The 56,240-nt window shown below is 71.1% G+C and carries 55 protein-coding genes and 3 pseudogenes (2 of these 58 running past the window's edge); 41 read left to right on the forward strand and 17 right to left on the reverse strand.

What is annotated here, in order from left to right:
* The 8 genes from PV419_RS33035 to PV419_RS33070 all read left to right on the forward strand — a co-directional run.
* Positions 1 to 1,336 carry the 3' portion of an ABC transporter substrate-binding protein gene (locus PV419_RS33035; protein WP_319695223.1) on the forward strand. It extends 38 nt beyond the left edge of the window, so the window shows 1,336 of its 1,374 coding nt (coding positions 39–1,374); its start codon lies beyond the left edge, outside the window; its stop codon occupies positions 1,334 to 1,336.
* Between the two features lie 7 nt (positions 1,337 to 1,343).
* The gene (locus PV419_RS33040) at positions 1,344 to 1,544 is read left to right on the forward strand and encodes a ferredoxin (protein WP_319695224.1); all 201 of its coding nucleotides are present in this window, start codon (positions 1,344 to 1,346) and stop codon (positions 1,542 to 1,544) included.
* Positions 1,545 to 1,578: 34 nt separating this feature from the next.
* A complete protein-coding gene (locus PV419_RS33045; protein ID WP_319695225.1) occupies positions 1,579 to 2,946 on the forward strand; it encodes a cytochrome P450 in 1,368 nt (455 codons plus the stop codon).
* The gene (locus PV419_RS33050) at positions 2,943 to 4,598 is read left to right on the forward strand and encodes a thiolase C-terminal domain-containing protein (RefSeq protein ID WP_319695227.1); all 1,656 of its coding nucleotides are present in this window, start codon (positions 2,943 to 2,945) and stop codon (positions 4,596 to 4,598) included. The genes PV419_RS33045 and PV419_RS33050 overlap by 4 nt, the downstream gene beginning before the upstream one ends.
* Positions 4,599 to 4,629: 31 nt before the next feature.
* On the forward strand, positions 4,630 to 5,544 hold the full coding sequence (locus PV419_RS33055; protein ID WP_319695228.1) for an alpha/beta hydrolase: 915 nt from the start codon (positions 4,630 to 4,632) through the stop codon (positions 5,542 to 5,544).
* A complete protein-coding gene (locus tag PV419_RS33060; RefSeq protein WP_319695229.1) occupies positions 5,537 to 6,037 on the forward strand; it encodes a DoxX family protein in 501 nt (166 codons plus the stop codon). The genes PV419_RS33055 and PV419_RS33060 overlap by 8 nt, the downstream gene beginning before the upstream one ends.
* Complete coding sequence (locus tag PV419_RS33065) at positions 6,034 to 6,864, forward strand: NAD(P)-dependent oxidoreductase (protein WP_319695230.1); 831 nt, start codon at positions 6,034 to 6,036, stop codon at positions 6,862 to 6,864. Before PV419_RS33060 ends, PV419_RS33065 begins: the two co-directional genes overlap by 4 nt.
* A 90-nt stretch (positions 6,865 to 6,954) precedes the next feature.
* Positions 6,955 to 7,554, forward strand: a complete 600-nt coding sequence (locus PV419_RS33070) for a helix-turn-helix domain-containing protein (RefSeq protein WP_319695232.1) — start codon at positions 6,955 to 6,957, stop codon at positions 7,552 to 7,554.
* Here PV419_RS33070 and PV419_RS33075 read toward each other — a convergent pair.
* Genes PV419_RS33075 through PV419_RS33085 form a run of 3 tightly spaced genes read right to left on the reverse strand, consistent with a single transcriptional unit; the run spans position 7,530 to position 8,757 of the window.
* Complete coding sequence (locus PV419_RS33075) at positions 7,530 to 7,970, reverse strand: NAD-binding protein (RefSeq protein ID WP_319695444.1); 441 nt, start codon at positions 7,968 to 7,970, stop codon at positions 7,530 to 7,532. The genes PV419_RS33070 and PV419_RS33075 overlap by 25 nt on opposite strands.
* Positions 7,937 to 8,383, reverse strand: coding sequence for an NAD(P)-binding domain-containing protein (locus PV419_RS33080; RefSeq protein ID WP_319695235.1), 447 nt, complete (start codon positions 8,381 to 8,383; stop codon positions 7,937 to 7,939). The genes PV419_RS33075 and PV419_RS33080 overlap by 34 nt, the downstream gene beginning before the upstream one ends.
* On the reverse strand, positions 8,380 to 8,757 hold the full coding sequence (locus tag PV419_RS33085; RefSeq protein ID WP_319695238.1) for a carboxymuconolactone decarboxylase family protein: 378 nt from the start codon (positions 8,755 to 8,757) through the stop codon (positions 8,380 to 8,382). The genes PV419_RS33080 and PV419_RS33085 overlap by 4 nt, the downstream gene beginning before the upstream one ends.
* A 280-nt stretch (positions 8,758 to 9,037) precedes the next feature.
* On the opposite strand from PV419_RS33085, the gene PV419_RS33090 reads away from it, so the two are divergent.
* The 5 genes from PV419_RS33090 (at position 9,038) to PV419_RS33110 (ending at position 12,952) form a co-directional block, all read left to right on the forward strand.
* Complete coding sequence (locus PV419_RS33090) at positions 9,038 to 10,321, forward strand: aromatic ring-hydroxylating dioxygenase subunit alpha (protein WP_319695240.1); 1,284 nt, start codon at positions 9,038 to 9,040, stop codon at positions 10,319 to 10,321.
* Positions 10,322 to 10,370: 49 nt separating this feature from the next.
* Positions 10,371 to 10,700 (forward strand): hypothetical protein, encoded by a 330-nt coding sequence (locus PV419_RS33095; RefSeq protein WP_319695242.1) that lies wholly within the window; start codon positions 10,371 to 10,373, stop codon positions 10,698 to 10,700.
* Positions 10,700 to 11,983, forward strand: coding sequence for an amidohydrolase family protein (locus PV419_RS33100; RefSeq protein WP_319695244.1), 1,284 nt, complete (start codon positions 10,700 to 10,702; stop codon positions 11,981 to 11,983). The genes PV419_RS33095 and PV419_RS33100 overlap by 1 nt, the downstream gene beginning before the upstream one ends.
* Before the next feature lie 94 nt (positions 11,984 to 12,077).
* Positions 12,078 to 12,281, forward strand: a complete 204-nt coding sequence (locus PV419_RS33105; protein WP_319695246.1) for a hypothetical protein — start codon at positions 12,078 to 12,080, stop codon at positions 12,279 to 12,281.
* A gap of 173 nt (positions 12,282 to 12,454) precedes the next feature.
* A complete protein-coding gene (locus PV419_RS33110; protein WP_319695247.1) occupies positions 12,455 to 12,952 on the forward strand; it encodes a snapalysin family zinc-dependent metalloprotease in 498 nt (165 codons plus the stop codon).
* Positions 12,953 to 13,577: 625 nt separating this feature from the next.
* Here the strand turns inward: PV419_RS33110 and PV419_RS33115 are convergent.
* Genes PV419_RS33115 through PV419_RS33125 form a run of 3 tightly spaced genes read right to left on the reverse strand, consistent with a single transcriptional unit; the run spans position 13,578 to position 16,056 of the window.
* Entirely contained in the window at positions 13,578 to 14,312 is a 735-nt protein-coding gene (locus PV419_RS33115; RefSeq protein WP_319695249.1) for an alpha/beta hydrolase fold domain-containing protein, read from the reverse strand.
* Positions 14,302 to 15,021: an enoyl-CoA hydratase/isomerase family protein gene (locus PV419_RS33120; RefSeq protein ID WP_319695251.1), complete on the reverse strand. Its 720-nt coding sequence runs from the start codon at positions 15,019 to 15,021 to the stop codon at positions 14,302 to 14,304. Before PV419_RS33120 ends, PV419_RS33115 begins: the two co-directional genes overlap by 11 nt.
* A 42-nt stretch (positions 15,022 to 15,063) precedes the next feature.
* Positions 15,064 to 16,056: a ferredoxin--NADP reductase gene (locus PV419_RS33125; RefSeq protein ID WP_319695253.1), complete on the reverse strand. Its 993-nt coding sequence runs from the start codon at positions 16,054 to 16,056 to the stop codon at positions 15,064 to 15,066.
* Positions 16,057 to 16,120: 64 nt separating this feature from the next.
* On the opposite strand from PV419_RS33125, the gene PV419_RS33130 reads away from it, so the two are divergent.
* Genes PV419_RS33130 through PV419_RS33160 form a run of 7 tightly spaced genes read left to right on the forward strand, consistent with a single transcriptional unit; the run spans position 16,121 to position 24,303 of the window.
* Positions 16,121 to 17,707 carry an AMP-binding protein gene (locus PV419_RS33130; protein ID WP_319695254.1) on the forward strand — a complete coding sequence of 529 codons (1,587 nt, stop codon included), beginning with the start codon at positions 16,121 to 16,123 and terminating at the stop codon, positions 17,705 to 17,707.
* A gap of 11 nt (positions 17,708 to 17,718) precedes the next feature.
* Positions 17,719 to 18,897, forward strand: coding sequence for an amidohydrolase family protein (locus tag PV419_RS33135; protein WP_319695256.1), 1,179 nt, complete (start codon positions 17,719 to 17,721; stop codon positions 18,895 to 18,897).
* Positions 18,894 to 20,336, forward strand: a complete 1,443-nt coding sequence (locus PV419_RS33140; RefSeq protein ID WP_319695258.1) for a FadD3 family acyl-CoA ligase — start codon at positions 18,894 to 18,896, stop codon at positions 20,334 to 20,336. The genes PV419_RS33135 and PV419_RS33140 overlap by 4 nt, the downstream gene beginning before the upstream one ends.
* Complete coding sequence (locus tag PV419_RS33145) at positions 20,333 to 21,910, forward strand: methylmalonyl-CoA mutase family protein (RefSeq protein ID WP_319695259.1); 1,578 nt, start codon at positions 20,333 to 20,335, stop codon at positions 21,908 to 21,910. The genes PV419_RS33140 and PV419_RS33145 overlap by 4 nt, the downstream gene beginning before the upstream one ends.
* Positions 21,910 to 22,311 (forward strand): cobalamin B12-binding domain-containing protein, encoded by a 402-nt coding sequence (locus PV419_RS33150; protein ID WP_319695260.1) that lies wholly within the window; start codon positions 21,910 to 21,912, stop codon positions 22,309 to 22,311. The genes PV419_RS33145 and PV419_RS33150 overlap by 1 nt, the downstream gene beginning before the upstream one ends.
* Position 22,312: 1 nt before the next feature.
* Positions 22,313 to 23,269 (forward strand): TIGR03564 family F420-dependent LLM class oxidoreductase, encoded by a 957-nt coding sequence (locus tag PV419_RS33155; RefSeq protein WP_319695262.1) that lies wholly within the window; start codon positions 22,313 to 22,315, stop codon positions 23,267 to 23,269.
* A complete protein-coding gene (locus PV419_RS33160) occupies positions 23,266 to 24,303 on the forward strand; it encodes a CoA transferase (RefSeq protein WP_319695263.1) in 1,038 nt (345 codons plus the stop codon). The genes PV419_RS33155 and PV419_RS33160 overlap by 4 nt, the downstream gene beginning before the upstream one ends.
* 25 nt (positions 24,304 to 24,328) lie before the next feature.
* Here PV419_RS33160 and PV419_RS33165 read toward each other — a convergent pair whose 3' ends face one another.
* On the reverse strand, positions 24,329 to 25,096 hold the full coding sequence (locus PV419_RS33165) for a glucose 1-dehydrogenase (protein ID WP_319695265.1): 768 nt from the start codon (positions 25,094 to 25,096) through the stop codon (positions 24,329 to 24,331).
* Positions 25,097 to 25,269: 173 nt separating this feature from the next.
* On the opposite strand from PV419_RS33165, the gene PV419_RS33170 reads away from it, so the two are divergent.
* The 4 genes from PV419_RS33170 to PV419_RS33185 are packed head-to-tail and all read left to right on the forward strand — an operon-like array spanning position 25,270 to position 29,204.
* On the forward strand, positions 25,270 to 26,031 hold the full coding sequence (locus PV419_RS33170) for an SDR family NAD(P)-dependent oxidoreductase (protein WP_319695267.1): 762 nt from the start codon (positions 25,270 to 25,272) through the stop codon (positions 26,029 to 26,031).
* 58 nt (positions 26,032 to 26,089) lie between these two features.
* Entirely contained in the window at positions 26,090 to 26,764 is a 675-nt protein-coding gene (locus PV419_RS33175) for a TetR/AcrR family transcriptional regulator (protein WP_319695269.1), read from the forward strand.
* A 53-nt stretch (positions 26,765 to 26,817) separates the two neighbouring features.
* On the forward strand, positions 26,818 to 28,143 hold the full coding sequence (locus tag PV419_RS33180; RefSeq protein ID WP_319695270.1) for an acyl-CoA dehydrogenase family protein: 1,326 nt from the start codon (positions 26,818 to 26,820) through the stop codon (positions 28,141 to 28,143).
* A complete protein-coding gene (locus tag PV419_RS33185; protein ID WP_319695272.1) occupies positions 28,140 to 29,204 on the forward strand; it encodes a phosphotransferase family protein in 1,065 nt (354 codons plus the stop codon). Before PV419_RS33180 ends, PV419_RS33185 begins: the two co-directional genes overlap by 4 nt.
* Before the next feature lie 185 nt (positions 29,205 to 29,389).
* On the opposite strand, the gene PV419_RS33190 is transcribed toward PV419_RS33185, so the two are convergent.
* A complete protein-coding gene (locus tag PV419_RS33190; RefSeq protein WP_319695274.1) occupies positions 29,390 to 30,157 on the reverse strand; it encodes an SDR family oxidoreductase in 768 nt (255 codons plus the stop codon).
* 53 nt (positions 30,158 to 30,210) lie between these two features.
* On the opposite strand from PV419_RS33190, the gene PV419_RS33195 reads away from it, so the two are divergent.
* Positions 30,211 to 31,644, forward strand: coding sequence for a class I adenylate-forming enzyme family protein (locus PV419_RS33195; protein ID WP_319695276.1), 1,434 nt, complete (start codon positions 30,211 to 30,213; stop codon positions 31,642 to 31,644).
* Entirely contained in the window at positions 31,637 to 32,782 is a 1,146-nt protein-coding gene (locus tag PV419_RS33200) for a thiolase family protein (protein ID WP_319695278.1), read from the forward strand. Before PV419_RS33195 ends, PV419_RS33200 begins: the two co-directional genes overlap by 8 nt.
* A 472-nt stretch (positions 32,783 to 33,254) precedes the next feature.
* Here PV419_RS33200 and PV419_RS33205 read toward each other — a convergent pair.
* Positions 33,255 to 34,149 (reverse strand): annotated as a pseudogene (locus tag PV419_RS33205) (IS110 family transposase); the annotation flags it as partial.
* Positions 34,150 to 34,439: 290 nt separating this feature from the next.
* Between PV419_RS33205 and PV419_RS33210 the strand changes: the two are divergent.
* The 5 genes and pseudogenes from PV419_RS33210 to PV419_RS33230 all read left to right on the forward strand — a co-directional run bounded on the left by PV419_RS33210 (position 34,440) and on the right by PV419_RS33230 (position 36,850).
* The gene (locus PV419_RS33210) at positions 34,440 to 34,937 is read left to right on the forward strand and encodes a hypothetical protein (RefSeq protein ID WP_319695280.1); all 498 of its coding nucleotides are present in this window, start codon (positions 34,440 to 34,442) and stop codon (positions 34,935 to 34,937) included.
* Positions 34,873 to 35,352 carry a hypothetical protein gene (locus tag PV419_RS33215; protein WP_319695281.1) on the forward strand — a complete coding sequence of 160 codons (480 nt, stop codon included), beginning with the start codon at positions 34,873 to 34,875 and terminating at the stop codon, positions 35,350 to 35,352. Before PV419_RS33210 ends, PV419_RS33215 begins: the two co-directional genes overlap by 65 nt.
* A gap of 205 nt (positions 35,353 to 35,557) precedes the next feature.
* Positions 35,558 to 36,058: pseudogene (locus PV419_RS33220) on the forward strand (diaminopimelate decarboxylase); the annotation flags it as partial.
* A gap of 49 nt (positions 36,059 to 36,107) precedes the next feature.
* Positions 36,108 to 36,287: pseudogene (locus PV419_RS33225) on the forward strand (diaminopimelate decarboxylase); the annotation flags it as partial.
* 131 nt (positions 36,288 to 36,418) lie between these two features.
* Complete coding sequence (locus PV419_RS33230; protein ID WP_319695446.1) at positions 36,419 to 36,850, forward strand: hypothetical protein; 432 nt, start codon at positions 36,419 to 36,421, stop codon at positions 36,848 to 36,850.
* 124 nt (positions 36,851 to 36,974) lie between these two features.
* On the opposite strand, the gene PV419_RS33235 is transcribed toward PV419_RS33230, so the two are convergent.
* The 4 genes from PV419_RS33235 to PV419_RS33250 are packed head-to-tail and all read right to left on the reverse strand — an operon-like array spanning position 36,975 to position 40,154.
* Entirely contained in the window at positions 36,975 to 37,772 is a 798-nt protein-coding gene (locus PV419_RS33235) for an acyl-CoA thioesterase (RefSeq protein WP_319695282.1), read from the reverse strand.
* A gap of 10 nt (positions 37,773 to 37,782) precedes the next feature.
* The gene (locus PV419_RS33240) at positions 37,783 to 38,640 is read right to left on the reverse strand and encodes an acyl-CoA dehydrogenase family protein (protein ID WP_319695284.1); all 858 of its coding nucleotides are present in this window, start codon (positions 38,638 to 38,640) and stop codon (positions 37,783 to 37,785) included.
* A 6-nt stretch (positions 38,641 to 38,646) separates the two neighbouring features.
* Positions 38,647 to 39,741, reverse strand: a complete 1,095-nt coding sequence (locus tag PV419_RS33245) for an acyl-CoA dehydrogenase family protein (RefSeq protein WP_319695286.1) — start codon at positions 39,739 to 39,741, stop codon at positions 38,647 to 38,649.
* A complete protein-coding gene (locus PV419_RS33250; protein WP_319695287.1) occupies positions 39,738 to 40,154 on the reverse strand; it encodes a nuclear transport factor 2 family protein in 417 nt (138 codons plus the stop codon). The genes PV419_RS33245 and PV419_RS33250 overlap by 4 nt, the downstream gene beginning before the upstream one ends.
* Positions 40,155 to 40,249: 95 nt before the next feature.
* Here PV419_RS33250 and PV419_RS33255 point away from each other — a divergent pair, with 95 nt between their 5' ends.
* The 6 genes from PV419_RS33255 to PV419_RS33280 are packed head-to-tail and all read left to right on the forward strand — an operon-like array spanning position 40,250 to position 45,779.
* Positions 40,250 to 42,361: an ABC transporter permease gene (locus PV419_RS33255; protein WP_319695289.1), complete on the forward strand. Its 2,112-nt coding sequence runs from the start codon at positions 40,250 to 40,252 to the stop codon at positions 42,359 to 42,361.
* Entirely contained in the window at positions 42,339 to 43,058 is a 720-nt protein-coding gene (locus PV419_RS33260) for an ABC transporter ATP-binding protein (RefSeq protein ID WP_319695291.1), read from the forward strand. The genes PV419_RS33255 and PV419_RS33260 overlap by 23 nt, the downstream gene beginning before the upstream one ends.
* Complete coding sequence (locus PV419_RS33265) at positions 43,055 to 43,765, forward strand: ABC transporter ATP-binding protein (RefSeq protein WP_319695293.1); 711 nt, start codon at positions 43,055 to 43,057, stop codon at positions 43,763 to 43,765. Before PV419_RS33260 ends, PV419_RS33265 begins: the two co-directional genes overlap by 4 nt.
* Positions 43,762 to 44,169, forward strand: a complete 408-nt coding sequence (locus PV419_RS33270) for a hypothetical protein (RefSeq protein ID WP_319695295.1) — start codon at positions 43,762 to 43,764, stop codon at positions 44,167 to 44,169. Before PV419_RS33265 ends, PV419_RS33270 begins: the two co-directional genes overlap by 4 nt.
* Positions 44,132 to 44,452, forward strand: a complete 321-nt coding sequence (locus PV419_RS33275; protein ID WP_319695297.1) for a hypothetical protein — start codon at positions 44,132 to 44,134, stop codon at positions 44,450 to 44,452. Before PV419_RS33270 ends, PV419_RS33275 begins: the two co-directional genes overlap by 38 nt.
* 25 nt (positions 44,453 to 44,477) lie before the next feature.
* Positions 44,478 to 45,779 (forward strand): amidohydrolase family protein, encoded by a 1,302-nt coding sequence (locus PV419_RS33280; protein ID WP_319695298.1) that lies wholly within the window; start codon positions 44,478 to 44,480, stop codon positions 45,777 to 45,779.
* 90 nt (positions 45,780 to 45,869) lie between these two features.
* Here the strand turns inward: PV419_RS33280 and PV419_RS33285 are convergent, their stop codons facing one another.
* From PV419_RS33285 to PV419_RS33300, 4 genes are all read right to left on the reverse strand, one after another.
* Positions 45,870 to 46,547, reverse strand: a complete 678-nt coding sequence (locus PV419_RS33285; RefSeq protein ID WP_319695300.1) for a response regulator transcription factor — start codon at positions 46,545 to 46,547, stop codon at positions 45,870 to 45,872.
* 23 nt (positions 46,548 to 46,570) lie between these two features.
* Positions 46,571 to 47,752 (reverse strand): sensor histidine kinase, encoded by a 1,182-nt coding sequence (locus tag PV419_RS33290; RefSeq protein WP_319695302.1) that lies wholly within the window; start codon positions 47,750 to 47,752, stop codon positions 46,571 to 46,573.
* 94 nt (positions 47,753 to 47,846) lie between these two features.
* Complete coding sequence (locus PV419_RS33295; protein WP_319695304.1) at positions 47,847 to 50,039, reverse strand: MMPL family transporter; 2,193 nt, start codon at positions 50,037 to 50,039, stop codon at positions 47,847 to 47,849.
* 700 nt (positions 50,040 to 50,739) lie between these two features.
* Entirely contained in the window at positions 50,740 to 51,342 is a 603-nt protein-coding gene (locus tag PV419_RS33300) for a helix-turn-helix domain-containing protein (RefSeq protein ID WP_319695306.1), read from the reverse strand.
* A 272-nt stretch (positions 51,343 to 51,614) separates the two neighbouring features.
* On the opposite strand from PV419_RS33300, the gene PV419_RS33305 reads away from it, so the two are divergent.
* The 4 genes in view from PV419_RS33305 to PV419_RS33320 are tightly spaced (at most 8 nt apart) and all read left to right on the forward strand, a layout consistent with a single transcriptional unit that may run on beyond the window.
* Positions 51,615 to 53,171: an ABC transporter substrate-binding protein gene (locus PV419_RS33305; RefSeq protein WP_319695307.1), complete on the forward strand. Its 1,557-nt coding sequence runs from the start codon at positions 51,615 to 51,617 to the stop codon at positions 53,169 to 53,171.
* Positions 53,172 to 53,179: 8 nt separating this feature from the next.
* Complete coding sequence (locus tag PV419_RS33310; protein WP_319695308.1) at positions 53,180 to 54,121, forward strand: ABC transporter permease; 942 nt, start codon at positions 53,180 to 53,182, stop codon at positions 54,119 to 54,121.
* Positions 54,118 to 55,923, forward strand: coding sequence for a dipeptide/oligopeptide/nickel ABC transporter permease/ATP-binding protein (locus PV419_RS33315; protein ID WP_319695309.1), 1,806 nt, complete (start codon positions 54,118 to 54,120; stop codon positions 55,921 to 55,923). Before PV419_RS33310 ends, PV419_RS33315 begins: the two co-directional genes overlap by 4 nt.
* On the forward strand, positions 55,920 to 56,240 hold the 5' end (the start) of the coding sequence (locus PV419_RS33320; protein ID WP_319695310.1) for an ATP-binding cassette domain-containing protein. The gene runs 591 nt beyond the window's last position; the window shows 321 of its 912 coding nt (coding positions 1–321); it begins with the start codon at positions 55,920 to 55,922; its stop codon lies beyond the right edge, outside the window. Before PV419_RS33315 ends, PV419_RS33320 begins: the two co-directional genes overlap by 4 nt.

The following is a 56,240-nucleotide window of genomic DNA, read 5'->3' on the forward strand; positions in this document are numbered from 1 at the left end:
GGTGCTGCTGGCCGGCTGCTCCACCCGGTCGGGTGACGGCCCCGGCACCGACTCCGCACAGCGGTCGAGTCCCGCCGCCCGGAAGAGCTCCGACTTCGGCACCCTGAAGGACGTGTGCGGCCCCGGCACCGCCAAGTTCTCCTCCGTCCAGGGCGTCACCGACGACGAGATCCAGGTCGGCGTCATGTCCGACATCGGCTTCACCAAACGGTCCGAGTTTGTGGACGCCGCGAAGGTGTTCACGTCCTGGTGCAACGACGCGGGTGGCATCAACGGCCGCGACATCGCTCCCGTCACCCGCGACGCGAAGCTGATGGAGGTCCGCCAGCGGGTGCTGGAGGCATGCAAGGCCGACTTCGCGCTCGTGGGCGGCGGCTCGGCGCTGGACAGCCTTGGCGTCAAGGACCGGCTGAAGTGCCTGCTGCCCAACTTCCCTGCCCAGTCCAGCCAGATCGGCGCCATCGGCTCCGACCTCCAGGTCCTCGCCTCCGGACCCACCGCCGGGTACTTCCAGTACGCCGGCTACTACTCCTGGCTGCTGAAGGACAAGTACCCGGACTCGGCACGCAAGGTCGGTGTCATCGCGGGCGACGCCCCCGTCACCAAGGTCATGGCCGCCCAGTTCAAGGAAGCCGTCGCCGGTCTCGGCGGCACGGTCTCCTACAGCGACTTGTACCCGGCGGCCGGAGTCTCCGACTGGACGCCCTACGCCCAGTCGATCAAGAAGGACGGCGTCAAGGGGCTCGTCTTCCTGGGCGACTTCGCGAGCCTGGCCAAACTGGAGCAGGCCCTCACCGGCATCGGGTACACCCCCGACTGGATCGACGCCAACAGCAACGCCTACGGCCCCGCCTTCCCGCAACTGGCCGGCGCCGCCCTGGGCACACAGCACAACTACGCCGAACTCCTCGGCACCGCCCCGCTGGAGAGTGCGCGGGACAACCCGGCCGTCCAGCAGGTGATCGACCTGTTCGAGAAGTACGACCCCGGCAAGCAGGTCACCTACCCTGCTCTGCGCGCCTTCTCCGCCTGGCTGCTGTTCGCCACCGCCGCCCGCGACTGCGCCGAGCTCACCCGCACGTGCGTGTACGAGAACGCGATGAAGAACACCGCCTTCACCGCCGGTGGCCTGCAGGCCCCCTTCGACCTCACCTCGAAGGAGCCGCCCAAGTGCTACGTCATCGTCGAGGCGACCGCCAAGGGCTGGCAGGCGGCCGACTTCGAACCCGACCACGGCGCGTACCGCTGTGACGCCCCCACCTACAAGTACAAGGGCGACTACGGCAAACCGGCCACCCTCGCCGACGTCGGCAAGTCCCTGGCCGACCTGACATGAACCGGAGGTGAGCGACGTGAAGGTACGCGTCGACCCCGAGCGCTGCCAGGGGCACACCCTGTGCGCCATGCGCGCCCCCAAGGTCTTCGAACTCAGCGAGATCGACGGACACTCCTCGCCGGTCGCCGAGGACGTCCCCAGCGACCAGGAGGACGCCGTGGTCGAGGCCGTCCGCTCCTGCCCCGAACGCGCGATCGGCGTGTTCTGAGCCGTACCCGGCGGACCGAGAGGAAGCACAGCCCATGACCGCACCGGCCACCACCGGCGACGAGGCCCGCAAACAGCCCCGCGTCCACTTCGACCGGCACGCCCCGGAGTACCGCGACCAGTTCGAGGAGCAGACCCGGGCGTTCCACTCGGGCTGCCCGCTCGCCTGGACCGACACCTACGACGGACACTGGGTGGCCGCCGGCAACCGTGAACTGCTCGCCTTCGCCCGCGCCGGGGAGAAGCTGTCCAACGACCACGACGTGCACGGCGAGCGCCGCGGCTACCGGGGCATCAGCATCCCGGCCCCGCCCCGCGGCAGGGGCCTGCGCGGCGGCTTCCTGGAGATGGACCCCCCCGAACAGCGCGCCTATCGCACCGCCCTCAACCCCTACCTCTCCCCGGCGGCCGTCCAGCGATGGATCCCGTTCATCGACGACGTGGCCCGCGCCTGCATCGACGAACGCATCGAGACCGGCCGGATCGACTTCGTCGACGACCTCGCCAACATCGTCCCGGCCGTCTTCACACTCGCCATGATGGGCATCCCGCTGAAGAAGTGGGAGCTGTACAACGAACCCGCCCACGCCGGCGTCTACACCCCGCCCGACTCGCCGGAGATGGCACGGGTGGTGGAGGGGCACATGACGATGATCCGGGACATCGCAGCCACGCTCCAGGAGGTCCGCGCCCACCCACGGCCGGGCCTCGCCGACGCACTCGCCCGTCTGCAGATCGACGGCAAGGTCCCGCCCGAGGAGGACCTGATCGGAGCCCTCGCCCTGCTCATCGGCGGCGGCTTCGACACCACCACCGCGCTCACCGCCCACTCCCTGGAGTGGCTGTCCCAGCACCCCGGCGAGCGGACCCGGTTGAGCCGGGAGCGCGACACCCTGCTGGACACCGCCACGGAGGAGTTCCTTCGCTACTTCACCCCCGCGCCCGGCGACGGCCGCACCGTCGCCGAGGACTGCGAGATCGCAGGCGCCGAGCTCAAGGAGGGCGACCGGCTGTGGCTGTCCTGGGCGATGGCCAACCGCGACCCGCGGGTCTTCACCGACCCCGACCAGGTCGACCTGGCCCGAGGCGGCAACCGCCACACCGCCTTCGGCCTGGGCATCCACCGCTGCATCGGCTCCAACGTCGCGCGGACAGTCTTCAAACGGATGCTCCTCCAGGTCCTCGACCGGATGCCCGACTTCGTGTGCGACCCCGAGGGCACGGTCCACTACGAGACCATCGGCGTCATCCAGGGCATGCGCCACCTCCCGGCGACCTTCACGCCGGGCAACCGCCTCGGACCCGGACTGGCGGAAACCCTGGAGAACCTTCAACAGGCCTGTGACGAGCAGGGACTGGCCGAGCCGGTCACGGTCCGCAAGGCGGAGGCGAAGATCCGTTGAGCGGGGACGAGGACGCTGTCCGTCCACAGCCGGAGATCCGCCAGGAGACCGAATTCTTCTGGACCTCCGGCCGGGACGGACGGCTCCGCTTCCAGACCTGCACCGCGTGCCGGGCACTGATCCACCCGCCGCAGCCCGTCTGCCGCCACTGCCGGGGACACGAGACCGAGGTCGGGGAGGTCTCGGGCTTCGCCACCCTGATCGGCTTCACCGTCAACCACCGCTTCCCGTTCCCCGGCCTGCCCTCCCCGTTCGTCGTCGTCCAGGTGGCGATCGAGGAGGACCCGCGCGTCAGGCTGACCACCAACGTCGTCGGCTGCGCGCCGGAGGACCTGCGGATCGGCATGCGCATGGAGGTGGTGTTCGAGCAGGCCGGCGAGGCCTGGCTCCCTCTGTTCCGGCCGTGCACCGAGCAGCCCCCGCCCGCACCCCTGCCCGAGGACCCCCCGGTCACCACGCATCTGCGCCCGGCGCTGACCGGAGTCCGGTTCGAGGACCGCGCTGTCATCAGCGGCACCGGCGCCTCACGCATCGGCCGCCGTCTGATGGTCCCGCCCCTCGACCTCACCGTCGAGGCCTGCGAGAAGGCCGTCGCCGACGCGGGTCTCACCCTCGACGACATCGACGGTCTGTGCACCTACCCCGGCGGCGGGGCCTACGGCGGCTTCGCCGAGGGCGGTGTGACCGCGCTGGAGTCCGCGCTCGGCATCCGCCCGGTGTGGCACAACGGCGCGGGGGAGACCCCCGGCCCGGGCGGTTCGGTGATCGCCGCGATGCTCGCGGTCGCGGGCGGCCTGGCCCGGCACGTGCTGTGCTTCCGCACGGTGTGGGAGGCGACGTACGGCACACTCGCCCGGCAGGGCAGGATCTCCGTGCCCCGACGGGCGGACGCGGAAGGCTGGTTCAAGCCCTTCGGTGCCGTCTCGCCCGCGGTCATGCTGGCGATGAACGCCCAGCGGCACATGCACCGCTACGGCACCACTCGGGAGACGCTCGGCTGGATCGCCCTCAACCAGCGCGCCAACGCGGCCCGCCACCCGGACGCGATCTACCGCGACCCGCTCACCATGGACGACTACCTCTCCGCGCGTACCGTCACCACCCCCTTCGGCCTCTACGACTGCGACGTCCCCTGCGACGCCTCCGTCGCCGTCGTCGTCTCCGCCGCCGAGACCGTGCCCGACCTCCCCGGACCACTGGTCCGCGTCGAGGCCGTCGGCACGCAGATCGTCGAACGTCCCGAATGGGACCAGTCCACTCTCACGCACGAACCCCAGGTGCTCGGCCAGGCCGCCCACCTGTGGATGCGCACCGATCTGCGCCCTGCCGACGTGGACCTGGCACTGCTCTACGACGGCTTCACCTTCAACTGCCTGTCCTGGATCGAGGCGCTCGGCTTCTGCGGCATCGGCGAGGCCCGCGACTTCCTGGACGGTGGCAAGAACATCGCCCCGGACGGTCCGCTGCCCTTGAACCCGCACGGCGGTCAGCTCTCCCACGGCCGCACCCACGGCATGGGTCTGCTCCACGAGGCCGTGCTCCAGCTGCGCGGCCAGGCGGGGCAGCGGCAGGTCGCGGGCGCGCGCACCGCGGTGGTCTCCAGCGGCGGGCTCACCCCCAGCGGCGTACTCCTGCTCAGGACGGACGCATGACTTCCAAGACCGTGACTTCCAGGACCGAGGCATGACCTCACTCGAACCCGAACTCGCCACCCCCGTACGCCGGCAGGTCGTCGACGTGCACGGCATCCCCGCCTCCGCACTGGTGGCCGAGGTACCGCGACCGCAGGCCGTGATCGTGGCCCTGCACGGCGGCGCCACCACCTCCGCCTACTTCGACCACCCCGGGCACCCGAGGCTCTCCCTCCTGCGCACCGCCGCCGCGGCCGGCTTCACCGTCCTCGCCCCGGACCGCCCCGGCTACGGCAGTTCCGCCGGGCACGAGGACCACATGCGTACGCCCGACCAGCTCACCGACTTCGCGTACGAGGCCGTCGAGGCGCTGCTGAAGGACCGTGAACGCGGTGTGGGCGTATTCCTGTGGGCGCACTCGGCGGGCTCCGAACTCGCGCTGCGTATGGCAAGCGACCCGCGGGCCGGGGAGCCGCTCGGCGTGGAGCTGGCCGGCATGGGCCGGGTGCACCACCCCCGGGCAGTGCGGGCGATGGAGGAGTGGCGGAGCGACCCGACCCGCACCCGGCCCAGCCTGCGCCAGGCGCTGTGGTATCCGCCGCAGGCCTACCCGCCCGATGTACACGGTGGACAGCGCATTGGCGCGGCCTCGCCCGCCTATGAGGGACACCGGGAGGGCTGGCAGGAGGACCTGGTGCGGCTGGCGGCGCGTGTCGCGGTGCCGGTCCACATCACCCTCGCCGAACACGAGCAGGTGTGGATCAACGGGCCGGAGGGCCTGTCGGACCTCGCCTCGCTGTTCACCGGCTCACCTCGCGTGGTGCTCCACGAGCAGGCGGGGGCGGGCCACAACACCAGCGTTGGGCGGACGGCCCTCGCCTACCATCTGCACGTCCTGGCCTTCGTCGAGGAGTGCGCGCTCGGCGTGCCCGCGCTGCCCGCGGAGCGGGGGCGGCGCGATGGGTGAGGCCTTCGACGCCGCGCTGCTGGTGGTCCGGCTCGTGCTGGGCGCGGTCATGGTGGCGCACGGCTGGAACCACTGGCGGGGCGGGGGCGGCATCACCGGCACCGCGCGCTGGTTCGCCGGCTTGGGTCTGACCCGGCCGCGTCTGCAGGCGTGGCTTAGTGTGGTCACCGAGATCGGCGCGGGCGCCCTCCTGGTGCTCGGACTGCTCACGCCGCTGGCCTGCGCGGCGGTGCTGTCGGTCATGCTGGTCGCTGGGCTGCTCGCCCACCGGCCGCACGGGTTCTTCGTCTTCAAGGAAGGCTGGGAGTACGTCCTCGTCCTGGCCGTGCTCTCCCTCGCGCTCGGCGCCTGGGGTCCGGGGGAGTACGCGGTCGACACGGCGGCCGGCACCGCAGTCACGGGGTGGGCGGGCGCCGGTGTCGTGCTGGGACTCGGCGTGGCGGCGACTGCTGTACTGCTCGCCCTGTTCTGGCGCCCCCGGAGGACTGCATGAGCAGACCCCCACTGCGCGTGGGATTCATCGGACTGGGCAGTCAGGGCGCGCCCATGGCACGCCGCATCATCGCCGCCGGACACGAAACGACCCTGTGGGCCCGCAGACCCGCCACGCTGATGCCGTTCGTGGACTGCGGTGCCAAGCTGGTCACCTCGCCCGCCGAACTGGCCATGACCAGCGACCTGGTGTGCCTGTGCGTCGTCGATGACGCCGATGTCGAGCAGGTGGTCACCGGACCGGACGGGGTTCTCGCCGGACTGCGCCGGGGCGGCGTGATCGCCGTCCATTCCACGGTGCACCCCGACACCTGCCGTCGCCTGGAGACGTCGGCCCGCACGTGCGGCGTCTTTCTCGTGGACGCGCCGGTCAGCGGGGGCGGCCGGGCGGCCGACCAGGGCTCCCTGGTCGTCATGGCGGGCGGGGACCCGCAGGTCTTCGCCCGCTGCCGCCCGGTGTTCGCCACCTACGGCGACCCCGTCGTCCACCTCGGCCCGACCGGCTCCGGCCAGTTGGCGAAGATCCTCAACAACCTGCTGTTCACGGCCCACCTGGGGCTCGCCGCGGATGTGCTCGGGCTGGGGGCCACCCTCGGTCTCGACCGAGCGGCGCTGAGCCGGGCGCTGCCACGCGGCAGCGCGGCCAGCTTCGCGCTGGAGCGGGTCGCCGATGCCGGCGGCGGCCTGGACCGCATCGCCTCCCACGGGGGGAGCCTGCTCGCCAAGGACGTGCGCCTCTTCGCCGAGATCGCGGACAGGGCCGGCGTGCGCGAGGGGGCGGTAATCCGGGGGGCGGCCCTGGCCGCTCTCGCCGCGATGGGACGGTGAGGGGAAGAAGAGGCGAACCCACTCTCGCCCCCGGGCCGCGCCCGTGCGTACTGTGTGCGAGCACCTCTCCACCGCAGGAAGGGGCAGGACATGGTGTCTGACCGGCGTGCGCAGATTCTGGAGGCCGCGCTGGAGGTCATGGCCGCCCACGGCTTCAAGGGCACCTCGATCGACGCGGTGGCCGATCGGGCCGGCCTCACCCGGCAGGGCGTCCTGTACTACTTCCCCAGCAAGAAGCGGTTGCTGCTGGAGATCCTCAGTTTCCGTGAGGAGCTCGCCCGGGAGAACCTGGCGGGACGGCGGGTCGGCGAGGACTGGGCCGGCGACTTCGCCGAGACCGTCGCCTTCGAACAGAGTCGTCCGTCGCTCGCCACCGTGTACAGCGTGGTGCTGGCCGAGGCGGTTACCGGCCAGGAACCCGCCGCCGGTTTCGTCCGGCAGCGGTGCCGCTCCGTGCAGGACCACCTGGTCGCGAGGCTGGTCGAACGGTATGGGGAGCGCGTGCCCAGCGGGCTGAGCGCGCCGATCGCAGCGGCTGCCGTGCTGGCGCTGATCGAGGGCGTCCACCAGTTGCGGCTCGTGGACTCGGAGGCGGACCGCTACCCGCAGATCGTCCGGGAGGCCATGGCGGTGCTCCTCGGCACCGGCACGTCTGCCACGGAGGGTCAATCCCCTGCGACGAAGGGGTAGATGCGGGTGAAGTCGGCGTCGGGTTCCGCGGCGGTGAACGCCTCCCACACCGAGCCCGTCACCGCCCCCAAGGTCCGGGCACCGCTCAGCCGCCGCACCTCCTCCAGGTAGAGCCGCACGTCCTTGACCATCAGCGCGTTGCTGAACCCCGAGGCGTAGCGACCTGTGAGCACCTCGCTGGGGAACTTGTCCGCACTGGCTCCGCTGCGTCCGCTGGAGGCGTTGAGCACCTCCAGCATCACGGTCGGGTCCAGCCCGGCACCCCGCCCGAAGGCTACGGCCTCGCTGGTCGCCGCGAGAGCGGTCGCGGACAGGAAGTTATTGGCCAGCTTCAGCGCCTGTGCCTGCCCGGGCCGGTCGCCGACCCTGCGCCGCCGGTCGCTCAGCCGGCCAGGACCGGCTCCACCCGGGCGCAGTCCTCGTCCGTCCCGGCGTACATGACCATCAGGGTGCGCCGACGTGCCCCGGCCACCCCACCCGACACGGGCGCGTCCACGTACGCCAGCCCCATCGCGGACAGCATGCGGGCGGCCGCCACCCCCACTGTGGACGTGTCCACGACGTGGGTGACCTGCCGGTCCCGAGCGGTACCGAGCTCCCGTACCACCTCCTGGCAGACCTCTCCGTCCGGCAGGCTGAGCACCACGGTTGCCGCTGCCCGCGCAACGTCTGACGGGCCCGGCGCCCAACGGGCGCCCAGCGGAGTCCGCGCAGGACCGGCGGCGTCGTACGCCACCACCTCGAACCCGGCCCGGACCAGGTTCGACGCCAGCACGCCACCCATGGCGCCCAGCCCGACGCAGCCGACCACGGCTAACCGGCCCTTCACTCCCCCTCCCGGGCGCCACGGACCTCGCGGACGGCGGAGCGGGCGGAGTTCCCGGCCGGGGCGCCGCAGTAGGCGGCGATCTGGAACAGCAGTTCGTCGACCTCGGCGTCGGTGACCCCGGCGCGCGGCCCGGCACCGAGATGAAGACGGAACTCGTCCATCCGCCCGAGCGCCGCGGACCTGGCCAGCACCAGCAGGCTGCGGTCGCGATGGCTCAAGGGCCCGCCGCGCGCCCACGCGCCCCACGCCATGGATACCAAGTGGTCATGGAACTCGGCGGGAATGGGATCGCCCGGAGGCAGACGTGTGCTGTCGTCGCCGAGAATCTCCGCCCGAGCCGCGCCGGCGGCCCGCCGCCATTCGCCGTTGTACATCCGCGCTCTCCTTCTCCGACCCGGCGCGGGGCCGGGCCTGACCATGATGAGCTGAGCCGTCTTCGGGCCCTCGTCAGGAACACGGGGGAGGCTGGGCGTGGACGCGGCCGTCCAGGACTGTCGTCATTGCGGCCGTCCGAGACGCCACCACCGTATCGGCCCGCCGGAACGGCATCAACATATGCGACAGCAGTCGTTAGGCAGGGTCGGAAATGCTATTCTCCATTAACGAGACTGTTGTTATCGTAGGCCGGGTCACCCTGAGTGGAGGTTCCGACCCATGGCGCACTTCCCCAAGCCCTCCGAGGGCAGTTGGACCGAGCACTTCAAGATCGACACCGGTCCCGTCTCCTACGCGGACTCGATCTCGCCGGAGTTCTACGAGCTGGAACGGGACGCCATCTTCCGCCGGACCTGGCTGAACGTCGGGCGCGTCGAGCAACTCCCGCGCAAGGGCAGCTACTTCACCAAGGAGCTGGACGCCGCGCGGGCGTCCGTCGTCGTGGTCCGCGGCACGGACGGCGAGGTGCGCGCCTTCCACAACGTGTGCCGCCACCGCGGCAACAAGCTCGTGTGGGACGACTACCCGCGCGAGGAGACCAAGGGCACCTGCCGGGCTTTCACCTGCAAGTACCACGCCTGGCGCTACGACCTGGAGGGCAAGCTCACCTTCGTCCAGCAGGAGTCGGAGTTCTTCGGTATCGATACGTCGAAGTACGGGCTGATGCAGGTACAGACGGAGGTGTGGGAGGGGTTCATCTTCGTCAACCTCGACCCGGAGAACACCACACCCCTCAAGACCTACCTCGGCAAGTTCGCGCAGGGCATCGACGGCTACCCGTTCCACAAGTTGACCCAGGTGCACAAGTACCGTGCCGAGATCGGCAGCAACTGGAAGCTGTTCATCGACGCGTTCGCCGAGTTCTACCACGCTCCGATCCTCCATGCCGGCCAGTACGAGTCGGGCGAGGCCGCCAAGATCAAGAAGTACGGCTACGAGGCGCTGTCCTACGACGTCGACGGCCCGCACAGCATGGTCTCCTCGTGGGGCGGTATCGCGCCCCCCAAGGAGAAGGCCATGGTCAAGCCCATCGAACGGGTGCTGCGCAGCGGCCTGTTCGGGCCGTGGGACGCCCCCGACATCGGCATGACGACCGAGGAGCTGCCGCCGGCGATCAACCCGACGCGCAACGAGGTCTGGGGCATGGACTCGTTCGTGTTCTTCCCGAACTTCATGCTGCTGATCTGGCGGCCCAACTGGGTGCTGACGTACCACTACTGGCCGACGTCGTACAACACCCACATTTTCGAGGGGACCTGCTACTTCGTTCCGCCGGAGAACGGCTTCCAGCGGCTCCAGCAGGAACTCGCCGCCGTGACCTTCAAGGAGTACGGCCTCCAGGACGGCAACACCCTGGAAGCGACCCAGACGATGCTGGAGTCGCGGACAGTGGACCAGTTCCCGCTCTGCGACCAGGAGGTCCTGCTCCGCCATCTGCACAACACCACGCAGAGCTACGTGCGCGAGTACCAGCAGCGCAACGCCGCGGCGCCCACCTCCTGAGACGCCCTCCGCCCGAAGCGCCCGCCGAACAGACACGGAGACCTTAGACATGGGCAACGTCTTTCCCCCCGACTTCGCCGCGCTGGAGCCGTTCGCGGACTGGGCGGTCCGCGGCGAGCGGGCCCGCTACGCCAAACGCGTCACCAGCACCATGGAGGAGCTTCAGGCTTTCTACGACGTGGCGTATCCACTCCTCCAGCAGAACACCGAGTATTTGGAGAACCTCCGCCTCGACGGGATCAGCGACGAGGACAAGCACCTGCTGTGGGCGTTCTGCGCACTGGTGACCGTCGCCTTCCCGGTGGAGGCGTGGGGCCAGCCGAGGGTGCCGGACAGCGGCCCGTCGAGCATCGACGCCGTCATCGAACCCGCCGTGTGATGGGCGGCCGGGAACGCGGGGCGGCCGGCAGGGAGAAGGCGCCGCAGCCCCCCGTGCTGCTGCGGGCGGCACGCCTGCTGGACGTCGACAAGGGCGAGATCGTGGAGCCGGGCCAGGTGTTGGTGTTGGGCGAGCACATCGCCGAGGTCCAGCCCACTCGGCTGCCCGAGGGCACGGTCGTCCGCGACCTCGGGGACGTCACCCTGCTGCCGGGCCTGATGGACATGGAGGTCAACCTCTTCCTCGGCGGTCCGGACCACCGCAGCCCACTGATCCCGGTCCAGGAGGACCCGGCCGTACGGACCCTGCGTGCCGCCGCCAACGCCCGCCGCACCCTGAGCCGCGGCTATACCACCGTGCGCAACCTCGGCCTGTTCGTGCAGACCGGGGGAGTGCTGCTGGACGTCGCACTGAAGAAGGCGATCGACCTGGGCTGGGTCGAGGGCCCGAGGGTGGTGCCCGCCGGGCACGCGATCGCCCCGACCGGCGGGCACCTGGATCCGACCATGTTCCAGGCATTCGCGCCGGGCGTGCTGCCGCTCACCGTGGAGGAAGGCATCGCCAACGGGGTGGCGGAGGTGCGCAAGGCGGTGCGCCACCAGATCAAGTACGGGGCACGGGTCATCAAGGTATGCGCCTCCAACGGCGTCATGTCGCACACCGGCCCCGCTGGTGCGCAGCAATACTCCGACGAGGAACTGTGCGCCGTCGTCGACGAGGCGCACCGCGCGGGGCTGAAGGTCGCCGCGCACTGCATGGGCGACTCGGCGATCCGGGCCGCCCTGGAGGCCGGCATCGACTGCATCGAGCACGGCTTCCTGGCCAGTGACGCCACCCTCGACCTGATGATCGAGCGCGGCACCTTCCTGGTGGCCACCACCTCGCTCACCGAGGGCATGGACACCGCGCACGCGGACCCGGCGCTCCGGGCGAAGGCCGCCGACGTCTTCCCACGCGCCCGCGAGTCCACCGCCCGCGCGATCCGGCGCGGGGTCAAGGTCGCACTCGGCACCGACGCCCCCGCCATCCCGCACGGCAGGGGCGTCATGGAACTCCTCGCCCTCGCCGACCGGGGCATGCGGCCGATCGACGCCCTGCGCGCCGCGACCACCGTCGCCGCCGAACTGATCGACGCCGACGACCGGGGCCGGATCGCCCCCGGACTGCTCGCCGACGTCATCGCGGTGCCCGGCGATCCGCTCACGGACCTGTCCGTCACCGGGAAGGTGTGCTTCGTGATGAAGGGTGGCCGGGTGTACCGCGACGACACAGCGGGCTCCTGACCCCGCCGAAACGACCGGGCCGGCGCCGCGCGGGAAGCCGAGGAGGGGACCGCGCGGCACCGTCGAGGCCTCGCGCGCCCACAAAAGGACCGTGATGTACGACTACGTCGCCGCGGGCGCCGTGGCCGAGGGCGGCGTGCCGGCCGGACGGCTCTCGAGCCATCAGGTCCGCGTGCTGCTCGTCGAGGCGGGCGGCGCCGACCGGCGCCCGTACCTGCGGATCACGCGCGGGACGGGCAGGCCCGAGAAGTACGCGGCGCTGGTGCAGCACCTGCGCGAGGACGACTCCCCCAACTGAGAGCGCGTCAGGCAGGTCCGGGACGTAGCGAGGACATTTCGCCTGAGTGCTGGGAGCGTGGCGCCACGCGAAGCCGCTGGCGTGCGCTCACATCCGTCAATCCAATGGAGGCGAATTCTGTGGCCCGAAGACTGAACCTGTTATCGACCGCGGTCCTCACATGTGGCGCCCTGTTGGGTGTCAGCACACCGGCCGACGCGGCCGAACCCGCACCGGAGGTCATCCCGATCGACCTGCTGCTGGCCGGCTCCTATACCGACGCGGCCCGCGAGGCGATCGCGATCTGGAACACGGCCGTCCCGACGATCAAGCTCGTCGAGCAGGGCACTCCGGCGGCGCTGCGGGTCATGGAGTACAAGACGGCCAGGGGTGTCCAATCCCACGTCAACATCAAAGGCGCGGGACGCGGCTGGGTGTACCTGGAGGTCGGGGACGCCCAGTTGTACAAGCCTTCCCGCATCGTCGTCCACGAACTGGGTCACATTCTGTCGCTTCCCGACCTGGGCCCGGGCAGCCCGTGCTCCAAGGTGATGTCGGGCGCCTGGGGAGGAGCGGACTGCGTCAACGATCAGCCAGACGCCAGTGAGAAGGCCGCTGTCAAAGACTTCTTCGCCGCCAACGACGTCGGTGACCGGGTCCCGTGGTGGGGGTCAGGACTCGCTGCACGGTAGGGGTGGTCGGTTGTCGCCGGGCTGCCAACCACGGCCCGGCTCTGCCTCGCCAGCGTCGGGGCTGGAGACATTCACCTCCCTGACGGTTCCGGTTCCACGGGCCTCGTCACACCGGACAGGAGCTGCGTGCCGTCGGCGTGGCGGTACGACTGTGGACCGTCCGCATGTCGGTGCCTGGCTGCGCGAACCCCGCTGCCTGATGCTGCGGTTCGGTCCCGACACTCCGCTCGGCGCCCCCCGGAACCTGGCGACCCGGCCTCCCAGGTCTTACCGCGGCTGCTTACCCGCCCGGACCCGCCGGCCGGCCCGGCCTAAGACGCGATGGCCTTTCTCAAGCCGCGCGCGGACCTCGAACGGCCCGACACCGTGGCCCTGCTGGTCCCTCGCCGCCCTCCAGGCGGGCGAGCGGGCAAGAGCCCGGCGACGCGGCGTGCTCGATGCTCCTCCGGCCCACCTCCGAGGGGTCGCCGGCCATCATCTCGCCCGCTCGGCGCTCGGCAGCGGCATTGCGGCTTCCACGCCGTCAGCACGTGCTCGACGGGCCCGGAGGGGACGACGTGACGCTGCGGTCATTGCTGTTCGGGGTACCTCGACGGGCAGGCGAAGGCGTGGCGCGCCGCGGAGTTCATCCGCGACGCGTCACGACCGCCCCGTCCGGGCACCAGGCCCGCAGGAACTGCCCCGTCGCCTCCAGCTGCCGCAGGCCCTGCGCGGCGGAGTCCTCGTGGATCCGCATGTCCACCGCGACCCCGGAGTGTGCCGCCCGGGTCGCGAAGGACAGCGTGTCGTCGAGCAGCACCTCCGTGCCGGCCGCGTGCAGTTGCAGCGGCGGCAGGCCGTGGAGATTGCCGTGCAGCGGACTGAGCAGCGGATGGTCGCGCGGGGTCGTCCCCGCGTACCTGGCCGCCCGGACCGGCAGCGCTTCCGCGTCCACGGTGCGGTCGGCGGCTGCGTTGAGCAGCAGGCTGGGCGAGTCCAGCGTGAAGTCCAGCACCGGTGAGGAGAGCACCGCGCAGGTCGGCAGCGTCGCGCCCGCGTCGCGGAGCCGCAGCAGCAGGCCGGCGGCGAGGGCCCCGCCGAGCCGCTTGCCCGCCACCGCCGCCGGCCCATGGGCATGGCAGTGCTCCCAGGCTGACTGGACGTCCTCCAGCGCCTGCGGGAACCGGCGCCGGTAGCGGGCGCAGACGACCGCGTACCCGGTGAGCCGGGCCAGTTCCCGGGCGGTTGGCAGTGCGTCCTGCGGGGTGCCCGCGAGCCGCGGATCGCCATGCAGATACAGCACCGTCTGGGCCACGGCCCCGCCCTCGGGGCGGACCTCCGGCCCGAACGGCCCCTCGTCGACGCGTACTTCACTTACCACGGGACATCACCTTCTCCGCTGCTTCCCAGTGCTCCTCGGACACCCACAGCCGGGCGAATGCCTCGGCAGCCTCGCGTACAGGACGGGTCCGGGTGGTGAGGTTCTTGATCTCGCGGGCCTGCGGTGTGGCGAGGGAGCGGGCCACCTCCCGCCAGCGGTCGGCGAACTGCGTGCGGGGCAGGACCAGATCGACCAGTCCCAGCCGCTCCGCCTCGGACGCCTCCAGCACCCGTCCCGTGCCCGCCAGCAGCATGGCCTGCCCCGGCCCCACCAGCCGCGCCAGCCGCTCTGCCCCGCCCCAGGCGGGGACGATGGCGAGCTTCGTCTGGGTGAAGCCGATCCGGACGTCGTCGGCGGCGATGCGGATGTCGGCCGCCACGGCCACCTCGGCGCCGCCCCCCAGCGCGTGCCCGTTGAGCGCGGCCACCACCGGTCCCGGGAAACCGGCGATCCGGTCGCACAGTGCTCGCATCCGCAGCGCCATGTCCGAGGCCTCGCCCTCGGTGCGCAGCCGCGCCAGTTCCTTCAGGTCACCGCCGGAGACGAACGCCCTCTCGCCGGCCCCGGTCACCGCCAGCGCCGTCGCGCCCTCGGCCGCGTCCAGGGCCTTCTCCAGCTCGCCCATGGTGTGCGGGTCGATGGCGTTGCGGGCGTGCGGACGATCGATGGTGACGACCGCCAGGCCGTCTTCCAGCTCCAGCTCAACCATGTGCGGCCTCCCGGTCGTCGGGCGGATGCGGATGCTGCTGTGTCAGTCCTCGTACACCACGGTCACGTCGGGGGTCGTCGGCTCGGCCTGGCAGGTGAGCACATAACCCTCGGTGACCTCGTCGGCGTCCAGGGCGTTGTTCACCCGCATCTTGGCCTCGCCGTCGGTCAGCCGGGCCATGCAGGTGGCGCAGTCTCCGGACTCGCAGGAGAACGGCGGCGTGAAGCCGGCCCGGCGGGCGCTCTGCAGCACCGTCTCGCCGGGTCGTTGGGGCACGGTACGCCGCTCACCGCGCAGGTCGACGGTGACGGTCCCGGCGACAGGCTCCTGCGGCCCGGCGGGCGCGTCCACGGGTGCCGTCGGGGCGAACCGCTCGATCAGGATCCGCTCGGGAGGGATCCGGTGGGCGGTCAGGGCGCTCTCGACCAGGGCCATGAACGGCTCCGGCCCGCAGACGTAGAAGTCCGCCCCCTCGTCGGCCAGGGCCTGTATCTCCGCGGGGGCGACCAGCCCGTCCCGGTCGTCGAAATGTTGGCGCAGGTCAAGTCTGCCGGGATGGCACGCCGCGAGGGCGTCCAGCGCCTGGCGGAAGATGGCCGCCCCGACGCTCTGATGTGCGGTCAGCAGTCCGACATCACGGCGTGTCGTCGCCAGCGCGCTCTTGACCAGCGAGAACACCGGAGTGATGCCGCTGCCGCCGGCGTACGCGACGAGAGGCCGGTCGGCGGCGTCCCCGCGCAGGCAGAACGAACCGCCGGGCAGGGTGGCCTCCAGCGTGTCGCCGGGCCTCAGCCGCTCGTGCATCCAGCCGGAGACCAGTCCGCCCGGCACGCGTTTGACCGTGACACACACCTCCCCGTCCGTGTCGGGCGAGGACGACATCGAGTAGCTCCGCAGCGTCCCGCACACCTTGAAGGTCAGGAACTGCCCGGCTTGGTAGGGAAAGCGCGCGTCGAGGGCGAAGGTGCGGGTGTCCGGTGTCTCGTCGACGACCCGGGTGATCCGCACCGGATGGAAGCCATGGTCCCGTGCCATGTATGGAACTTACCTTCTCGCTGTGGGAGAGTGCAATTCTCCAAACGAGGGAGGAGTATCTGTCATGACGACGATTCCCCCCGGCGCCCTGCGGTCAATCCCGCCCGGACTCACGGCGCGCTACGAGTCCGAGGGCTGGTGGACCAGGGAGACCCTGGGCGACCTCCTGGCGGTTGGGTTGGGCAAGTCCGGGGACGTGGAGTTCCGCGTGCACTCCGAGGTGCGGCCCTGGAAGGGCACGTTCGCCGACGTGGAGCGTACGGCGCGGCGGCTGGCCGCAGGTCTGCGGGCGCGTGGCGTGGGCCCGGGCGACGTGGTGGTCATGCAGCTGCCCAATTGGATGGAGGCGGCGGCCGTGTTCTGGGCCTCGGCCTTCCTCGGTGCCGTCGTCGTCCCGGTGGTCCACTTCTACGGACCCAAGGAGGTCCGCTACATCGTCGAGGCCACCCGCCCGAAGGCCTTCTTCGCCGCCGAGCGCTTCGGGCGGACGGAGTTCCGTCCAGACCTGTGTGCCGAGGTGCCGGTCGTGGGCGTCGTCGGGCGGGACTTCGGCGAGCTGCTCGCCGACGAGCCGCTGGCCGGTGTCCTGCCGGTCGACCCGGACACCCCCGCCCTCATCGCTTTCACCTCCGGCACCACCCGGGACCCCAAGGGCGTCATCCACAGCCATCGCACCCTCGGCTTCGAGACCCGCCAGCTGGCCGCGAGCTATCCCCCTGACCGGGGACGGCAGTTCACGGTGGCGCCGGTCGGCCACTTCATCGGCATGATCAACGCGTTCCTCATCCCGGTCCTCGACTGCACCCCGGTCAACCTCGGCGACTCCTGGGACCCGGCCCGGGCGCTCGCGCTCATGCGCACCGAGGGACTCACCGTCGGCGGCGGGGCGACGTACTACATGACCAGCCTGCTTGACCACCCCGACTGCGCCGAGGAGCACGTCGCGCGGCTGAAGTACGCCGGGCTGGGGGGCGCCTCCATCGCCTCCGCCGTGACGAACCGGCTGGAGTCCCTCGGCGTCACCGTCTTCCGGGCCTACGGCTCCACCGAGCACCCTTCGGTGACCTGCACCCCGTACGACGGCCCCGGCGCCAAACGCCTGCACACCGACGGCCTCCCGTTGCCCGGTGCGGAGGTCCGGCTCGCCGAGGACGGTGAGATCCTCACTCGCGGCCCCGACCTCTGCCTCGGCTACACCGACCCGGAGCTCACCGCCGCCGCCTTCGACGCCGACGGCTGGTACCGCACCGGCGACATAGGCGTGCTCGACGCCGACGGCTGGCTGACCGTCACCGACCGCAAGGCCGACGTCATCATCCGGGGCGGGGAGAACATCAGCGCCCTGGAGGTCGAGGAGGTCCTGCTGGGGCTGGACGGCGTGGCGGAGGCGGCCGTGGTGGCCGTGCCGGACCCGCGTCTGGGGGAGCGGGCCGCCGCCGTCCTGCGCATGCTGCCCGGCTGGTCGGCGCCGAGTCTCGCCGAGGTGCGCCTGCACTTCGGCCGGGAGGGCCTGGCTCGGCAGAAGTGGCCCGAGGTGGTCCACAAGGTCGAGGACTTCCCGCGCACCCCGAGCGGCAAGGTGAAGAAGTTCGTCCTTCGCAAGCACATTGCCACTCCCTCGATGCGAGAATACGATTCTCGCAAACGGTGAAGGAGAATCTCATGCCCTCTCGTGAACTCGCGTATCCGCTGTTCGACGCGGACAACCACCTCTACGAGACGCAGGAAGCGCTCACCAAGTACCTCCCTGAGGAGTACCAGGGCGCCATCCAGTACGTGAACGTCGGCGGCCGCACCAAGATCGCGATACGCGGGCAGATCAGCGAGTACATCCCGAACCCCACCTTCGAAGTCGTCGCCCGCCCCGGCGCGATGGAGGAGTACTTCCGGGTCGGCAACCCCAACGGCAAGACCCGCCGGGAGATCTTCGGCGAGCCCATGCGGTCCATCCCGGCCTTCCGTGAACCGGCGCCGCGTCTTCAGTTGATGGACGAGCTCGGCATCCAGCGCAGCCTGATGTTCCCGACGCTGGCGAGCCTCATCGAGGAACGGATGAAGGACGACCCGGAGCTGATCCACGTCGTCATCCACTCCCTCAACCAGTGGCTGCACGACACCTGGGGCTTCACCTACAAGGACCGCATCTTCACCGTCCCCGTCATCACGCTGCCGATCGTCGAGAAGGCGATCGAGGAGCTGAACTGGGTCGTGGAGCGGGGCGCCCGCGCCATCCTCATCCGCCCCGCACCGGTCCCCGGCTTCGGCGGCACCCGGTCCTTCGCGCTGCCCGAGTTCGACCCGTTCTGGAAGCGGGTGGTGGAGACCGGCGTGCTGGTCGCCCTCCACTCCTCCGACAGCGGTTACTCGAACTACGCCAACGACTGGGAGGGCCAGCGACGCGAGTTTCTGCCCTTCAAGCCCAACGCCTTCCGGCAGGTCAACGAGTGGCGGCCGATCGAGGACGCCGTCTCCTCGCTGATCTGCCACGGCGCGCTGTCCCGTTTCCCCGAGCTGAAGGTCGCCGTCATCGAGAACGGCGCCTCGTGGGTGGAACCGCTGCTCAGCCGACTCGCCGACGTCCACAAGAAGATGCCCCACGAGTTCCGGGAGAACCCGGTGGACGTCTTCACACGACACATCCACATCAGCCCGTTCTGGGAGGAGGACATGGCCGAGCTCGGAAACCTCATCGGCATCGAGCGCGTCCTGTTCGGCTCCGACTACCCCCACCCCGAGGGCCTCGCCGACCCCGTCACCTACGTCGACCACCTCCCGAAGCTCTCCGAGGAGGACAAGGCCAAGGTCATGGGCGGCAATCTGGCCCGGCTGATCGACGCATGACCACCGCCCGCACCATCCCCGAACTGGTGCTGAGCACGGCCGACCGGTTCGGCGACGCCGAGGCGGTCGTGGACGGCGAACTGCGCCTGACCTTCACCGACCTGGCCGACCGGGTCCGGCGCACCGCCGGGGCGTTCGCCTCGGCGGGCGTCGGCCCGGGCGACCGGGTGGCCCTGTGGGCACCCAACTCGGCCGAGTGGATCGTCGCCGCGTTCGGCCTGCTCACGGCCGGCGGGGTGCTGGTGCCGGTGAACACCCGCTTCCTCGACGAGGAGGCCCACGACATCGTCATACGCAGCCGCGCCAAGGCGCTGCTCGTCCAAAACGGTTTCCTGGACCGGGAGTTCACCGGCCCGCCCGGCGTTCCCGTCATCGACCTGAAGACCTCCGGCTTCCTCGCCTCAGGCGATCCGCTGGACCCCGAGGCCGACGAGGACGACCTGGCGGACATCGTCTTCACCTCCGGTACCACCGGGCGCCCCAAGGGCGTGATGACCACGCACGGCCAGACCCTGCGCCTGTACGCCGAGTGGTGCGACCTCGCCCAGCTCCGGCAGGGCGACCGGTACCTGATCGTCAACCCCTTCTTCCACATCTTCGGCTACAAGGCGGGCCTGGTCGCGTCGATGATCCGGGGCGCGACCGTCCTCCCGGTGGCCGTCTTCGACGTGGACCGGGTGCTGGACCTCGTGGAGAAGGAGCGGGTGACCGTCCTGCCGGGACCGCCGACCCTGTACCACTCCCTGCTGGAGGCCGGCGTGGGCCGCGACCTGTCCTCCCTGCGGGGCGCGGTGACCGGTGCCGCCGACATCCCGGTCGAACTGGTCCGGCGCATCACCACCGAGCTGCCGTTCACGCATGTGATGACCGGCTACGGCCTCACCGAGGCCGGCACCGTCACCGCTTCCCGCCCGGGCGACCCCTACGAGGCCGTCGCCACCACCGTGGGCACACCGTGCGAGGGCTTCGAGGTGCGCGTCGCCGAGGACCAGGAGGTGCTCGTCCGCGGCTACTCCGTCATGCGCGGCTACCTCGACGACCCCGAGGCCACCGCCGAGGCCGTCGACGCCGACGGCTGGCTGCACACCGGCGACCTCGGCGAACTGGACTCCGAGGGCCGCCTGCGGATCGTCGGCCGCAAGAAGGACATGTTCGTCGTCGGAGGCTTCAACGCCTACCCCGCCGAGATCGAGGGCTTCCTGCTGAGACACCCGGCCGTCGCCCAGGCCGCCGTCATCGGCGTGCCCGACGAGCGGCTGGGGCAGGTCGGCAAGGCCTTCGTGGTCTCGCGCACCGAGTTCGCCGGTATCACAGAGGCCGAGCTGATCGCCTGGGCGCGCGAGCGGATGGCCGGCTTCAAGGTGCCCCGCCACGTCGAGTTCCGCACCCGGCTACCGTTGAACGCCACCGGAAAGGTGATGAAGGACCAGCTGTCATGACCCAGGACTTCCGCACTGCCTCCGGCATTCCACTCAACCCGGTGTACGGCCCCGCGGACCGCCGCGCCGAACCCCCCGACCCGGGCACGTTCCCCTTCACGCGCGGCAACTACCCCACCGGCTACCGGGGCCGCACCTGGACCCTGCGCCAGTACTCCGGTTTCGGCACCGCCGAGGAGTCCAACCGCCGCTACCGCTACCTCCTCGACCAGGGCGGCACGGGCCTGTCGGTGGCGCTCGACCTGCCCACCCAGTGCGGCTACGACTCCGACGACCCGGAGTACGCCGACGAGGTCGGCCGGGTCGGGGTCGCGCTGGACACCCTCGCCGACGCCGAGATCCTCTTCGACACCCTTCCGCTGGACCGGATCAGCACCAGCTTCACCATCAACGGCACGGCGGCGATCCTGCTCGCCTTCTACGTCGCCGCGGCCGAGAAGCGCGGCATCCCCCGGGCGAAGCTCACCGGCACCATCCAGAACGACATCCTCAAGGAGTACGCCTCGCGCGGTACCTGGATCTGGCCCCCGGAACCCTCGCTGAGGCTCATAGCGGACACGATCGAGTTCTGCGCCGCGCAGGTGCCCCGCTTCAACGCGATCTCCGTCGCGGGGGCGCACTTCCGCGACGCGGGCGCCAACGCCGTACAGGAGATGGCGTTCACCCTCGCCGACGGGGTCACGTACTGCGAGACTGTCCTGGAACGCGGTCGGATGACCATCGACCAGTTCGCCCCGCAGGTCTCCTTCTTCTTCTACACGCACGGCGACTTCTTCGAGGAGGTCGCCAAGTACCGTGCGGGGCGCAGGCGCTGGGCGACCATCGTGCGCGAGCGGTTCGGCGCGACCACCGACAAGGCGTGCATGTTCCGCTTCGGCGTCGTGGCCGGCGGCGCCTCCCTCTACGCCCCGCAGGCCCGCAACAACACCGTGCGCGTCGCCTACGAAGCGCTCGCCTCCGTGCTCGGCGGCGTGCAGTCGATGTTCACCGCCGCCTGGGACGAGCCGTTCGCCCTGCCGAGCGAGGAGTCCACGACGCTCGCCCTGCGCACCCAGCAAGTGCTCGCCCACGAGACGGGCGTGACGAAGGTCGCCGACCCGCTGGGCGGTTCGTACTTCGTGGAGGCCCTGACCGACGCCACCGAGGAGCGGATCGTCGAGATCATGGCCGACCTGGAAGCGCACGGCGGCATGGTGCGCTGCATCGAGGACGGCTACCTCCAGGGACTCATCGCTGACGAGGCGTGGCGGCTGCACCAGGAGACCGCCTCCGGTGAGCGGCCCGTCGTCGGCGTCAACCGGTTCACCGTGGACGAGCCCTCGCCCGACCTCGCCACCTACGAACTCGACGCCGAGGGCCGCGAACGCCAGCTCAAGCGGCTCGCACGGGTCAAGTCCGAGCGCAGCGCCGCCGAGGTGCGCGCCTGCCTCGACGACCTGCGGCGCGCCGCAGATCAGGACACGAACCTGATGGATCCGCTCGTTGCCTGCGCCGGCGCCTATTGCACGGTCGGTGAGATGGCTGACGCCCTGCGCGCGGTGTGGGGCGAGTTCCGGCAGCCGGTGGTGTTCTGATGACCACACCTGTGCGCGTCCTCGTCGCCAAGCCCGGGCTCGACGGACATGACCGTGGCGCGAAGCTGGTCGCCCGGGGGCTGCGGGACGCCGGCTTCGAGGTGGTGTTCACCGGCATCCGGCACCGTGTGGACGACATCGCCGCCACCGCCGTGCAGGAGGACGTCGCCCTGGTCGGCCTGTCCATCCTCTCCGGCGCCCATCTCACCCTCACCCGCCGCACCGTCCAGGCGCTGCGCGCCGCCGGCGGCGACGACATCCCCGTCGTGGTCGGCGGCACCATCCCGGCCTCGGACGTGGCGCGGCTGCGGGAGGCCGGGGCCGCCGGGGTGTACCCCACGGGCACCCCGCTCGACGCGATCGTCGCGGACATCCGCGCCCTGACAGCCCCGGAGGACTGACATGCGAGTCGGAGTGATGAGCGGCCCCGAACGGGGCGACGCCGCCCACAAAGCCGCCCGCATGGTCGACGACGCCCGGTGGGCCGAGGAGGCCGGGTTCGACACCGTGTGGGTGCCACAGGTGCCGACCGACTTCGACGCCCTGACCGCCGTCGCCCTCATGGGCCAGGCCACCTCGAGCATCGAGCTCGGCACCGCGGTCGTCCCCGTCCAAGCCCAGCATCCGGTTGCCCTCGCCCGGCAGGCCGTGTCCGTGCAGGCGGCGGCGGGCGGACGGCTGACGCTCGGCGTCGGCGCCTCCCACCACTGGATCGTCCGCGACATGCTGGGCCTGCCGTACGAGAAGCCCGCGGCGTACACCCGCGCCTACCTGGAGGTGCTCAACCCGGCGCTGTCCGGGGGCGGTTCGGTGGACATCGAGAACGACGTCTTCCGCGTCCACAACCCGCTCACCATCGCCCCGCTCACCTCCCTGCCGGTCCTGATGGCCGCGCTGGGCCCGGTGATGCTGCGCATCGCAGGGGAGTACACCGACGGCACGGTCCTGTGGATGGCGGACGAGCGGTCGGTCGCCGAGCACGTCGCCCCGACGATCACCAAGGCTGCCGAGACCGCGGGCCGTCCGGCACCCCGCATCGTCGCCGGCCTCCCGGTGTGCCTGTGCGCACCGCACGAGGTCGACGCCGCGCGCGAGCGTGCCAACCGCATCCTCGGCGAGGCCGAGGTGTCCCCCAACTACCAGCGCCTGCTGGAGTACGGCGATGCCCGCGATGTCGGCGACCTGTGCGCGGCGGGTGACGAGGCGGCCATCGCGGCCCGCTTCAGGCGGTTCGCCGACGCGGGCGTGACGGATCTGTCGGTGCGGCTGCTGCCCCTGGGGAACGGGCGGGACGAACTGGTCGCCTCGAAACTGCGCACCCGTGACGCGGTGGCCGCGATAGCGGCGGACCTGCGGTGAACGGCCCGCTGGCCGGCCTGCGCGTGCTGGAGGTCGGCCACATCCTGGCCGGCCCGTACGCCACCATGCTGCTCGCCGACCTCGGCGCCACTGTCACCAAGGTCGAACCGCCCGGCGGCGACCTCTCCCGGCAGGTCTCCGACGCCTACTTCGCCAGCCTCAACCGGGGCAAGCGCTCGGTCCGCCTGGACCTGTCCGCTCCGGCCGGCCAGGACCGCCTGCACGAGCTGGTGCCCGACGCCGACGCCCTGCTGGTCAACCTTAAACCGTCCGCCGTCGAGCGCTTCGGCCTGACCTACGAGGCCCTGAAGCCCTACAACGAGCGCCTGGTGTGCGTGGCCCTCACCGGCTGGGGCATGGACGCGGGCGACATGCCCGCCTTCGACTACGTCGTCCAGGCGGCCACCGGCATCGCGGCCATGACGGGCGACCCGGACGGCCCGCCCGCGCTGCCCGGCTACTCCTCGGTCGACAACTCGGCCGGAATGGCAGCCGCGCTGGGCCTGCTGGCCCAGATCGTCTCCGGACGCGGCGGCCAGATCGAGGTGTCGCTGCGCGACGTGATGCTCTCGCAGCTGAACTACCACGCCGCGGCCTGGCTCAACGACGGCAAGGCTCCGCGCCGCCTGGGAGGCGCCCACGCCCACTACGTCCCCGCCCAGCTCTTCCCCACCGCCGAGGGACACCTGGCCCTCTTCATCACCCACGACGGCTTCTGGCGCTCCTTCGCCGCGGAGGCCGGCATCGAGGGCTACTTGACGATGGCCGAGCGCGCGGCCCGCCGCGACGAGGTGGTCGCCGCGGTGACCAAGGCGCTCGCCGCCGACTCGGCGGTGGACTGGGAACGTCGGCTGCGCCCGCTGGGCGTCCCCGCCGCAGCCGTACGCACGCTGCCCCAGGCACTTGTCGAGTTTCCCGACGCGGTCGTGCGGGCCGGCGAACACCGCCTGGTCGCAAGCCCGTTCCGGATCGCCGGGCACCAGCCGTCGTACGGCCCGCCGCCTCGCCTCGGGGAGCACGACGACACGGCTTAGAAGCCGCCCGGGCTCAGGGGGGCCGCTACGGCATCCCGCCGTCCACCCGCAGCGTCGCCCCACTGGTGTACGACGAGGCGTCCGACATCAGGTACAGAGCGGCGCCCACCACTTCGTCGGGGGCGCCGACACGTTGCAGCGCGTGCGGGCGCACCCCCTCGGCGAGCTGCTCGGGGTTCTCCTGCCAGCCCCGGGTGGCCCACGTGGCGAACGGACCGCACATCAGCGTGTTGACCCGCACCGTCGGCCCGAGCGCCTGTGCCAGACCCACGGTCACCGCGTTCAGCCCGGCCTTGGCGGCCGCGTACGGCACGATCGCCGGGCGCGGCCGGATCGAACCGGTGGAGCTGACGTTGACGATCGCACCGCCGCCGGCCTCGGCCATGCGCTTCCCGGCCAGCACGGACAGGCGGAAGGGACCCTTGAGGTTGAGGCCCAGCACCGAGTCGAACATCTTCTCCGTGACCTCGCCCAGATCCTCGTACACGGGGGACATGCCCGCGTTGTTGACCAGTACGTCGATCCTGCCGAACCGCTCGTGGACCGCGTCGACCAGACCGGGCAGTTCGTCCCAGCGGCCCACGTGTACGGCGTACGGCAGTGCCGCGCGCCCTGTCTCCTTCTGGATCTCCGCACTCACCGCGGCGCAGGCGTCGTATGTCCGGCTGGCGACGACGACGTCGGCTCCGCAGCGTGCCGCCGCGAACGCCATGGCCCGTCCGAGCCCCCGGCTGCCGCCGGTGACGAGGACCACCCGGCCGGTGAGATCGAACAACGCGTCTGCGTACCCCATCCCATTCCCGTCCTGTTGAAGTGCCCGAAGCCGCCTGTTCCCTGGCGCACTCCGCTGCGAGATTAGTATTCTCGCCATCGTAGAACATCATTCCCGCATTGTGATGATGGGCGTTCGCGGAAAGTTCAGGCGCTCGCCTGCCCGGGGAGCCCAGGAGAGCGGAGGCGGACATCGTGCGAGGTCTGAAGGACAAGGTTGTCCTGGTGGCGGGTGCGGCCACCGGGCTGGGTGCCGCCTCGGCGCGCAGGCTGGCGCGGGAAGGAGCCAGGGTCGTCGTCGGCGATCTGAACGCGGACGGGGCCGAGGAGACCGCCGACGCCATCCGCGCCGGGGGCGGCGAGGCGGTCGCGGTGGAGTTCGACATCTCCGACGACACCTCGGTCGGGCATCTGGTCGCGGCCACGCTGCGAACCTACGGCGGTCTGGACGCCGTGCACGTCAACGCCGGGGACATGGGCGCGGTCCAGAAGGACACCGACGTAGTCGACATGGACCTCGCGATCTGGGACCGCACCCTCGCCGTCAACCTGCGCGGTCACATGCTGGTCTCCCGGCACACCGTGCCCGCGCTCCTCGCCCGCGGCGGTGGGGCGATCGTCTACACCTCCTCCATCGCCTCGTTCACGGGTGATGCCAAGCGGCCGGCGTACGCCGCGACCAAGGCGGGCATCAACGCGCTCACCCGTCATGTGGCCTCGCGCTGGGGCAAGGACGGCATCCGGGCCAACGCGGTCGCGCCGGGACTCGTCCTGACCGCCGACATCGAACGGGGCGCGCCCCCGGAGATGCTGCGGAGCATGCTCGCCCGGACCCGGAGCACGCGTCACGGCCGGGCCGAGGACATCGCCGGCATGGTGTCCTACCTGCTCTCCGACGAAGGCGAATGGATCAACGGGCAGGTCGTGAACGTCGACGGCGGGACCGTCCTGCGCTGACGTGGCCGGAACGCGGCCCGGACCCCCACTTCGAGCACTTCGAGGACGGTGAACGCCGATGACAGCCGAGACCGAGCCTTCCGCGCCGGCTCGACCGGCTGCGTCCGGCGGCCGGACCGGGGAGCCGGGAGAAGCCGCCGGTGGCGAGGCCCTGGCTCTGCTGGACGCCGGGCTCGCGCTCATGGTGGCGGCCCGCGGGCGGCGCCCGCGCGTGGCCGACATCGTGGCCGCGGCCGGCCTGTCCAACGACGCCTTCTACCGTTTCTTCGCGAGCAAGGACGCCCTGGTCGAGGCCATCGTCGAGCGCGGTGCGCGCACCGTCGTCGGTTACGTGCGGTACCGGATGGCGCGAGCAGCCGAGGACGGACCGCAGGCCCGGTTGCGTGCTGGGATCGAGGCAGTGCTGCGGCAGGCCTCGGACGAGAATCTGGCCCTGCAGGCCCGGGCCGTCCTGTCCAACGCCACCGGCCACGCGCCCCGCGCCGCGCACGTCACCGTCGCCCTCGTGGACGCCCTCGCCGCGCTGTTCGCGCAGCCCGCGGCCGAGTTGGGAGCGGGCGATCCGATGCGTGCCGCCCGTACCGCGGCGGGCGGGGTGGTCGCGGCCCTGCAGTACTGGTTGTTCACCGAGGAGGCGCCCGGGCGCGCCGAGACCGAGCATCTGGTCGGCTTCCTCCTCGCAGGCGTGCGAGCCCCGACGCCCGTCGCCGGTAGGCGCGATGGCTGTACGTGAGAATGGCATTCTGCTAGCGTCAGAATCATATTCTGATGGAGGGTGGGTGCGTCATGTGGGACTTCAGTACCGGTGCCGCGTTCCAGGAGAAGCTGGACTGGGCCGCGGTGTTCGTCCGTGAGGAGGTCGAGCCGCTCGACGTGCTGTTTCCGGGCAACGCCGAGCCGTACGACCGGGGCAGCGAGGTCTTCCGCGAAGTCGTCCGGCCGCTTCAGCGGCGGGTGCGTGAGCAGGGGCTGTGGGCCGCGCACCTGCCGCCGTCGCTGGGCGGCATGGGTATGGGTCAGGTCAACCTCGGCCTGCTGAACGAGATCCTGGGCCGTTCGGGCTGGGCCCCGATGGTGTTCGGCACCCAGGCCCCGGACTCGGGCAACGCGGAGATCCTCGCCCACTACGCCACCGAGGAGCAGCGAAAGGAGTACCTGGAGCCGTTGCTCGACGGACGGATCGTCTCGACCTTCGCGATGACCGAGCCCACCGGCGGCGCCGACCCGGGCGGTTTCACCTGCCGCGCGGTCCGTGACGGCGACCATTGGGTGATCGACGGCGAAAAGTGGTTCGCCTCCAACTATCCCCACGCCGCCTTCGTCATCGCCATGGTGATCACTGACCCGGACGTGCCCGTCCACAAAGGCGCTTCCATGATCCTGGTCCCGGCCGGTACCCCGGGCATGGAGATGGTGCGCGGCACGGGCCTGGCCGGCGAGCCGCTCGGCCAGGGCGTCCACGCCTACCTGCGTTTCACCGGCTGCCGCGTACCGGCCGAGAACCTGCTCGGCGAGCCCGGCTCCGGCTTCCTGATCGCGCAGACCCGGCTCGGCGGTGGCCGGTTGCACCACGCTATGCGGTCGGTCGGCCAGTGCCGGCGCGCCCTGGAGATGATGACCGAGCGGATCGCCTCCCGCCGCACCCGGGGCGGCCCGCTCGCCGACCAGCAGGCCGTGCGCCACCAACTGGCCGACACCTGGATCCAGATCGAGCAGTTCCGCCTCCAGGTCCTGCACGCCGCCTGGCACATGGACCGGGCGAACGGCACGGGCGACCCGGCGGACGCGCGCCGCGCCCGTCTCCACGTCTCCGGCGTGAAGGTCGCCACGCCCAAGGTCCTCGTCGACGTCGCCTACCGCGCCCTGCACCTGCACGGCGCGCTCGGCGTCTCCAACGAGCTGCCGTTGGCCAGGATGTGGCAGGCCGGTCCCAGTCTCGGAGTCGCCGACGGCCCCACCGAGGCACACCAGGACGTCGTCGCCCGGCTGTTGCTGAAGGAAGCGGTCCCGGCGGACGACCCGCTGTTCGGCTCGGAACATCTGCCCACCCGGCTGGCCGCGGCCCGCGCGAAGTACGCGGACCGCCTGAACGAGACGACGGTGACCCGGTGACCTCGCAGAAGGAAAGCGCCGCCGACGACACCACGCCCGACCTCGACCGCCTCAACGCCTGGCCCGGCCTCGCCGACCTCCCCGGTGACGGCCCCGTCACCGCCCTCGACACCCTCACCGGCGGCGCTCAAAACCTCCTGTTCACCCTCCGCCGGGCCGACGGCAGCGAACTCGTCCTGCGCCGCCCCGGCCGCCACCTCCGGTCCGGCGCGTCCGACGCCTTCCGGCGCGAGAGCCGCGTCCTGACGGCTCTCGCCGGCACCGACGTACCCCATCCGCGCCTGTACGCGAGCGTGCAGGACGATGCGGTGCTGGGCGCACCCTTCTCCGTCCTGGAGAAGATCGACGGCTTCATGCCCCGGGGGCAGCTGCCCGGCCGGTACGCGACGGATGCCGGGTGGCGGCGCTCGGTCGCCTTTGCCCTCGTCGACGGCGCCGCGCGCCTCGCCGCCGTGGATCCGTCCGCGCACGGCCTGGCCGACCTCGGCAGGCCGGAGGGCTGGCTGGAGCGGCAGACCCCCAAGTACCTGAGGATGCTGCACGGCTACCGCGCGGAGCCCGCCTACCGCGAGACCGAGAACCCGCAGGTGGACCCCGTCGCCGACTGGCTCGCCGCGCACGGCCCGAAGCAGGGCGCGACCGGAATCGTCCACGGCGACCTCCAGTTCGCCAACGTCATGTTCGCCCACGACGCCCCGCGCCTCGCCGCCATCGTCGACTGGGAGATGGCCTCCCTCGGCGACCCCCTCCTCGACCTGGCCTGGATCCTCACCGCCTGGCGCGAGAAGGGCGACCCGCCCGGCAGCGACCCTCAGTTCCAGCCCTGGGACGGAATGCCCGGCCGTGCCGAACTCGTCGCTCACTACGCCGAGTCGACCGGCCGGGACGTCTCCGCCTTCCGGTGGTACCAGGTCCTGGCCTGCTTCCGCCTGGCCGCCCTCCTGGAGGGCAGCTATGCCCAGGCGCTCGCCGGGAAGATGAACCGCAAGCTGGGCGAGGGGCTGCACGGCTACGCGGGGTGGCTGTGGGCCAAGGCCCGCCAGGAAATGGAGGGTGACTGAGTCCTGAAGGTCTCAGGTGCCGTTCACCGGCTGGTGGTACGTCCGGCCGCCGACCGTCGTGGTGGGCGTGCTGGCGGCCTGTGCGGCCCCGCCTCGCCGTCCTGCACCCCGGTGGTGATGCCGACCGGGGCCACCCAGGGCGGCGAGGCCCTGGCGCTGCAACGCCGAGACTGCTTCGTGGGAGGCTATTTTGGTGGGAACCTCAACGCTCCGTCCAGGCGCACCACTTCACCGTTGAGGTACTCGTTCTCGCACAGGTGCTGGACCAGTGCGGCGTACTCCTCCGGGCGTCCCATGCGCCGCGGATGCGGCACCTGGGGGCCCCAGTGCGCCTCCAGGCGGTCGGCTGCCTTTCCGTACGCGGGAGTGAGGACGGTGCCCGGGGCGACGGAGACCACACGGATGCCAAGGGGCGACAGGTCCCGGGCGGCGACCAGCGTCATGGCACTCACCCCGCCTTTCGCGGCGGCGTACGGCAGTTGGCTGGTCTGGCCCTCGTACGCGGCGATGGACGACGTCGTGACGATCACGCCGCGCCCGCCGTCCTCGTCGTGGGGGGTGGTGCGTGCGAGTGCCGCCGCGGCCATGCGCATGACGTTGAAGACGCCGGTCAGATAGATGTCGACGGTGGCGCGGAAGCCGCCGAGATCCAGGGGTGAACCGTCCTTGCCGACGAGCCGGCCGCCGCTCGCCGGACCGCCGTGACAGTCGACGGCGATCCTGAACTCGCCCGCCTGTCCGGCCGCCGCCACCGCGTTCGCCACCGAGTCCTCGTCCGTGGCGTCGGTGCGGACGTACCGCACTCCGAGCTCCTCGGCCAGGGTCTTGCCCTTGTCGTCGGCGAGGTCGGCGATCACCACCCGGGCGCCCGCCGCGTGCAGTCGCCGCACCGTGGCCTCACCGAGGCCGCCCGCGCCTCCGACCACCAGGGCCGCCGAATCTTCGATCCGCACGTCATTCCCCTCCCTTGCGAGTATCGCTCTTAGTGTACGAGAATGCCGTTCTCATGAATATAGCCGTGATCCTGGAAATGGCCGCCTCCGCGGGGGACCGGCCGGCCGTCACGGAGGGCGGCCGCTCGCTCTCCGCGGCCGAGCTCCATCGCCTCGCACAGCACGCGGCCGACCGCTTCCGTGACCGCACCGCGGTCCTTTACCTGGGGCCGAACCACCTCGCCTATCCCGTCGCCCTGTTCGGCGCGGCGCTGGCCGGTATCCCCTTCGTCCCCCTCAACTACCGCCTCGGCGAAGAGCAGCTGGAAATCCTGGTCCTCCGGCACCCCGGAGCCGAGGTGCTGCACCCGGCCGATCTTGACGCGCTGCTGACCGCACCGCAGGGGGAGGCCGAGGGACGGCCCGTCCCCGAGGACCGCGACGCCACCGCCGTCGTCCTCTACACCAGCGGCACCACCGCGGCCCCCAAGGCGGCCCTGCTGCGCCACCGCCACCTGCTCGCCTACGTGTTCAACACCCAGGACTTCGGCTCGGCTGAGGTGACCGACGCGAGCCTGGTGGCCCTCCCGCCCTACCACGTGGCCGGCCTGATGAACCTGCTGACGAACCTGTACGCCGGCCGGCGCGTCGTCTACCAGTCGGCCTTCGGTCCCGCCGACTGGCTGGCCACGGTGCGCCGTGAGGGCGTCACCCACGCCATGGTCGTCCCCACCATGCTCGCCAGGATCACGGCGGAGCTGGGGGACGCGCAGGCCGGTGTGCCGACCCTGCGCAGTCTCGCCTACGGCGGAGCGCGCTGCCCTCGCCCGGTGGTGGAGCGGGCCCTGCGGCAGTTCCCGCAGACCGGCTTCGTCAACGCCTACGGGCTGACGGAGACCGCCTCGTCGGTCTGCGTGCTAGGGCCCGACGACCACTGGCGGGCGGTCGCCTCCGACGACCCGGCGGTGCGGGCCCGCCTCGGCTCCGTGGGCCGTCCGCTGCCGGGCGTCGAGGCAGAGATCCGGGACGAGGACGGAAAACCCCTCGGACTGGGCGAGACGGGACTCGTCTTCGTGCGCGGGGAGCAGATCTCCGGCGAGTACGCGGGGGCGAGCGGCAGCGACACGGACGGCTGGTTCGCCACCCGTGACCGGGGCCGGCTGGACGAGGACGGCTACCTCTTCATCGAGGGCCGCGCCGACGACACCATCATCCGGGGCGGGGAGAACATCGCCCCCGCCGAGATCGAGGACATACTGCTCCAGTACCCGGGCGTGCGCGAGGCCGCCGTGCTGGGGCTGCCCGACCCCGAGTGGGGCCAGCGCCTGGTCGCGGTGCTGGTCGGAGCTGGCGACCCGGACGAGATCCGTTTCTTCGCGAAAGAGCGCCTGCGCTCCTCCAAGACGCCGGACACGGTCGTCTTCCGCCCCGAACTGCCCCGCACGCCCACCGGGAAGCTGCTGCGCCGCACCCTGGTCGCCGAACTGGAAGAGGCCGCCGATGCCTGAAGCCGTGCTTGTCGCCGCCCTGCGCACCCCGATCGGCACCGCCTTCAAGGGGAGCCTGCGCGACACGTCCGCCTACGACCTGGCGGACCGTGTCGTCGCGGCGGTGGCCGAAGGTCTGGACCCGGACCTCGTGGACGACCTGATCCTCGCCGAGTCGCACTACGGCGGCGGGGTCGTCGCCCGCCACGCGGCCGTTACGGCGGGCCTGCCACAGGTGCCGGGGCTCGCCCTGAACCGGCACTGCGCGGCCGGACTCGCCGCGGTCTCGACCGCGGCGGCATCCGTCCGGGCAGGCATGGACCGGCTGGTGCTCGCCGGTGGCGTCAACTCCGCCTCCACCGCGCCCAAACTGTCCTACCTGGGCGGTGAACGCTGGGTGCCGCCCTCCCACCCCGACCGTCCCGATGCCCCCAACCTCGACATGTCGATCACGGTCGGCTGGAACACCGCCGTGAAGGGAGGCCTCACCCGCGAGGAGATGGACGCGTGGGCGCTGCGCTCGCACCGCAACGCCGTCCGGGCACTGGACGAAGGCCGCTTCAAAGACGAGACCGTGCCGGTCGACACCCCACACGGCACCTTCGAGACCGACGAGCACCCGCGGCGTGACACCAGCGCCGAGAAGCTCGCCGCGCTCAAGCCGCTCCACCCCGAGATCGAGGGCTTCTCGATCACGGCAGGCAACGCCTGCGGCGCCAACGACGCGGCGGCGGCCGTGGCGGTGGCCGACGAGCGCCTCGCGCGGGAGGACCTCGGACTGCCCGCCCTGGCCAGAGTGCGGTCCTGGGCTTCCGTGGCCAGGGACCCGGCCGAGACCGGCTTGACCCCCACGCACGCCATCCCCAAGGCGCTCGGGCGGGTGGGCATGACGCTGTCCGACGTGGATCTGTTCGAGATCAACGAGGCGTTCGCCTCGGTGCCACTCGCCGCGGTCCGCCGCCTCGGCCTCGACCCGGACACCGTCAACGTCAACGGCAGTGGCTGCTCACTGGGCCACCCCGTCGCCGCCACGGGCACCAGGATGGTCGTCACGCTCGTCCACGAGCTCCGTCGCCGGGGCGGGGGGGTGGGCGTCGCGTCGATGTGCGCGGGCGGGGGGATGGGTTCGGCGCTGGTCCTGGAGGTGCCGGGGCTGTGACGGTACCTGAGGAGGGCCGGGCGTCACACGATCAGTAGGCTGGATTCGACCGCAACCTGCGGTTCCCACGGCGACTGTCGTGATCTCCAGTGCAGGGGCTGCTCATGCAGGCAGGTGGTTCTTTCCCCTCTCATCGGCCCTCGACGGTTCCCGGCCCGACGTTGGAAGCTCTGCTGTCGGTGGTCGGAGCCGGGGTTCTTGAGCTGTATGCGGCTCCTCACGGCTTGGCCGTTCCCGTACAGGGCGTGACCGTGTGGGACGCGCTGGATCCGGGGGTGTTGCCGGGGCAGGTTCTGCTGGTGGTCGGGGTCGACCCCCGTCGAGCGCTGCCGCCGACGTGATCCGGGCGGCCGGCCACGCCAGGGCGGTGGCCGTGGTCTTCGGCCCGGACCTGCTCGGCCGGGCGAGGCCGGTGGTGCGTTCGGCGGCCGCGGATGCGGGTGTGGCGGTGTTCTTTCGCACGGTATGGGTCGCTGCTGCCGTCGCCGACGTCGATGAGGATTCTGGCTCCGGTCCTGACGCCGATGCCGGGCATGGACGTCAGGACCTTGGAAAGAGGGTGGGCCTCCAGCAGTTCCTCGATTCTCGTGGCGAGGAGTTTGCGCTGGTCGAGGACGGCTTGGAGCGAGCTGGCGAGGCTGGGGACGATCAGGGCGGCGGCGTCCGTGCCGGGGACGACGACGGTCTGCTCGTCGAGTGCGGTGAAGATGTCCTCGACCAGCCGCTCGGCCATCCGCGGAGCCTTCGGGCGTATCAAGCTGATCAGCCGGCGCCGTCCGGCCTTGCGGATCAGGGCTGGCGAGCCGAACTGGTCCAGCAGCGAGGACGGCCGGGTGCTGGATGCGCGGGCACAGGACACGTTCGAGGTGCGGGTGGATCTGGGTGAGCAGTCCGCGCAGCCGGTTGCTGATGCGGGTGGCTTCGCCGGCCAGGTCGTCGTCGAAGCCGACGATCATCTCCAGCTCGGCGACGGTCTCATCGTCCAGCTCGATGGAGCGGAGCGTGTGTGGCATCGACCGGGCGGCGTCGGCGATGACGAAGGCGTCACGGGCGTCGGTCTTGGCCTCGCCAGGGTAGAGGTCGGCGATCCGCCGCATCGTGAGACCGGGCAGATAGGCGACCTGGCAGCGCATGTCGCGGGCCACCGCGATGTGCAGGGCGCCGATGGAGGCCGGCTGGTCGACGACTACGAGCACGGTGCCGTGTTTGGCCTGCAGCTTCGCGAAGAGCTCGCGGAGTTTGGGCTCGTTGTTGGGCAGACGTTTGTCGAAGGCTTTCTTCCCGGTCGGGGTGACGGCGGTGGCGTGGTGTTCGCCCTTGCCGACGTCCAGGCCGAGGAAGACGCTGATGTCGCTGGTGTCGATCACGTGCAGTCTCCGGTCGTACTCGCCCGGCCGTCCAGCGGCACCGATCGCCACATCCACATTACGAAGAGCCTCCCTGCCTCCGGAGAAGCCGGTGGTCATGCCCCTAATCAGCGGTCTGTCGATGCCTCCGGGGCTGGTGACACCACCCCCCGGGCCATGCGTTCGACAGGGGGGACCAGTCATGCCAGCTCCAGAGGCCGGGAGCACCATTGCGGGGCCACGAAGAAGGTAATGGGGGTGACGATCGAGGACCTGCAGGCGTTCTCGCCTACTCGTCCACGGATGAGGACGTGGACGACATGCGTCGGCGGACCATCCTCGGTCGCCGGGTGCCGGACTCGGCGGTGACCGCGATGAAGGAGACCGGCTTCTTCCGGCTGCTGTGGGAGTCGGGGGATGTGGTTCGCCGGCCGGCCGAGGGGGATCTCCTCGAACGGTTGGCCATCGCGGTCACAGCCGGTGGCGAGGCATTGGGTTCCATCTGGGTGGCAGCCGCCGGGCGGCCGTTGCCAAAGACCGCGGCGGACGACTTGCGGGCCGCCGCGAGAGCGGCCGCACCGCGTCTTCTCCATCACCGCTCCCGCCGGGCCGGGCAGCTACAGGTGGTGCAGGAGACGGCGCGCGCCTTGCTGGAGGGCCTGGGCTCCGCCGAGGCGCTGGCAGCACGCACCTCGCTGCCGGTCGAGGGCCGGTGCGCGGTGCTGGCGGTGCACGCCGGACGCGGTGGTCGGGACGAAGAACCGCGTTCCCGACCTGGTGGCCGTGCAGTGTGCCGCGCACGGGCATGAGGCGGTCGTGGTGGCGGTCACCGGTGGTGTGCTGGTCCTGGTGGGCGGATTGGCACCGGACGCCGAGTCCGCCGCGGCACAGGTGGCGCGGTTGGGTGAGGCCCTTGCCGGGAAGCTGTCAGCGATCCTCGCCGCGCGGGTGTGCGTCGGTGTCGGGGAGGTGGGAGCGCACCTGCAGCAGGCGGCCGAGTCCCGGCGGACGGCCGACCTGGCGCTGCGGGCACTGCTGTCCCGCGACGGACTTGGCACCGTCGCGCGGGTGGGCGAGGTCGCCGAGACGGTGACGATGCTGCGCATCGTCGACACGCTGCGCGAGATGCCGCTGCCGCCGGAACTGCCGGTGACACGTTCGGCCGCGTACGACGCCGAGCACGGCGGAGCCTTGATCGACACACTGCGCGCCTACGATCGCTGAGGTCGTCGGCGCGCACTGTTGCGGCGGGTCACGTTCGTGCCCTGGCACGACGACGCACCGGTCGCGCGCGGCCCATGGTCAGCGGGCGCGTGTCACCGCAGAGAAGTGTGGTCGCCGGGACGAAGACGCCGTTTCGACAGTGCGGGAGTCTGGGGCTTGTGCGTCCGGTGCGCCCGGGCGATCACTTCGACGACCCGGAAGGTGCATGGTGACCGGCTCCCAGGCAGCACAGCGACGAGAACGTATCCTCACAGCCGCGATACGACAGCGGCTCATCGATCCGGACGACGCGCTGCTCGCGGGGTTTGTCGACCTCGACGGCGTCGCCGACAGCGTCGCGGCGCTTCAGCAGGCCTTCCCGGGCTCGGTCTCCGTGCTGCACGCCTTCGCGGCGAAGGCGAACCCCTTGGTGCCGCTGCTCGAGGAGCTCCGAGGACTCGGCATGGGCTGCGAAGTGGCCAGTGCCGGGGAGCTGGGCCAGGCCCTGGCCGCCGGCTTCGCCCCCGAACAGATCGTTTTCGACTCCCCGGCGAAGACCCCCGCGGAACTCCGCCAGGCACTGGAACTGGGTGTCGCGGTGAACGCGGACAACTTCCAGGAGCTGGACCGCATCGGCAACCTCCTCGCCACGTGTTCGTTGACCTCGCAGATCGGGGTACGGATCAACCCCCAGGTCGGCGCCGGCTCCATTGCAGCGAGCAGCACCGCGACCGCGACATCCAAAGTTCGGCATCGCGCTGGAGGACGACGGCAACATGCAGCGGCTGCTGCGGGCCTACCGGGAGCATCCCTGGCTGACCTGGGTGCACGCGCACGTCGGATCACAGGGCTGCCCGCTCGACCTGATCGCCGAGGGCATCGCGAAGACGGTCGCGTTCGCCGACAAGGTCAACGCCGAACTCGGCCGGCGACAGATCACCGGCATCGACATCGGCGGCGGACTTCCGGTCGACTTCGACACCGACAACACGACCCTCGGCTTCGACACCTACGTGCCCACCTGCGCGATCACGCACCTGCCCTGTTCACCGGCGCATACCGGATCGTCACCGAGTTCGGTCACTCCCTGCTCTCCAAGAACGGCTTCACCGCCGCCTACGTCGAGTACGCCAAGACCTCCGGGGGACGCCCGATCGCCATCACCCATGCCGGCGCCCAGGTCGCCACACGCACCGTGTTCCAGCCGGACTCCTGGCCTCTGCGCGTCACGGCACACCACCCCACCGGCGCCCGCAAGACCGGACCACTGGTGGCGCAGGACATCGCCGGTCCTCTCTGCTTCGCCGGCGACGTGATCGCCCGAGCCCGTCGCCTGCCCGCGCTGGTGCCGGGCGATGTCGTGACGATCCTCGACACCGGCGCCTACTGCTTCTCCGCCCCCTACCACTTCAACACTCTGCCCGAACCTGCCGTCTACGGAGTCCGCACCGGTCCCCGCGGAGATGTCCGATTCGAACTCCTCCGTTCCGTCCAGACCATCGACGACATCCTCACGTGAGCGAGCCGATGACCCACCTCGGCCCGCCCCTTCCTCGGACCAGGCCATCGCTCAGCCCGTCACGCACACTTCCTGCCCCGACAACAGCCGGTCCGACGGGGCGCCGCACGGCGTCGGCCACTCTTCATACAGTGAACCGCAGCAACGCCTCCTGCGCGTACGACGCGAGCAGCGTGCCGTCCGCTGTCAGGACGTCCCCGCGGCCGAAGCACCGCCCGTGCGCGGCGAGCGGGCTGTGCTGACGCAGCAGCAGCCAGTCCCCGGTGGTGAACGGCCGGTGGAACCACACGGTGTGTGCGGTGACGGCCGAGGTGAACGCACGGCCCGCCTCCGCCTGCGTCACGCCCTCCATGGGGCGTAGCGCGGTGCCGATGGGCGTGAGGTCGGTGGTGTAGGCGAGGAGGGCGGGGGCGAGGGCCCGGGGAGCGTCCGGGATGAGGGTCCACAGCTCGTACTCGGGCGGCTCCGACTTCACGGTGTCGAGATCGGTCGCCGCCCTCGACTCCCAGGGCAGCAAGCCCAGCTCGACGGCGCGTTCGGGTCCGGGCAGCGTGGGCACGGGGGGCGCCGCCTGCCGGTCGGGCCCCTCCTCCCACACGTGCAGGCTCGCGTTCGCCACCGCGACGACACCCCGCTCCTGGCGGGCGGTCAGCCGTACGGTCGCGAAGGTCCGCCCCTGCTGCGGCACCTCGGTCTCGTAACGCACCGGCTCACCCGTGTGTCCTTCCCGCAGGAACTGCGTATGCAGCGACTTCAGTCCCTTGCCCGGCGCGGCGAGCTGTGCCGCGCCTGCGAACTGGGCGAGCAACTGTCCACCGAACAGCCGCCGGTACTCCAGTTGTTGCGAGCGGCCCTCGTAGGTGCCCGGCCCGCGGGGAGTGAGGTCGAGACAGCCGAGCAGGTCGTTCCACGGGTCGGTCACGGGGTGCCCCTCACAGGTCGACGAGGCGGGGCGCGCGCGCCTCACGCAGCAGCAACCGGCCGGCCTCGCGGGTCAGTTCACGGGTGGAGCCGAGCAGCCCGTCGAGCACCAGGGCACGTTTGACGTGCCGGTGCAGGGCGTGCTCGGCGGTGAAGCCGATACCGCCGAGCGCCTGCTGGCAGTGGCGGGCCGCGGTGAGCGCGGCCCGGCCGGCGGCGGCTTTGGCGAGCAGCGCGCCGGTGTGGTCCAGGGTGTCGGCGCCGGCCGGCGCTTCGGTGTCCTCCCCGGCGGCGCGGTTCGTCTCCGGAGCCCCGGCCGCGACCAGCACCGCCTCCGCCGCCTCCAGTGCCACATACGTCTCCGCCAGCCGGTGCCGCAGTGCCTGGAAGGAGGCGAGGGGACGGCCGAACTGCTCGCGGTCCAGCACGTGTTCGCGGGCGAGCGTCAGCATGGCCCGCCCGGTGCCCAGCAGCCACCAGCCCAGAGCCCGTCGGCCTGCCGCCACGGCAGGCGCGGGAAGGCGATCGGGTTCGGCGTGGCGCAGCGGGAGCCCGGGATCCAGTGGGCCGGCCGGGGCACCCGCGCCCCGCAGCCACCGCACCCAGGCCCCGCCCGCGTACGGCAGTGGCGGCGTTCCTCCGAGCGGGCGGCCCGCCGCCAGCAGGACGACGTCGTTGAGGACCGGGGCCTGGGAGCCGGTCTCCCCGAGCAGCCGGAACACCAGCGGGATCGCGCTGCCCGGTTCCTCCGCGAGCATCTCCGCCCAGCCCAACTCGGCCAGGGCGACATCCGGTTCGGCTTCCGGCCCGCTCGTCGTCAGGGACTTGTGCAGGGCTTCTTCCAGTAGTGCGCGTTCAGCGGCGTCCACCGCGTCTCACTCCTTCCCGAGGTCCAGCAGACGGCGGGCGACGATGTTGCGCTGGATCTCGGCGGTGCCGCCGTAGATGGTCGCGGCCCGCGAGTAGAGGTACTCGGTGCGCCACGTCCCGTCCGGCGCGAGCTCCACCGACCCCGGCAGCAGGTCCCGCGCCGTGTCGAAGAGCCGTTGCTCGGCGCCGGCCAGCAGGATCTTGTCCACGGAGGTCTCCGGGCCCAGCCGCCCGCCGTCCGCCAGGGCCCGTTGTGTGGCGGCCGAGCGGCAGCGCACGCTGTGCAGGTCCAGCCAGACGGCACCCAGCGCGTCCGCGTCCGGCTCGCAGCCGTCGGCCAGGAGCCGGTCGAGGCGGCTGTAGAGGTGGGCCACGCGGTGCCAGAAGCAGGTGGACCGCTCGTGCGGCAACAGGTCCATCGCGAGCCGCCAGCCGTCGCCGGGCGAGCCCAGCAGCCGCCCGGCGGGGACCCGTACGTCGTCGAGGAACACCTCGGCGAACTCGTCGACGCCGTGCATCGTGCGCAGCGGCCGTACGGTGATGCCGGGGGAGTCCATGTCGACGAAGAAGGCGCTGATGCCGCCGTGCCCCGGCTCTCCCGTCCGGGCGAGCAGGACGCAGCGGGCCGCGTACTGGGCGAGGCTCGTCCATACCTTCTGCCCCGTCACCACCCAGCCGTCCCCCTGCGGGACCGCACGCGTGGACAGGGACGCCAGGTCGCTGCCCGAGCCGGGCTCGGAGAAGCCCTGGCACCACTGCTCCTCGCCGCCGAGCAGCCGGGGCACCATCTCGGCGGCGAGCGCGGGCGGCGCGTAGTCGATCAGTGTGGGGACCAGCACCTCGACCATCGACCACAGGCCGGGCTCGGCGAGGTCCCGCGAGGCGATCTGCTCGCCGAGTACCGCCCGCAGCACGCTCGGGCCGCCGAGTCCGCCGACCGCGTCCGGCCATCCGTGCCGCATCCAGTCCGCCGCCCACAGCTCCCGCCGGACGCGGGCCAGCTGGGCGACCTGGGCGTCCAGGGAGTGGTCCGTACCGGGGGACAGGTCGTGACGGTCCAGCCAGGCGCCCAGCGCCCGGCGGAACTCCTCGATCCTCACGGGCGGGTGCGCTCGAAGGCGTGCGGGCGGCCCGAGTCGTGGGCGCCGCTGCGGCGGATGAAGGTCATGGCACGGGTGCGCAGCCGCCAGCCGTCCGGGGTGCGGACGTAGGTGTCGTTGTAGTAGCCGATGCGCATCTCGTGCGTGGAGTGCTCGACGAAGGACAGCGGCTGAGTGCCGGTCGCCGCGTCACCGTCCAGCTCGATCACCGGCGTCCCCGCGAGGAACAGCCCCTTCGGGGCGGCGGAGACGAGCGCCGGGAACTCGTCGAGCGGGTAGGTGTCGCCGAAGGCGCTGTAGCTGCCGTCCGGGGCGAACACGGCGAGCACCCGGTCCACGTCACCGCGGGTCATGGCGACCGCGTAACGGGCGAGGAGCTGTTCGATCTCCACCAGGTCGTCGGTGTCGCTCAAGGGCCTCGTCCTCTCGTTCGAGAATGCGATTCTCACTCAAGGAGTATTGCTCCGGATGGTTGCTTCTCCAATAGGGAGAAGCTAATTTCCAAGTCATGGATCAATTCCTGGCCTTCACGGTGGTCGGCCTGAGTACCGCCGCCGTCTACGCCGTGATCGGCACCGGTCTGGTGGTCACCCACGCCACCACCGGTGTGTTCAACTTCGCCCACGGCGCGGCCGGGATGCTGTCCGCCTTCGCCTACTGGCAGCTGGCCGTCGGCTGGGGCTGGCCGGTCCCGCTCGCCCTCGCTTTCGTCCTGCTCGTCCTGGCCCCCGCCTTCGGCCTGTTCGTGGAACGCGTGCTCATGCGGCCGGTGCAGGCCCTCGGCGAGGCCGAACGCCTCGTGATGACCGTCGCGCTGCTCACCGGCTGCATCGCGCTCGCCCGCTGGGTGTGGGATCCCAACACCGCGCGCCCGCTCACGCCGTTCTTCGCCGAACGGACCGCACTGCGCCTCGGCCCGGCCGCCGTCACCTGGCACCAGGCGATCACCATGGCCGTCGCCCTGGCGATCGCCGCGGCCCTCTGGGTCCTGCTGCACCGCACCCGCGCCGGCACGGAGATGCGCGCCTCCGTCGACGACCGGGCTCTCGCCGGCCTCACCGGCGCCGATCCGCTGCGTGCCACGCGGCTCGCCTGGGTGCTCGGCATCCAGCTCGCCGCCGTCGGCGGCATCCTCATCGCGCCCGCCGTCGCGCTCGACGCCCAGCAGCTGTCGCTGCTCATCGTCAGCGCCTACACCGCCGCCGTCTTCGGCCGTCTGCGCAGCCTGCCGCTCACCTTTCTCGGGGCTCTCGTCGTCGGCCTGCTGGAGGCCTACCTCGCGGGCTACCTGCCGCAGAACGACTACCTTCCGGGTCTGCGCCTGGCCGCCCCAGCCCTGCTGCTGTTCCTGGCCCTGCTCGCCTTCCCGCACCGCAGGCTGCGCGGCCGCGACCGCACCCCGGTACGGGTCCCGCTGCCCACAGCCCGCGGCAGCCTCCTCCTCGCGGGCACCGTCGTGCTCTTCGCGTTGGTCCTGGTGACGGTCCTGGCGGAGGACGACCTCCTCTCCTACGGCACGCTCTTCCCGCTCGGCGTCATCGCCCTGTCCTTCGTGCCCCTGGCGGGATACACCGGGCAGATCTCCCTGTGCCAGCTGTCCGTCGCCGGCATCGGCGCCGTGGTGTGGGGACACCTCGGCGCGCACGGCGAGTTGTGGGCGCTGCCCGTCGCCATGCTGGTCACCGCGGCCGTTGGCGCGCTGATCGCGCTGCCCGCCCTGCGCCTGTCCGGCATCTACCTCGCGCTCGGCACCGCCGCCTTCGCCGTCGTCCTCGACCGCTGGATCTTCACTCTGCCCGCCTTCGAGGTGCTGGGTGTGCGGATCACCTTCTTCGACCAGGGCTCGGTGACCGTCACCGGCCCCGACCTGTTCGGCCTGCACCTCACCTCACCCGCCCAGCTGCTGGTGCTCTCCGCCGTCTGTCTTGCGCTCGCCTCGGTCGGCGTCGCCGCGCTGCGCCGGGGCCGGTTCGGCCGCCGGCTGATCGCGCTGCGCGACAGCGAGGCCGCCTACGCCACCCTCGGCGGACGGCTCCTCGTCGCCAAGACAGCCGTCTTCGCCCTGTCCGCCGGGATCGCGGGACTGGGCGGTGCCCTGTACGGCATGCAACTGCAGACCGTCACCGCCGACCAGTTCAACCTCATCGCCGGGCTGCCGATCTTCCTGATCGCGGTCATCGGCGGCCTCGGCGCCGTGGGCACGGGGCTGTTCACCGGCATCGCCTTCGTCCTGCCGGCGCAGCTGATGAGCGGCCTCGGCTCCTGGGTGCACGACGTGACCGCCCTGCTCGTCGCCCTCGCGGGCATGGGACTCGCGCACAACCCCAGCGGTGTGCTGGCCCAGATGCGCGCCGAATGGGCGCCGCTGGGACGGAACCGGCCGTTGCTGTGCGGGCTGCTCGGCGTCCTCGGCGTGTGCTGGCTGCTCGCGGCGCTCGACGTGGCGAGCGGATGGCTGCTCCTCGCGATCGCCCTCGTCACGGCCCTGCTGCTGCGCGTCCGCGCCGCCGCCGCACAGCGGCCGCCCACCGACATCCCGCCCGAGTGGTGGGGAGTACGGCGCCCCTGGCGGTCCGAGGACGGGGAGGTGCTGAACCGTGCCACCACTGCTGCGGGCTGAGGAGATCACCGTGTCCTTCGGGGGACGCCGCGCCCTCGACGGCGTGTCACTGACGGCCGAAGCGGGCCGGGTAACAGGCCTTATCGGCCCCAACGGCGCGGGAAAATCCACGCTGTTCGACGTGGTCTGCGGGCTGCGCCGGCCCCGCACCGGCCGTATCCGTCTCGACGGCCGCGACATCACCCGGGCAGGCCCCGCCCGTCGCGCCCGCCGCGGGATGTCCCGCACCTTCCAGCACCTGGAGCTCTTCGGCCGCCTCTCCGTGCGCGACAACCTGCTCGTCGCCGCCGAACTCGGCCCGGGGCGCCGCCACGCCGCCCGCACGGCCGACGCCGTACTGGCACGGCTCGGTCTGACCGGTGTGGCCGACGACGCGGCCGACGCGCTCCCCACCGGCCTGGCCCGCCTGGTCGAGGTCGGCCGCGCCCTCGTCCTCGGCCCGCGCGTCCTGCTCCTCGACGAACCCGCCGCGGGCCAGGACGCGGAGGAGACACAGCGGTTCGCCGCGCTGCTGCGTTCCCTCGCCGACGAGGGCACGGCCGTCCTGCTCGTCGAGCACGACATGGGCCTGGTGATGAGCGTCTGCGACGAGGTGCACGTCCTCGACCTGGGCACGGTGGTCGCCAGCGGCCCGCCCGCCCGAGTGCAGACCGACGAGACGGTCCTCGCCGCCTACCTGGGGGAGGCACGGCCATGAGCGGACCCCTGCTGGAACTGGACGGCATCCGTGCCGCCCATGGCGGCATCACCGTGCTGCACGGCGTGGACCTGGCCGTCGAGGAGGGCCGGGTGGTGGCCCTCCTCGGTCCCAACGGCGCCGGCAAGACCACTCTGCTGTCGGTCGCCGCCGGTGTGCACCCGCCCAGCGCCGGCCGGCTGCTGCTCGGTGGCCGGGACGCCACCGGCATCCACCCGCGCGACCTCGCCCGCGCCGGCGTGTGCCTGGTGCCCCAGGGCCGGGGTGTCTTCCCGAACCTCTCGGTGCGCGACAACCTCCGGATGATGACCTTCACGGGCCGCACCCAGGAGGAGATCGAGGAGATCGCCTACGCCCGCTTCCCCGTCCTCGGCACCCGGCGCGCCCAGCCCGCGGGCACCCTCTCCGGCGGCGAGCAGCAGATGCTCGCCCTCGCCCGCGGCCTCGCCACCGCCCCCGCCGTCCTGCTCCTCGACGAACTCTCCATGGGGCTCGCCCCGCTGGTCGTCTCCGAGCTCTACGAACTCGTCGCCGACATAGCCCGGCAGGGCGTCGCCGTGCTCGTCGTCGAGCAGTTCGCCGCCGCCGTACTGAAGATCGCCGACTACGCCGCCGTCCTCGCCGGCGGCCGCGTCCAGTGGCAGGGGCACCCCGACAGCTCCCTGCACGCCGAACTCTCCTCCTACTACCTGGGGAGCCCGATATGACCGCACCCCCCGAAGCGCGTGCAGAACGGTTCGTCCGCGAACTCGCCGAGCTGAAGATCCCCGACCCCGCCGCCGCCCGCGCCACGCTCTGGCTGCGGCTCGGCGGACTGCTCATGGCCGCGGGGCTCGTCCTCGGCGCGCTCGCCTTCCCCCTCGCCCACGCCACCGACAACGTCCTCGCCCAGGGCGACGCCATCGCCATCGGCCTCGGCGGCATCGCCGCCGCCGTGGTGGGCGGAGCCCTGTTCCTGCGCTACTCGTTCACCGGCTTCCTGCGCTTCTGGCTCGCCCGCCAGTCCTACGACCTGGACCGGCTGGGGGAGAGGCTCACTCCACCGGCACCCGCACCCCAAGGAGAACCGCGCCATGCCGTCACCCCGCACACCGGCCCTGCGCCCCGGTGACCAACTGGCCTCGGCCACCGGCGCCACCCGCGTCATCGTGATCCGGGCCCCGCAGGAGGTCACGGGCCCGGTCGAATGCGGTGGAAGCCCGATGGTCCCGGCCCAGGACGCCCCTGCCGCACAGCCGGCCGGCCAGACACCGGACACCCTCATCGGCAAGCGCTACGTCGACCCCGCCGACACGCTCGAACTCCTCTGCACCGCCTCCGGCACCGGCCACCTCACCTACGGAGGAAAGCCCCTGGCGGTCAAACCGCCCAAGGCCCTGCCCGCCTCGGACTGATCCGCCCACAGCCACAAGGAGTCCCATGGACCGCGATGACATGATCCTCATCAGCGTCGACGACCACATCATCGAACCGCCCGACCTGTTCGCCAACCACCTGCCGGCCCGCTACAAGAAGGACGCCCCGCGCCTGGTCCATCGCGAGGACGGCAGCGACGTCTGGCAGTTCCGGGACAGCTCCGTCGGCAACGCCGCGCTCAACGCGGTCGCGGGCCGTCCCAAGGAGGAGTACGGCATGGAGCCGCAGGGCCTGGACGAGATCAGGCCGGGCTGCTACGACGTCGACGAACGCGTCGCCGACATGAACGCCGGCGGTGTCCTCGCCCAGCTGAACTTCCCCTCCTTCCCCGGCTTCTCCGCCCGGCTGTTCGCCACCGAGGACTCCGACTTCTCCATGGCCCTGGTGCGCGCCTACAACGACTGGCACATCGACGAGTGGTGTGCCGCCCACCCCGGCCGCTTCATCCCCATGGCCCTCCCGGCCATCTGGGACGCCGAGCTGTGCGCCCAGGAGATCCGGCGCGTCGCCGAGAAGGGCTGTCACGCCCTCACCTTCCCGGAGAACCCGGTCCCGCTCGGCTACCCGAGCTTCCACTCCGAGTACTGGGACCCGGTATGGCGGGCGCTGACCGACTGCGGCACGGTGATGAACCTGCACATCGGCTCCTCCGGCCGCCTCGCCATCACCGCGCCCGACGCCCCGCCGGACGTGATGATCACCCTCCAGCCCATCAACCTCGTCCAGGCGGCGGCCGACCTGATGTGGTCCCGCGTCCTCAAGGAGTACCCGACCATCAGGATCGGGCTGTCGGAGGGCGGCACCGGCTGGATCCCCTACTTCCTGGACCGCCTGGACCGCACCTACGAGATGCACGCCACCTGGACGCTCCAGGACTTCGGCGGCAAGGTCCCCTCGGAGATCTTCCGCGAGCACTTTCTGACCTGTTTCATCAGCGACCCGATCGGGGTGAGGCTCCGCCACGACATCGGCATCGACAACATCTGCTGGGAGGCCGACTACCCGCACAGCGACTCGATGTGGCCCAACGCCCCCGAGGAGCTCCACGAGGTGCTGACCGCGAACTCCGTGCCGGACGACGACATCAACAAGATGACGCACGAGAACGCCATGCGCTGGTACTCCTTCGACCCGTTCGCCCACGTTCCCCGCGAACAGGCGACCGTGAGCGCCCTGCGCAGGGCCGCGGGCGACCACGACGTGTCCGTGAAGTCCCGCAGCCGCGAGATCGTCGCCCCCGCCGAGAAACTCGCCGTATACCGCAAGAAGGCCGAGGCGGCGCTCGCCGCCGCGCAGCCGAAGTGAGTCCGACGGCCCGCTGACGGGCACGCGCCGACGGCGCGTCCGTCACCAACCTCCGTGGACAGAACACCTAGGCCGCGGCCGGCCGGTGCCTCAGCCTTGTCGTTCTCCTGTGCGTACCAGGCCGGTCTCGTAGGCGATGACGACCAGCTGGGCCCGGTCGCGGGCGCCGAGTTTGGCCATGGCCCGGTTGGCGTGGGTCTTGACGGTGACGGGGGTGACGAAGAGGCGTTCGGCGATCTCGTCGTTGGCCAGGCCGGTGCCCACCAGTGCCAGTACCTCGCGTTCCCTGGGGGTCAGCGTGGCCAGCCGATGGGGGTCGACGAGGTCGCCGGGTGAGGGCTGGGCGAGGACCCGGGAGATCAGGTTCTTGGTGGCTGCCGGGGAGAGCAGCGCCTCGCCTGCGGCCACGAGGCGGACGGCTTCGAGGAACTGCGCCGGTTCGATCCCCTTGCCCAGGAAGCCGCTCGCGCCTGCCCGGAGGGCCTCGATGACGAGGCCGTCCTCTTCGAAGGTGGTCAGGACGAGGATCTTGACTCCGGCCAGGTCCTCGTCCTGGGCCATCAGCCGGGTGGCTTCGATGCCGTCGACCTCGGGCATCCGGATGTCCATGACGACGACGTCGGCGCGCTCGGACCGGGCCAGTTGGGCTGCTTCCCTCCCGTTGGAGGCCTCTGCGACGACGTCCATGTCGGGTTGTGCGTCGATGAGCAGCCGGAAGGTGCCGCGGAGCAGGGCCTGGTCGTCGGCGAGCAGGACGCGAATGGTCATGGGCGGTGGTTCCTCACGGGGTGTCAGGCAGGTGCGGGGGAGAGCGAGAGCGGCAGCTCGGCGATGACCTGGAAGCCGCCTTCGGGCCGCGGGCCGGCGGTGACGGTACCGCCGATGGCGGTGGCCCGCTCGTGCATGCCGATCAGTCCGTGGCCGGTGCCCGCGCCCTTCGGTGCGCCCGGGAGTCCGTCGTCCGCCACGGTGACCCGGAGTGAGTGCACGCCGTAGTCCAGGACCACCGAGGCGCGGGACGCGGACGCGTGCTTGTGGGTGTTGGTGAGGGCTTCCTGGATGATGCGGTAGGCGGTGAGGTCGGTTGCGGGCGCCGGCGGCGAGGGATCTCCGGTGCGGGTCACCAACACGGACAGCCCGCTCGCCTCGAACCCGCCGAGGAGGGTGTCGAGATCGGCCAGACGCGGGATGGGGGCCCGCGAGCCCGGCGCGTCGTCGGGCTGACGCAACAGGCCGACGGTGGCGCGCAGTTCGTCGAGGGCGGCGCGGCTGTTGTCCTTGATGTGGGCCAGTGCCTCGTACGCCTGCTCGGGGTTGGTGCGCATGAGGTGGTGAGCCACCCCCGCCTGGGCGTTGACCAGGGTGATGTGGTGGGCAACTACGTCGTGCAGGTCGCGCGCGATGCGCACGCGCTCCTCGGTGACTCGGCGCCGGGCCTCCTCCTCCTGCATGCGCTCGGCACGCTCCACGCGCTCCCGGGCCGCCGCGAGGTTCTCACGGCGGTTGAGGACAGCGCGGCCGAGCGCGGTGGCCACGATCGCGAAGTCGAGCCGCAGCAGGCCGGCACCACCCACCACGGACTGCGCGTGGGTGGCGGCGTAGACACCGGTGATCGCCACGGCCGCGACGGAGCCGACGATCCATGCGGTGCGCCGGCTGCCGAGGAGGGCGAGCGTGTACAGGGCGACGAAACTCGCCGCCGGGGTCGGCGAGATGTGCGAGGCCACGGCCATCAGCGTGAGGTCGCCCGCCAGGGTGAAGAGGGTGACGCCCAGGGGCCAGCGGCTCCGGAAGGCCAGCGGCACGCACGACAGCGCCGTCCACACCACCTCGTCCCACCGCGGCTCGTGCCAGTCCGACGTGCCGACGGCGGTCGCCGCCGCGGCAATCACGATCAGCGGTACCGCCGGCAGCGCGTCTTTGATCCGGTCATGACGAGCCAGCCACTGTCGCCACTCCATGGGCAGTTCCATTCGCTCACTCTAAGGAGCGCGGGCCGGCGGAACGCGGTCGCACCGCTTTCCGCCGGCCCGCGCATGGGAAGTCGATCCATCGTGCTGACCGTCATCAGTTGACCAGATCGGCGGTCTCCCGCTCCCGCACCGCGTGCAGCGGCACTGTCGGCTCGTCGGTGGGGCCTTCCACGGACACATTGGGCAGCGCCCTGTCCAGGCGGCGGGGCAGCCACCAGTTCGCCTTCCCGCCCAGGTGCATGAGGGCGGGGACGACGATCATGCGGATCAGCAGGGCGTCCACGGCGACCGCCACCGCGAGGCTGACCCCGAACTCAGAGATCACCCGCATGCCGCCGAACACGAAGGACCCGAAGACGCAGACCATGATGGTGGCGGCGACGGCGATGACCTTGCCGGTCTCGGCCTGACCGACCCGGACCGCGCGCCGGCTGTCCCCGGTGTGGGCCCACTCCTCGCGCATCCGGCTGACCAGGAAGACCTGGTAGTCCATGGACAGGCCGAACATGATGCCGATGACCAGGATCGGCACGAACGACTCGATCGGCCCGGCGGAGCCGAGCCCGAGCAGTCCGGCGCCGAAGCCGTACTGGAAGACGACCACGATCGCGCCGAAGGCGACCCCGATGCTGAGGATGTTCAGCAGCGCGCCAACCGCCGGAATGAGCAGACTCCGGAAGGCGATGGTCAGCAGCAGGAAGCCGAGCGCGGCGATCACCAGCACGAACACCGGGAGCTTGCCCATCAGCACGGACGCGAAGTCGTCGTTGCTCGCGGTGACACCGCCCACGTAGACCGTCATCGACGTGCCCTGCTCGGCCGGCGGGAGCACCTCGTCCCGCAGGTGGCGGATCAGGTCGGAGGTGGCCGCGGACTGCGGGGAGGTCGTCGGGACGACGGAGATCACACCGACGGTCTGGCCGTCCTTCATGGGCGCGGCGGTGACATTGGCGACACCGTCGACCTGCTTCAGGGCGGTGACCAGCTTCGCCTCGGCGGCCCGGTCGGCGGCGGTGGGGGCCTGGACGGCCAGGACGAGAGGACCGTTGAAACCGGGGCCGAATCCGTCCGCGATCATGTCGTAGGCCTGGCGGTTCGTCGAGGACGCGGGCAGGTTGCCGTCGTCGGAGGCGCCCAGCCGCAGCGACAGCGTGGGCAGGGCGAGCGCCGCCAGCACGGCCAGGGCGACCACACCCAGCACCTTGGGGCGAGCCTGGACCTGTTCCGCCCACCGGGTCCACAGACCGGGCCGGCCGGAAGACGGCTGCCTCGGCCCGGCCGCCCGCCGGCGCTCGGCGCGGCTGAGGACCCGCGGGCCGATCATGCCGAGCAGTGCGGGCAGCAGGGTGATGGCGGCCAGCACCGTCAGCACCACGGTGACGGCCGCGCCGATGGCCATGCCGTTGATGATGCCGACGTTCAGGGTGAGCATGCCCAGCAGTGCGACCACGACGGTCAGACCGGCGAAGACCACGGCCCGGCCGGAGGTGTTGAGGGATTTGGCGACCGACTCGGCGACGCTCATGCCGGCCATCAGGTTGGCGCGGTGCCGGTTGACGATGAACAGGGCGTAGTCGATGCCCACGCCCAGACCGATCAGCGAGCCGAGGGTCAGCGTGGTGCTGGAGAGTGTGATGACGTGGCTGAGCAGGATCACGGTCACCGCGGAGGTCCCGACGCCGATGATGGCGGTGATGATGGGCAGTGCCGCCACCCAGACCGCCCGGAAGACGAACAGCAGCACGATGAAGGCGAGGATGATGCCCATGGCGTCGGCGACCGGGTTCGGCTCGGGATTGATGGTGAACGCCTGCCCGTTCAGCGCGATGTGCAGGCTCCCCGTCTCCGGAGCCGTGGCGAGGTCCTTCACGTGCTCGACCTGGGCGTCCGAGACGTCCCGGTCGAACGCGACCGTCGCGTAGGCGGTCCTGCCGTCCTTGCTGACCTGCTCCTTGCCGACGGGCGTGTAGGGGCTGCTCACCGCGGCGACGCCCGGCGCGTCGGCGATGCCCTTGAGCATGCCGACCATCGCCTTCTCTGCGGCGGGTTCGGTGACCCTGCCGCGGTTCACCTGCCAGACCACCCGGCCGCTCTTGCCCGCGGCGCTGTTGGAGGCTTGCTGGAGCAGGGCCGTCGCCCTGGCCGAGTCGGTGTCCTGCGAGGTCGGGCTGTTGCCGAAAGCGCTGCCGGCGGCGCCGACCCCGGCTCCCAGGGCGAGCAACAGGCCCACCCAGACCAGGACGACGGCGAGCCGGTGCCTGTGGCACCAGTGGGCGAGAGGGGACATCGACGAGCCTTTCCAGGGGAATGCCATGCGACCGGGCCGACGATCACGGCCCACTCTCACGCTCGCAGTTCTGCGACCTCTCGTCATTGGCCGTTCGCAGACACTTGCGTCTACTGCGATCGCAGCAGACGCGGTGGCGAAGAAGGCCTTGCTCCCCCGGTGAGCGGAGCGGAAGCCGCGGGTTCGGAGGTGGGTGGCTACCTGCGTTTCCTGGATCACCGCCGTGTGATGGCCGACGAGACCCGCCTAGTGTTCTGCGCCTGAGATCCGTCGGTGGCTCCGTCTCGCCTCGGCGGTCGAATTCCCGCCGCCGACCAGGCGCGTTGACCGTCAGCGGCCCGGCCGGAACTGCCTGGGAACTTTCGGCGCAGGACACTGGCGGAGCTTCGATACATCCGACACCGAGACATCGGTTGCCGAGGCTCAGCCGACAGCGCGAGCCGTCCCTCGGCGATCCGGCGGTGCTCGGCCTCGTCGAGGTCTTCGGCGTGCCCGTCGGGCCGAAGACCGTCGTGCGCGTGATCCCGTCGTACCCGACGACCTCCCGCAGGAGGTACGGGCGGCCGCACAGCGCGTCGTCCAGGAGACGTTGACCCATGTCCGCCGTCACGTCGCCGACGCCACGAGGCCGCCGTGGTGGCGTACGGAGCCTGAGACGTACACCGGGCCTCATCGAGACCTTTGCCGAGGCCCAGGACGCCTACTCGTCATCCGTCTCGAACAGCAGACGCAGCAGGTCGTTGAGGGGTTCGATGATGTCCAGCTCCTGGTTCAGCAGCCATTTCCCCTGCAGCCCGCCGAGCATCGCCTCGATCATCAGGGCCGCGCTTTCGGGGCTGACGCCCTTGCGCAGCCTGCCGCGCTCGGCGTACTCCCGCAGTCCCTCCGTCAGGTGTGCGAGCCCGTGGGCCTGTCGGTCGACGAAGTAGGAGTGCGCGAGGTGGTCCGGGCGTGAAGCGGCGGTGGCGAGCTCGATCCACAGGCACATCAGCTCGGGGTGTTCCTGGTGCTTGCGGAGCCGGGCGCTGAAGTAGGGCGAGAGATCGTCCAGGTCGGTGACCTGGGCGGTGCCCTCCGCCCACTCCTCGGAGTCGCGCTGTGCGAGGACGGCGCCGAGGAGTTCCTCCTTGCCGCGGAAGTGGTGGAGCAGCCCGGCGGCCGTGATGCCGGCGCGTTCGGCGATGTCACGCAGGGAAGCGGCGGCGTACCCGTGCTCGGCGAAGCTCTCGCGCGCCGCGCGCAGGATCTCCTCCCGCCGGGCCGCCGACTTGGCGTACGGCCCGCGTGCCCTCGCCTGACTCACGGTGTGGTCACCCTTCCTCGCGAACTGTCCGCGACGGCAGTCCGGCGGACTCCGCCTCACTTTACGCATCGAGCCAAGCCAGTCATGTAACGGTCAGATAACGAACGGCGTCCGTAGTCTTCTCGTCCTTGCTTTGTGACCCTAGCGTCCGATCGAAAGCTAAACAGGTGTTAGGAATTTGCTCCTCCCGGGATCACCGCTGCGCGCTCAACCCCGCTGAGGGCGACGGCGAAGGCCTCAGAACCTCCGGTCGGCAGACGAAGGAAGCCACCATGCGTATTCGACCCCTGCACGCCCCACCCCGGTCTCTCGCTCTGGTCTCCCTGGCCACCACGGCCTTGCTGCTCACGACGACGGCGTGCGACGGCCAGGCGGCATCCTCGTCGTCCACGACCTCGACGCTCTCCCTGGCCATCATGGGCACCCCGAACTCGTTCGCTCCCGCCCAGCTCACTGAGGGACAGCAGGCCTACGTCTGGAGCTCCCTCTACGACACGCTGCTCCTCGTCGACGACGACGGCGAACTCCGGCCGGGCGCGGCACAGCGCTGGACATACTCCGACAGCGGCCGGACCCTGACCCTGACACTGCGCACGGGCATGAAGTTCAGCTCGGGTTCCCCGGTGACGGCGGCCGCCGTGAAGGCGACCCTGGACCTGATCAGGACGTCCGGCCAGAACCAGACTCAACTCGCCGCCGTGGAGTCCATCGATGCTCCCGACGACCGGACGGTGACGCTGCAGCTCCGCAACGCGGATGCGTCGCTCCTGTACGCCCTGGCCGGAGCCGGCGGGGTGATCGCCGACCCCCAGACCATGAGGACCAGCGGTTCCGTGCTGAATCCGGTTTCCTCGGGGCCCTACACCCTGGACAAGGGCGCGACGGTCAACGGGTCGGTCTACGTGCTCAAGCGGCGCGACGACTACTGGAACAAGCAGGCCTATCCGTTCCCCACCGTCAAGATCAAGGTGATCTCCGACCGTGCCGCCTCGGTCAACGCCTTGAAGGCCGGTGAGATCAACGCCGGGTCCGTGGAGGTGCAGCAGCTGAGCTCGCTGAAGTCGGCCGGCTTCACCACCAAGCGCATCGAGGCGACCTCGGTGGCCACGCTCCTGCTGTTCGACCGCAAGGGCGAAGTGCTCAAGCCGCTCGGAGACGAACGGGTGCGCAAGGCCATCAACATGGCCTTCGACCGGGAGAAGATGGTCCGGCTCTTCCTCAAGGGCTCCGGCAAGGCAACGGAACAGCTGTACCACCCCCTGGACGAGGGCTACGACCCCGCGCTCGACCACACCTACCCCCACGACCCGGCCGGCGCGAAGAAGCTGCTGGCCGAGGCCGGGTACCCGGACGGATTCTCGGTGAGCATGCCGAGCCTGTACTTCACCAAGCCCTTCGAGCCCACCATCTCGCAGTCGCTCGCGGACATCGGCGTCAAGGTCACCTGGGACCCCGTACCCGCCCAGCAGACCATCTCGGCCCTGGCCACCGGGAAATACCCCATGGCCCTGGTCATTGACGGGCTGGACCCCATCCCGGTGCAGACCCGTGACTACTTCTCCCCGAACGGGTACCGCAACGTGTTCGCCTCCACCGATCCCCGGCTGACCCGGCTGCTGCTGAAGGCGAACGGCGAACACGATGCCGCGAAGGCGGCAGAGGTGTACAAGCAGATCGACGCGTTCACGGTGAACAACGCCTGGACGGCGCCCGTCTTCTACATCGGCGTTCACTGGGTGACCAAGAAGGGCATCGTCTTCCGCGGGGACGGCTCCTCGACACAGAACAGTCTCCGGCAGTTCGGTCTCACCGGCCAGGCCGGTGGGTGAGCCTCGGCATGATCCTCCATGTGCTGCGCCGCCTGACCGCGGGACTGGTGCTGGCGGTCCTGGTGACCATGATCACGTTTTTGCTGCTGAGCACGTCGTTCGACGACATCGCCGGCAGCGTCCTCGGCAGCTCCGCGACGCCGGCCCGCATCGAGCAGCAGAAGGCGCAGCTGGGACTCGACCGCCCGGTGCTCGTGCAGTACCTGGACTGGCTGTCCCACGCCGTGCGGGGCGACTTCGGACTGTCCTACTTCACCAGCGAGCCCGTACGGTCGGCCATCGCCGCGCGTCTTGGTGTCACCCTGTCCGTGGTGCTGGCGGCGCTCCTGCTCACCACCGTCGTCGGGGTGACGTTGGGCGTGCTGGCGGCCACCCGGGGCGGAGTCGTCGACCGGATCGCGCAGGGCGCCTCCTTGTTCGGCCACCTCGTGCCGAACCTGCTGATCGCCATCGGGCTCGTATGGCTCCTGGCCCTGCGCCTGCACTGGTTTCCGGCGACCGGCTACACGCCGCTGGGCGAGGATCCCACCCGCTGGGCGGCTTCGATCACCATCCCCGTCCTCGCCCTGACGGCGGCCGGAGCCGCCAGTCTTACATCCCAGGTCCGCGGCGCCATGATCGACGAACTGCGCAAGGACTACGTCCGCACCCTCCGGACACGCGGCATCCGTCCCCGCGCGATCCTGCTGCGCCACGCCCTGCGCAACGCCGCGGGCCCGGCACTGACGGTGCTGTCCCTTGAGTTCGTGCAGATGTTCGGTGGGGCGCTGGTCATCGAGCAGGTCTTCGCGCTGCCGGGCTTCGGCTCGTACGCCTTCAACGCGTCCCTCCAGGGCGACATCCCGATCATCATGGGCATCACGCTCTTCGCGGTGCTGCTCGTGGTCTGCGTCAACCTCCTCGTCGACCTCGCGAACGGCTGGCTCAACCCGAAGGCGAGGATCCGATGAACACCTCACCGAGCAACGCCGCCCCCGCCCGCGAGCAGGGAGGCCGGGACGAGACCCCCGCGGGCGGCAGGGCGTCCCTGCGCCGACTGCTGCGGGACCCGCAGGCGGTCCTCAGCGCCGGCGTCCTGCTGGTCGTCGTCGCGCTGGGCCTGCTCACCCCGCTGATCACCGAGCACGGCCCCAACCAGGCCTCACTCGAAGCGATCAACGCTGGGGCCGGCGCCCACGGCTATCCGCTCGGCGGGGACAAGAGCGGCCGCGACATCTTCGCCAGGCTCCTCCACTCGGTCAACACCAGCGTGGTCTCGGCACTTATCGGTACCAGCATCGCCCTTGCGGTCGGCGTCACCTTCGGCCTGATCGGCGGATACTACGAGCGGCGCCTGCGGGGTGTCACGGAGTGGGTGTTCAGCCTCGTGATGACCTTCCCGGGGCTGCTGCTGCTCATCGTGCTGCTCCCGGTGACCAAGGGCGACTACCGCGTCACGATGATGATCTTCGGGGTGCTGCTGTCGCCAGGCATCTACCGTCTGGTCCGCAATCTGGTCCTTGGCGTCAGGAACGAGCCGTACGTGGACGCCGCCCGGGTGTCGGGTCTGCCGGACCGGCGCATCCTCGGGCGGCACATCCTCTACACGGTTCGCGGTCCGGTCGTCATCGCCACCGCGTTTCTCGCCGGAGCGTCCATCGGCGTGCAGTCGGGCCTCGCCTTCCTCGGGGTCGGGTCCAGCACGGTCCCCAGTTTCGGCGCGATGATCGCCGACGGGTTCACCAACTTCTACGAGGAACCCCTTCAGTTCCTGTGGCCGAGCCTGGCGCTCGGGGTCATCACCGCCTGTCTGGTCCTGCTCGGCAACTCGCTGCGGGACGTGCTCGAGGGCGGACGGCCGAAGCCGTCCAGGATCACCGCGCCCTCGCGCCGGCCGACGACTGGACCGGCGGCTGAGGCGGCCCCTTCGGGACTGCTGACCGTTCAGGACCTCGCCCTCGCCTACCCGACACCCTCGGACGGGTTGAAGGAGGTCGTCAGCGGGGTCACCCTCAGCCTCAGGGCGGGGGAGACACTGGGGCTCGTCGGCGAGTCGGGGTCGGGCAAGACGCAGACCGCGTTCGCGATCCTCGGCGTACTGCCCGCCGAGGCGGTCGTCACCCGCGGCTCGGTCCGCCTCGACGGGCGCGAACTCCTGGGCCTGGGCGAGCGCGAACTGTCCGGCATACGCGGCAGGGCCATCGCGTACGTCCCCCAGGAACCGATGGCGAACCTCGACCCGTCCGCCACCGTGGGCTCCCAGCTCGTCGAGGGGATACGCGCGGCGACGCCGACGCCCCGGCGTGAGGCCCGCGAACGCGCGCTCGCCCTCCTCGGCCGCGTCGGCATCGCCGACCCCCGGTGGGTGTTCGCCTCCTACCCGCACCAGCTGTCCGGCGGTATGGCGCAGCGGGTCCTCATCGCGGGCGCCGTCGCGAGCCGGCCGTCGCTGCTTATCGCCGACGAGCCGACCACCGCCCTGGACGTGACTGTCCAGGCGGAGATCCTCGACCTGCTGCGCGATCTGCGCGAGGAACTGAACATGGCGCTCCTGCTCGTGACCCACAACTTCGGTGTCGTCGCCGACAGTTGCGACCGCGTCGCCGTCATGCGGCAGGGCCGGATCGTCGAGACCGGAGACGTGCTCGACCTCTTCCGGGCACCCGAGCACCCGTACACCCGCACGCTGCTCGACGCGATCCTCGACGAGCACGCACCGCGCACCGACCCGCCCGGCATCGCCGACGAGCTCCCGCTGAAGGAGGTGCGATGACCGCGCCGCTGCTCGGCCTGAGCGACCTGCGGGTCACCTACCCCGGGCGTGGCCTCAGGGCCCGCCCCACCGAAGTGCTGCACGGAGTGTCCCTCCAGGCCCGCCAGGGCGAGACCCTCGGGATCGTCGGCGAGTCCGGCTCCGGGAAGACGACCCTCGGGCGGGCCGTCCTAGGACTCGTGAAACCCAGCGGCGGGCACGTCCGGTTCCAGGGCCGGGACATCACCCACTCCTCCCGCAAGGAACGCCGCGCGCTCGCCCGGGACATCCAAGTCGTCTTCCAGGACCCGTACAGCTCACTCAACCCCGCCCTGGCC

This window comes from Streptomyces sp. ME19-01-6, from assembly GCF_033793745.1.
Lineage (GTDB): Bacteria > Actinomycetota > Actinomycetes > Streptomycetales > Streptomycetaceae > Streptomyces.

Excerpts from the sequence above, each read along its gene's own strand:
- PV419_RS33305 (WP_319695307.1), top strand. The coding sequence starts at position 51,615 with ATGCGTATTCGACCCCTGCACGCCCCACCCCGGTCTCTCGCTCTGGTC.
- PV419_RS33065 (WP_319695230.1), top strand. The coding sequence starts at position 6,034 with ATGAGCAGACCCCCACTGCGCGTGGGATTCATCGGACTGGGCAGTCAG.
- PV419_RS33055 (WP_319695228.1), top strand. The coding sequence starts at position 4,630 with ATGACCTCACTCGAACCCGAACTCGCCACCCCCGTACGCCGGCAGGTC.
- PV419_RS33145 (WP_319695259.1), top strand. The coding sequence starts at position 20,333 with ATGACCCAGGACTTCCGCACTGCCTCCGGCATTCCACTCAACCCGGTG.
- PV419_RS33045 (WP_319695225.1), top strand. The coding sequence starts at position 1,579 with ATGACCGCACCGGCCACCACCGGCGACGAGGCCCGCAAACAGCCCCGC.
- PV419_RS33085 (WP_319695238.1), bottom strand. The coding sequence starts at position 8,757 with ATGTACAACGGCGAATGGCGGCGGGCCGCCGGCGCGGCTCGGGCGGAG.
- PV419_RS33060 (WP_319695229.1), top strand. The coding sequence starts at position 5,537 with ATGGGTGAGGCCTTCGACGCCGCGCTGCTGGTGGTCCGGCTCGTGCTG.
- PV419_RS33295 (WP_319695304.1), bottom strand. The coding sequence starts at position 50,039 with ATGTCCCCTCTCGCCCACTGGTGCCACAGGCACCGGCTCGCCGTCGTC.
- PV419_RS33315 (WP_319695309.1), top strand. The coding sequence starts at position 54,118 with ATGAACACCTCACCGAGCAACGCCGCCCCCGCCCGCGAGCAGGGAGGC.
- PV419_RS33135 (WP_319695256.1), top strand. The coding sequence starts at position 17,719 with ATGCCCTCTCGTGAACTCGCGTATCCGCTGTTCGACGCGGACAACCAC.
- PV419_RS33280 (WP_319695298.1), top strand. The coding sequence starts at position 44,478 with ATGGACCGCGATGACATGATCCTCATCAGCGTCGACGACCACATCATC.
- PV419_RS33120 (WP_319695251.1), bottom strand. The coding sequence starts at position 15,021 with ATGGTTGAGCTGGAGCTGGAAGACGGCCTGGCGGTCGTCACCATCGAT.
- PV419_RS33195 (WP_319695276.1), top strand. The coding sequence starts at position 30,211 with ATGAATATAGCCGTGATCCTGGAAATGGCCGCCTCCGCGGGGGACCGG.
- PV419_RS33175 (WP_319695269.1), top strand. The coding sequence starts at position 26,090 with ATGACAGCCGAGACCGAGCCTTCCGCGCCGGCTCGACCGGCTGCGTCC.
- PV419_RS33180 (WP_319695270.1), top strand. The coding sequence starts at position 26,818 with ATGTGGGACTTCAGTACCGGTGCCGCGTTCCAGGAGAAGCTGGACTGG.
- PV419_RS33070 (WP_319695232.1), top strand. The coding sequence starts at position 6,955 with ATGGTGTCTGACCGGCGTGCGCAGATTCTGGAGGCCGCGCTGGAGGTC.
- PV419_RS33140 (WP_319695258.1), top strand. The coding sequence starts at position 18,894 with ATGACCACCGCCCGCACCATCCCCGAACTGGTGCTGAGCACGGCCGAC.
- PV419_RS33090 (WP_319695240.1), top strand. The coding sequence starts at position 9,038 with ATGGCGCACTTCCCCAAGCCCTCCGAGGGCAGTTGGACCGAGCACTTC.
- PV419_RS33105 (WP_319695246.1), top strand. The coding sequence starts at position 12,078 with ATGTACGACTACGTCGCCGCGGGCGCCGTGGCCGAGGGCGGCGTGCCG.
- PV419_RS33285 (WP_319695300.1), bottom strand. The coding sequence starts at position 46,547 with ATGACCATTCGCGTCCTGCTCGCCGACGACCAGGCCCTGCTCCGCGGC.
- PV419_RS33125 (WP_319695253.1), bottom strand. The coding sequence starts at position 16,056 with ATGGCACGGGACCATGGCTTCCATCCGGTGCGGATCACCCGGGTCGTC.
- PV419_RS33200 (WP_319695278.1), top strand. The coding sequence starts at position 31,637 with ATGCCTGAAGCCGTGCTTGTCGCCGCCCTGCGCACCCCGATCGGCACC.
- PV419_RS33290 (WP_319695302.1), bottom strand. The coding sequence starts at position 47,752 with ATGGAACTGCCCATGGAGTGGCGACAGTGGCTGGCTCGTCATGACCGG.
- PV419_RS33100 (WP_319695244.1), top strand. The coding sequence starts at position 10,700 with ATGGGCGGCCGGGAACGCGGGGCGGCCGGCAGGGAGAAGGCGCCGCAG.
- PV419_RS33265 (WP_319695293.1), top strand. The coding sequence starts at position 43,055 with ATGAGCGGACCCCTGCTGGAACTGGACGGCATCCGTGCCGCCCATGGC.
- PV419_RS33150 (WP_319695260.1), top strand. The coding sequence starts at position 21,910 with ATGACCACACCTGTGCGCGTCCTCGTCGCCAAGCCCGGGCTCGACGGA.
- PV419_RS33270 (WP_319695295.1), top strand. The coding sequence starts at position 43,762 with ATGACCGCACCCCCCGAAGCGCGTGCAGAACGGTTCGTCCGCGAACTC.
- PV419_RS33130 (WP_319695254.1), top strand. The coding sequence starts at position 16,121 with ATGACGACGATTCCCCCCGGCGCCCTGCGGTCAATCCCGCCCGGACTC.
- PV419_RS33155 (WP_319695262.1), top strand. The coding sequence starts at position 22,313 with ATGCGAGTCGGAGTGATGAGCGGCCCCGAACGGGGCGACGCCGCCCAC.
- PV419_RS33275 (WP_319695297.1), top strand. The coding sequence starts at position 44,132 with ATGCCGTCACCCCGCACACCGGCCCTGCGCCCCGGTGACCAACTGGCC.
- PV419_RS33310 (WP_319695308.1), top strand. The coding sequence starts at position 53,180 with ATGATCCTCCATGTGCTGCGCCGCCTGACCGCGGGACTGGTGCTGGCG.
- PV419_RS33165 (WP_319695265.1), bottom strand. The coding sequence starts at position 25,096 with ATGGGGTACGCAGACGCGTTGTTCGATCTCACCGGCCGGGTGGTCCTC.
- PV419_RS33095 (WP_319695242.1), top strand. The coding sequence starts at position 10,371 with ATGGGCAACGTCTTTCCCCCCGACTTCGCCGCGCTGGAGCCGTTCGCG.
- PV419_RS33255 (WP_319695289.1), top strand. The coding sequence starts at position 40,250 with ATGGATCAATTCCTGGCCTTCACGGTGGTCGGCCTGAGTACCGCCGCC.